The following is a 55,681-nucleotide window of genomic DNA, read 5'->3' as shown; positions in this document are numbered from 1 at the left end:
CCGGAGAATTGCAGTTTATTGCGGTACAGCACAAAAATCAGCAAGAGAACGGCAATGCCGCCGAGCCACGTATACGGTTCAGTTCCCGAATCACTCGAATAAAGGCTTGCTAAAATCATTCCGCCGCCTGCCCCTAACATGATTAAAATAGCAACGATGCGGAAAAACTCCAAAAATGTTCTCATCTCTTCATTCCTTTCGTCTATGAAGTCGATAAAGCATAAATGCTTAGAAACTCGTGAAGATGACCAGCACGGCCGCAAAACAAAGCAAACTCAGAAACGCACCTGCAAACTTTCGGTTTGCTTGAAAATATTGAATGCCCAGCAATAAAAACAGCAATGCCAAAAAAGCGAAATGGTTTTGCAGAATATCTAGAGATGAATTATCTGTCTATTCCGTTCAGTCTATCACAAAAAAGGAAGAAATTAACACCTTCATTCACAATGTAAGCAAACAAAAAAGCAGCACCCAGAGTCTGATCTAAGACTCTAGGTGCTGCCTTTCTATAAGAGGCGGTTTCGATCAGCCGCCGATATATGCTGCTGGGTTGACTGCGTTTGAACGGGATCCGTTCCATGGGCCAATGTGGATTTCAAAGTGCAAGTGAGGTCCGGTTGAACGTCCTGTGTTGCCCATACCGCCGATGTTCTGGCCTTGTGAAACTGCTTGTCCGACAGAAACACCGATCGTATTCAGGTGGGCATACACTGTCGAATATGTTTGGCCATTCATCGAGTGGGTCAAGATGATGACGTTGCCGTAGCCGCCCATTGAACCGGCATGTGTTACGTAACCGCTCGCTGAAGCGAGGATCGGTGTGCCTGGGCTGTTGGCGATGTCCATTCCCAAGTGGGACTCGGCTCCTGCACCGATATCACGCCCACCAAAGCCGGACGTATAACGGCCTGCCGCCGGGCGGATAAAGCCTGAGCTTGATTGTGGTGCTGCCGCTTGTGTGACAGATACGGAAGAAGCGCTGGACGCTGCTGCTTTTTGTGCTGCTGCCTTACGTGCTGCCGCTTCTTTGCGCTTGCGCTCTTTTTCTGCTTTACGTGCGACTTCTGCAAGTCGTGCTTGTTCTTTGCCGATTTTCTTTTCCAATGAAGAACTGATGTTCATTGCTTTTGCATGTTCTTTTTCAAGAGTGGACTTTTCTTTTGCGAGGCGTTTTTGTTCTGCTTTCAAATCATCCTGCAAATCGCTTTGCTCTTCTTTCTGAGCATCCAAGGAATTCTTCAAGTCCACGAGTTCGTCTTTTTGGTCTTCTTGTGTTGCAAGTTTTTCTTCCACTTTTGCTTTTTGTTCAGCCAAAAGCTCTTTGTCAGCTGCTTGTTCGCGCATGATATCGCGGTCAGCTTCAATCAATGTATTCACGGCTGTAGCACGGTCGATCAAATCGACAAAGCTGTTGGCGCCTAGCAATACATCAATATAATCAACGGAACCGCCGCTTAGTTGAATGGCGCGTGCCCGCTCTTTCAAAAGCTCTTCGCGCTCAGCGATTTTGCGCTCGAGCTCTTTAATTGATTCTTTCAGTTTATCGATCTCGACTTTCGTTTGGTCGATCTGGGCTTGAGCCGCATCGATTTTTCCTTGAGTTTCTTCGATTTCACCGTTCAATTCCTGAATTTTGTTCATGATTTTCTCGAGTTCCGTCTGGTTCTCGACGATTGCATTATTTTTTGACTGTATTTCGGAATTCAAGTTGTTCTTATTTTGCTCGACCTGTTGTTTTTCCTTTTCGAGGTCGGACAATTTATCAGCACTTGCTGTCGGCAAGAAGATGGATAACGCCAGAACAGCAGATAATGCCGCCACAAGCCATTTGGACCATGTATTCAATGTGATTTGCTCCTTTCGAAATTCCCTAACTATTATTATTGTAGATTTATATGAAAATTATTTTTTACAGTTATAAAGACATTGCTGAAGGCATGAAAAAAGCCGGTAAAAATCCAGCAAATTTATTGTACCACCTCATAAACCTATTGTTTATTACAGTTTCTTATCAAATTTTCTTCTTCTTTGTCATAAGCGAAACATTAGGTGTTTAAATGTAATGTTTTATAAGGAGAAAGTAATGTTTTTGCGGAATAATTAATGTTTTCATTTTATTCAGTTAGGTCTGTGGTCTGGATTGAGTGATTATTTCGCATTACGAAGGAAACGTTTTCAGAAAAACGGCAGGAAGGACAAGTACATAAAAGGAAATAGGGGTGTGGAAACCACTAAAAGGAGTGATGGATTGATGGAAGCATTAAAAAAATGTGCACTAACATTATCACTGGCGGGAGCACTGGTCTTTAGCGCCGTACCGATGAACTCTACTGTCGTTGAAGCGGTCGGTAACGGGCCAGGCTTTGGCGGGAACGAAACGATCAACACGTCCATTTTGACAACCTACTCGGAAATGGCCGACTATCTGCAAAAGCAGGAAGCGAAGCAGCAGAACATGGAACTCGAGGTGATCGGGGAAAGTGTCAAGGGGCGCGACCTTTACTTAGTGAAATATATGACCAATCCGGAAAACCCGACGATTCTTTTCTTGACGCAGCAGCACGGCAACGAGCAGCTGACGACAGAAGGGGCGCTTGAATTTATCAAACATCTCGGCACCGGAAAAATGAAAGGCGTAACCGATAACGTCAACATCCTGATTGTGCCGATGCTCAACCCGGACGGAGCGATGGGAGATGTCGACTTTTCACTGGATGATTACGTAGCGTCCGGCGACCGCAATTTGACACGCCTTAACGCAGTCGGAGTGGATTTGAACCGCGACCACGTGACAAAGATCCAGCCGGAAACAAAAGCATTGCACACAAATGTCATGAGCAAATACGACATCGACTACATGATCGACTTGCACCATCAAGGCGCGAATAGCGAGCGCGATGGCGAATTGGTTTCCGGATCGATTCTTTACCCGACGAGTCCAAATGTCGATGAGGATGTACTCGAAGGATCCAAAAAGCTTGGATCGATCGTCTTTGACGCAATCGATTCCAAAGGCTGGGGCCACCTCGGCAAATATAATGGCGGTAATGCGGAAACGATCAGCCGAAACGGCATCGCAGTAGAATACGGCATCTCGACGCTTTTGTTCGAAATGCGCGGCATGTCCGACCACTACTACGAGTCTTATGTCCTTGGGCAGAAGAGTAACGGCTATTTGATCAAGCAAACCGTTACAACTTTGGAATCGACTGTGCGCGCGATTGCGGACGGCTCGATCGACACGGCGGATACTTCGTTCTGGGACACACTGGCATTCCAGCAAACCCGAACATCTGAATAAAGACGAAGAAAAGCCTTTCCCGCTTTAGTCGGGAAAGGCTTTTCTTATAGCAGATCTTTTCTATTCGTCTGCGTCGATGTCTTCTTGGTTTCGGCGGACGACGAGCACGTCGCATTTAGCCGTGCGCACAATGCGCTCGGATACGCTCCCCATGATCAAACGTTCCGCTGCATTCAAACCGGTTGCGCCACAAACGATGACGTCGATTTTCAGTTCATTCGCCAATTTTTTCGGGATGACTGTTTTCGGCGAACCGTATTCAATCATCGGATGGATTTTTTCCACACCGTGGGAAGCTGCCTCTTCTTTATAGCGAGCAAGCAGTTCTTCACCGTGTTTAAGTGCGCGTTCTGCGATGGAGCGGTCATATGCTTCGATCGATCCGAAAGAGCGGTTATCGATAACATGTATGAGGTAGAGGTCAGCGTTGTTGCGGGCAGCTGCAGCTGCAGCTTTTCTAAACGCCCACTCGGCTTCTTTCGAACCATCCACTGCCACCATAATTCGGGAATATTTCAATGTCATTGTCCATTCCTCCTTCTATACTACTTACCATTTCTATACGATGGGCTGGACTTCCTTCTTTTTTTTCAGAAAATTTCGTATGAACTGCGGCAGTATTGTGAAAACCCAACCAAATTCACCAAATTTTATGGTACGCTTGATGACAAATACAACAAGCATAGAGGAAGGAGGACCCCGAATGGAATCAGAAATCGACAAGCTGTCGCCGGAGCTTGAAAAGCTATTGACGATCAGCCACCACGTAAAGGAATACCAAAAAGGCGATTACCTTTTCCGTGAAGGGGAGGCGGTGAAAGGCCTCTATATCCTTCGTTCCGGTAGAGTGCAAATCGGCAAAGTGACCCCCGACGGCCGCGAATTGGCATTGAAAATTTGCGGCTCGGGGCAGATGGTCGGGGAAATCACGGTGTTCGCAGAAGGCGCGACGTATTTACTCGATGCCCGCGCACTCATGAAAACTGTCTGTTTGAAGATTCCCGTTGAGGAGTTGGAGCAATCGCTGGAGAAAAATCCGGCGCTTGCGATGGCATTCATGAAATGGATGGGCATCGATCAACAGAAGACGCAAACCCGTTTCCGTGACTTGATGCTGCATGGCAAAAAAGGAGCTTTGTATTCGACTTTGATCCGCTTTGGCAACAGCTACGGCGTAGAGGCGGAAGGCGGCTTATTGATTGATGTCGCGCCGACGAATCAGGAGCTGGCGAATTTCTGCGGAATGAGCCGGGAAATGGTCAACCGGATGCTTGGCGATTTGCGCAAACAAGGTACCATCGGCATGCAGGACGGCAAGATTATTCTATATAATATCCCGAAACTGAGATTCGACATCAATTGCGAAGAATGCCCGATTTATCTATGCAAAATCGACTGATTTTAGAAGACTGCCGTAACGGCAGTCTTTTTATTTTGGGCAGAATATAGATTGGTGGGTAAATACTATCTAGACCAATTGTGGTATACGAGGTTGCGCTGCAGGGGCACGCTTGCCGGGGGCCGGCGTCGAGCCAATGTGCCGCAAAGGGCGCGCCACATTTGTCTCGCCAGTCCCCCTCGGTCCCCCAGGCGTCGGCCCCTTCCGCTCCATCTCTAACTGTAGTAGTGAACATTTTCTCCATCCCCGCGAATCAGCAACTAAACATGTATAGTTCTCTAATAATGAAACTCGAAAGGCACGCTGACATATTGATGAGGGTGAAGTTGAGTTGCTGTATTCAATAGCCTTTCTAACCGCAGAAGCTCCACCCTAGCGAGACTGCGAAACGATTTGTGATGCTTCAAACGATTATCGGCACATTTTTGCACGCAGATTCCATCTCGTTTTCCACCGCTCTATACCACTAAGGAAGCGATTTCCCCAACCAGCGGATGCATTCTATAGAAGCAACCAGCTTTCTTGATGCATTCAACTCAATGAAATCCAACAGCCGGCCCGCGCCAAGGGTGAGCCGAAGCAATGAGACAGCGGGTTTCTGGCTCATTGCGGGAGGCCAACCCAGAGCAGGTCGGCGAATGCTAAAGTGACGAACCAACAAACACAGATTCATTTCCGCATAACAATTCCAAGTCATTGCAATTGATGAAAAACACTAAGGAAGCAATTTCCCCAACCAGCGGATGCATTCTATAGAAGCAACCAGCTTTCTTGATGCATTCAACTCAATGAAATCCAACAGCCGGCCCGCGTCAAGGGTGAGCCGAAGCAATGAGACAGCGGGTTTCTGGCTCATTGCGGGAGGCCAACCCAGAGCAGGTCGGCGAATGCTAAAGTGACGAACCAACAAACACAGATTCATTTCCCCAATCCAATTCCAACTCATTTCAAATGATAAAAAACACCAAGGAAGCGATTCCCCAAACTTCATCCCTCACCTGAAAGCCTGCATATAACGTAGGCTTTTTTTTTGGCAGAAATATGTACAGCAGAAAATAAAAGTGGCAAGGTGTGATTTTTGTCACAGCTAAACTGAAACTTAGGTCCTATGCTAAAGGAAACGGAAAAAGAGCAAAGAGGTGGAAAATAATGGATAATAAACAATCGGATCATGATGATGTGAATTTAAAAGGGACGCTCGTCAGTGTGTTCATCGTCGGCATCATCATCGTTGCGATGTGGGTCGCCGTTTATATGATGTATGTAGCGAGATAAGAAAAGGAGAGATTTAGCATGCATTTACATAAATACGAGAAGATTTGGCTCAGTTTCGGCATCGTCTCCCTCATCGTCTTTTTGAGCGTCGTCGGCGTCAGTGCTTTTTCGCAAGATCACACTCCGTCCGGCGGGATGGAAACGATCGATCCGGAGAAAGTGAATGAAACCGCACCATTTGATAACCCAGGCGTGACGCAATTGGATGAAGATACATATCAAGTGGCGATTGTCGCACTGGCTTTCGGCTACACCGCACCGGACTTACGGGTTCCGGCAGGCAAAGAGATTATTTTTAAAGTCACTAGCACGGATGTCGTGCACAGCTTCACGATCGATAATACGAAAGTCAACATGATGGTCGTTCCAGGCCGCATAACTACTAAGTCCTATACATTCGAAGAACCGGGTAAATATTTGATTTTGTGCAATGAATATTGCGGGACCGGCCACCATATGATGTATACAGAAATTGAGGTGTACTAAGATGATCGCCTATTCAGACCGCAAAATCGCTTTATGGCATATCGGCGTGGCCTATACCGCTTTTCTCATCGGCACGCTCATGGGGGTATTGCAAGTATTTGTCCGCAATGATTCCCTTGAACTTCCAGCATGGCTTGATTATTATCAAGTGCTGACGGCGCACGGTGTATTACTCGCACTTATTTATACGACCTTTTTCATTTTTGCATTCTTCATTACTGGCATGAGTAAGAGCCTCGGCAGTTTCGGCCCGAAAGTCCGCCTGTTTTCATGGATCGGCTTGTGGGTAACGCTGCTCGGTACCGTCATAGCGACGGTGCTCATCATTATCGGCGAAGCGTCTGTTCTTTATACATTTTATGCACCGATGCAAGCAAACGGCTTTTATTATGTCGGGCTTGCGCTCGTCATCGTCGGGACATGGATCTCAAGTTTCGCTTTGGTCGGCCATTACCTCGGCTGGCGCCGCCGCAATAAAGGACAGTTGAGTCCGCTGTTTGCGTTTATGACGATCACCACCATCGTCATGTGGATCATCGCCTGCCTCGGTGTCGTTGCGACGGTCCTGTTCCAATATATTCCGTGGGCGTTCGGCTGGACGGATACGATCAACGTCGAACTGAGCCGCTCGCTGTTCTGGTATTTCGGCCATCCGCTCGTGTATTTCTGGCTGTTGCCGGCGTATATCGCCTGGTACACGATCGTGCCGAAACTGCTCGGTGTGAAAGTGTTCAGTGATTCCTTGGCGCGCCTCGCGTTTGTGTTGTTCATCCTGTTCTCGATTCCGGTCGGTTTCCATCACCAATTGACGGAGCCCGGTATTTCGAACTTCTGGAAGTTCCTGCAAGTGGTCTTAACGTTCATGGTCATCGTGCCGTCGCTGATGACGGCGTTCTCGATGTTCGCGACCTTTGAAATTGCCGGACGTAAAAAAGGAGGCACAGGCCTGTTCGGCTGGTTCAAGAAATTGCCGTGGAAAGATGTCCGTTTCACATCGATTTTCATCGCCATGGTGTTCTTCATTCCCGGCGGGGCAGGTGGTATCATCAACGCCAGTTTCCAATTGAATGAAGTCGTCCATAATACATTGTGGATCGTCGGCCATTTCCATATTACGGTCGGCACTCCGGTGGCGATGACGTTCATGGGTCTGACGTTTTGGCTCATCCCGTATTTGACGGGCCGCCGCTTTACGAAGCGCATGCAGATTCTCGGCTTTATCCAAATCATCACTTGGTCGATCGGCATGCTGCTCATGTCGACTGCCCAACACGTGTTGGGACTGCTCGGAGCGCCGCGCCGCACGGCTTACAGTGGCTATAACGACCACCCGGCTGCTATGGAATGGTTTGAAGGAATCGTCTCGAACCATTTGACGATGGCAATCGGTGGGACCATTTTATTCCTATCGGCGATGATCTTGATGTATATCGTCATCATGACGATGTTCGTCTCACCAAAAGCTGAAACGCCTGAGCAGATGGTTGAATTCCCGCTGGCGGAAAGCGATATGTCCAACACACCGAAATGGCTTGAGAACTGGTGGATCTGGATCGGCATTGCCGCCGTATTGATTATCGTCGCTTACGCCATTCCGATATCACAAATGATTCAACACGCACCGCCTGGATCTAAAGGATTTATCACTTGGTAGGAGTTGAGGACAATGTTCACGATGACACTCGCATTAATCGCCATTTTCATCGTTTTTACTGTCATGCTTGTTGAGCTGTCGGTGACGGACGAAGAATAGCAGAGGGAGGTTCCGCTAGCAGATGATAGTAGAGCCTCCTTTTTTGTTCGAATGGTCGTCCCGCTTATTGAACAGGCTGGAAATTGTATTGAGCAAGAGTTTTCTATATATTTAGAGGGAAAGAGGTGTAGGCAATGGGGTGGATGGACTGGATTTTTACCGCGGTGAGCGTATTGTGGCTTGTCGAATTTATCGTCTTTAAAAACCGCGAGACCGGGCAGGGCGATCCGGTCGAGAAGAAAACCTTCTTCGCGATTTTCCTGTCGCTGATCGCAACCATCGTGGGCGCTTTTTGGCTGCAGGAACTGCGCGGAATGGAAAGCGTAGCAGCCGTGTTAAGGCCAGTAGGGCTTGTGCTGCTCGCACTTGGTGTGTTCATGCGGTTTTGGGGAATTATCCATTTGAAGTCGCAATTTACGCGCCACGTGACGGTGCGGCAAGGCGACACCATCGTCAGCAGCGGCCCTTACCGGAAGCTCCGGCATCCCCTGTATACCGGATTGTTTTTAATTGGCATCGGCATGGCTCTTTATTTCACCAGTTTGATTGCCGCAGTTATAGGCGGGTTGTTGCTGGCGTTTACGCTCAATAAGCGCATGCAGCACGAGGAAGCACTGCTCGTTGAAAAATTCGGCACGGAATACGAGGAATGGATGAAGCGGCGCGCGCGGCTGATTCCGTATATCTATTAAGCAAGACGACCATTTCATAGGCAATAATCTAAAACGGTACCGAAAGATTCATTTCAGGGCCGTTTTTTGTTTACCGGAAATTGAGCGTTTCATTTTACGTCGCGCACGATTTAGTTTAATATAGATCGTGTAAGATCTAAATATTGGAGGGATGTAACAATGAAAACTTTATTTGAAACGACAATGATCAATAGCGGCGGACGCGAAGGCAGCGTTTATTCGCCGGATAATATTTTCAATCTTGATGTTGCAAAACCGGTCGCGCTCGGCGGACAGCCGAACACGGCAACCAACCCTGAGCAATTATTTGCGGCAGGCTATAGCTCTTGCTTCAATAGTGCGTTGGATTTGGTTTTGGAAAATGATAAAGTGGAAGTTAAGAACAGCGAAGTTACTGCGACGGTTTCTTTGATCGGCGACAAAGCGGACGGCGGAGCCAAGCTTGCAGTGCGCCTGGAAGTGGACATCGAAGGCTTGGATGAGGAGAAGAAACAGCATTATGTTGAAAAAGCCCATGCTTATTGCCCTTATTCCAAAGCGATCAAAGATTCGGTAGATGTGGAGATTGCGATTCGATAATTAGAAAAACAGGTGATCATATGGACAAACCGACAAAACTGGATCAGCAATTATGCTTTGAAGTGTATAAAGCTTCGAGCAATTTTTCCAAACTGTATGCCAAGACTCTGGAGCCATTCGGGCTGACCTTTACGCAATACTTGGTACTGCTCGTCTTGTGGGAAGAAGATGGGCTGACGATGAAGCAAATCGGCGAACAGCTCGGGCTCGGCACCGGCACGCTCAATCCGATCATCAACCGGATGATCGATAATGGCCGCGTGACGAAAAAGCAATCCACGGAAGACCGACGCGCTTTCCGCATTTCCTTGACCGACCAGTCGCATGCGGATGAAAAGCCGATCGAGCAGGCAATCCACAACAAAATTACCAGCTGCAATTACCTCGATGTAAATGCATTCGAGCTGATGAAAAACTTAAAAGCCTTGAATGCATTTTTCAGCGACATGGACCTGTGAAAAATTCATGAAAACAGGAGTGATGAAGAATGGGGATCTATGATATTAGCGTCACAGATGCAAGCGGACAGCAGTACAAATTGGAGAAATACAAAGGACAGCCGATGGTCATCGTCAATACCGCGACGAAATGCGGCTTGCGCGGCCAGTTTGACGGCCTCGAGAAGCTGTACGAGGAGTATAAGGACAAAGGGCTCGTCGTGCTCGGCTTCCCGTCCGACCAATTCGGCCAGGAAGTCGGTGAAGCGGCCGATGCCGAGTCTTCCTGCCGCATGACTTACGGAGTCACGTTTCCGATGCACGACATCATCAAAGTGAACGGCAAAGAAGCGCATCCTTTGTTCCAGCATTTGACCGCCAATACGAAAGGTTTCCTGTCGAGTGGCATCAAGTGGAACTTCACGAAGTTTTTGGTGGACCAGAACGGAGAAGTGGTGGCGCGTTTTGCACCGAAAGATACACCCGCTTCGATGAATAAGGAAATTGAAAAAGTGATAGGCGCATAAACACGATTGTTCACGAAAGCGGCGGAATGTGGTAAGCTGAACGTCACGATGTGTGAACGGGAGTGAAAGAAATGAGCAAAGCAAAAGCAAAAGTGAAAAGCGGCATTGGCAAAGGAACCGGCAAAAAAGGCTGGAACCGTTGGGAAAAAGGCAAGAACAAAGCCAAGAGTTTCAAGCCGTATACGAGCAAAGACAATAAAGAAACCACTGGCCAAAAAGAAAAGCAGCCAGAAGCTGAAACTGAATGGGTCGATGGATGATAGAAGCCGCGCATACAATTGCGTGGTTTTTTTATTTCCCGGGAAATATGAGGAGAAGTGGGGGGATAGCTGAGATTGCGCTCCCGGCGGACGCTTGCCTAGGGGCGGGAATCGAGCCTACTCGTCACTGCGGAAACTCGTGTGCTCCCACATCTGCATAGCAGATGCGTCGCAAATGAATGCACTCAGCTAAGCTTCGCTCATTCATTTCCTACGGGGTCTCTCAAACCCGTCGCTTCGCTGCTCCCTTAGGCGTCGCCGCCTACGCTACATCTCTGGTTTAATAATCATGGGGAGGTTTCTTTAAATTCTAACTTGGAAAATATAAGCTGTATCTCTCGCTAATAATTTTCATTTTACGATTAAGAAGAAAATCCGATTTCAGTTTTCACTTCTTTAGATATACTTTCCTTATCAGACGGACGACACTTATAGGAGCAGACAAGCTTTTACACATTCGAATCAGTGAAATATTTAAGCAGCCGCGCGCTTACGGGTGAGCCGAAGCAATGAGACAAGTGGTTTTCTTGGCTTATTGCGAGAGGCCTACCCCAAGCGAGGCTGCAGATCCTACGGCGACGATAAAATCAGCGCTATCAATATACCTCACACCAGTTCCTGCTTATTTTTCCCTTTATTTGTAACATCCACGAATTCCGAACCTCATTCTCAAAGTGTCTTAAACTTGTGTCAAAAAACAACTATAAATCAGAAGTTTTATGCGTGAAATGTGCCAGCGACTAGCCCCTTTTTCGCTTTCTGAAGAAAGCCTCCAGAAAGTCCTTGCGGCGAAATCCGAATTGTTCTATAGTTAAAACTACAAGATTTGGTGATGAATTAAAAATTCAACACCATATATAGTGATACCGCAACAAAGGTGCCCAATACGGGCTTAATAGGGAATCCGGTGAAATACCGGAGCTGTTCCCGCAACTGTAAGCGCAGACGAACCATGATGATCCCACTGTCCAATGGACGGGAAGGGCATGGCGAGAGAGACGCGCGAGCCAGGAGACCTGCCTTTGTTGTCGTTTTGCTCTTCTCCGGGAATTGGGAAGGATGACAAAGGTTTGGTTTGCGTGGCCCGAGTGTGTCCACCTTATTGACTTGCGTTCATGCCCCCAGTCTCTCCGGAGAGTGGGGGCTTTTGGCGTTTTCAAAAAGGAGGAATCGGCATGAATAGAGAACAGCTTCCGGCCGGCGTGTCGCGGACCATCCAGTCCCGGCTCGTCCTGCCGCCGGATACGAACCATATGGGCACCATTTTTGGCGGTACGGTGCTCGCTTACATCGATGAAATCGCGGCGATCGCCGCGATGAAGCATAGCCGGAACGTCGTGGTGACCGCGTCGATCGATACGGTCAACTTTCTGTCTTCTGCGAAGGTCGGGGATGTGTTGATTTTGGAAGGGGTCGTCATTTCGACGGGACGCACGTCGATGGAAGTATACGTCAAAGCGGAATGCCAGAACATTGAGAGCGGTGCCCGCAGCTTGACGACGACGGCGATTTTGACGATGGTGGCCGTCGATGATGCAGGACTGCCGACACCGGTCGCAAGCGTCGTGCCCGAAACAGAAAATGAACGGCGGCTGTTTGAAAGTGCGCAGGAACGGAAAGAGCGCCGCATGAAAGCGAATGAATACGCGAAGGAGTTGTGCTGAGATGACGATGAACATAGCGGAACGGGAACGGAAAATTCAAGATGCTTTAAACCGTGTGTCGATGGACGAGCCGGAATGGACGTTTGAAGCGGCCGGTTTGTATTTGGAGAAATTGTACGAACAGGCAGCGGCAACACGCGGCTATAGCGAAGAAAAGAAATACGATGATTTTTATGGTTTGGTTCACGGCTTGAGCCGTTTAGGCATTTATTCGAAAGATTTGCTGGAAGCCTACTCGGAAGAAGAGATCCGCTTATTGGGCAAAGAAATTGCACCGGAGCGTGACAAGTTGTTCAATTACATCGGGTTGTTCCTGTTGGCGGACCGCTATTTGGCGAAAGACTACGACGGCCGCGTGTGGGAATTGCCGCAGGAACGCTTTCTCATCATCGCCATGACTTTGATGCAAAAAGAGCCGAAAATGCGCCGCTTGGAACTCATTAAAGAAGCGTATTGGGCGATGAGCAATTTGTATATGACGGTGGCGACGCCGACTTTGTCGAATGCCGGAAAAAGCTTCGGGCAAATGTCTTCATGCTTTATTGATACCGTCGCTGATTCGCTCGACGGCATTTACCAGAACAACTGGGATGTAGCGCGTCTCAGCAAAGACGGCGGCGGGCTCGGTGTGTATTACGGCAAGGTGAGGGCACTCGGTTCCGACATCCGCAAGTTCAAAGGCAATTCCTCCGGCGTCATCCCGTGGATCCGCTTGCTCAACGACACCGCCGTCAGCGTCGATCAGCTCGGCCAGCGCCAGGGAGCGGTTGCGGTGTATTTGGATGTATTCCATAAAGACATCATGAACGGCTTCCTGGATTTGAAGACCAATAACGGTGATGAGCGCCGCAAAGCGCACGACATTTTCACCGGCGTGGCGATTCCGGATCTGTTCATGAAAAAATTGCAGGAAACGGATGAAAGCGGACGCAGCATCGGCGAATGGCATATGTTCTGCCCGCATGAAGTCAAGCAGGTGATGGGCTGGAAAGATGATTCCGGCGAGCCGCTTGGTCTGGAAGATTTCTACGACGAGACAGACCGTAAATATTTCACCGAAAAATACGAAGAAGCGGTCGCGCATCCATTATTGGCACGGAAATCCGGACGGGCGATGGACGTGATGGCACGTATTATGGTGTCTCAGCTCGAGACTGGCACACCTTATATGTTTTACCGTGACGAAGTAAACCGCCGCAACCCGAACAAGCACTTGCGTGGCATCGGCAAAACTTCAATTTACTGCAGCAATCTCTGCAGTGAAATCGCACAGAACATGTCACCGACGCAAATCATCAAGGAATACAAAGACGAGGAAGGCAATTTGGTCACCGTGCGCAAGCCGGGCGATTTCGTCGTCTGCAATTTGTCGTCGATCAACTTGCCGCGTGCCGTGCAAGCGAACGTCTTATCCCGTCTTATCCCGATTCAATTGCGCATGCTCGATAACGTCATCGATTTGAATACGATTTCTGTCGGCCAGGCGGAAGTGACCAACCAGAAATATCGCGCCGTTGGATTAGGAACTTTCGGTTGGCACCATCTGTTGGCACTTCGCGGCATCCACTGGGAAACGGAAGAGGCTGTAAATTATGCCGATACGTTATATGAGGAAATTGCGTGGCACACCATCCGCGCCTCTGCGGGACTGGCAGAAGAAAAGGGGGCGTTCAGCGAATTCACGGATTCGGAATGGCATACCGGTGCTTACTTTGAACGCCGCGGTTACACGGGTGAGCGCTGGGACGCGTTGCGCTGGAAAGTGGCAGCATCCGGCGTTCGCAACGGCTGGATGATGGCGGTCGCACCGAACTCGTCGACCGCGAAAATCGGCGGTTCGACAGACGGCATCGACCCGCTGTATGCAGTCGAATACGCAGAAGAGAAAAAGAACTTCCGCTTTAACGTGACCGCACCGGATTTGAATCACCGGACCTATGAATATTACCGACGCGCGCGCCACGTCTTGGACCAGAAATGGAGCATCCGCCAAAATGCGGCGAGACAGCGCCACATCGACCAGGCGATCAGCTTTAATCTTTACGTCCCGCACACAATCCGTGCGAAAGAGCTGCTCGAATTGCACCTCGAGGCATGGAATGGTGGATTGAAGACAAGCTATTACGTGCGCAGCACCTCACAGGAAGAAATCGAAGCATGCGAGGCGTGCGAAAGCTAAGGAAAGGATGAAGACTATGCAAACTTTGACGAAACAACCATTGATGGACCCAGACGCACCGAACCGTTCGACCGCCATTGTCGGCGGTGCGAGCTCCGGCTTGCTCAACTGGAACGATATTGCCCATCCGCATATGTACGAGCTGTACCAGGCCTTGCTAGCGAATTTCTGGAAAGCGCAGGAAATCAATATGCAGGACGATATCAAAGGCTGGGACGCGCTGAGTGAAACCGAGAAAGATGTCTTTTTGCGCATCAACACGCAGCTCGCCTCGCTCGACAGCTTGCAGACACCGACGATGACACAAGTGATGGACTATGTCAGCGACTCCAGTTTCAAGTCGATTTTCGCGGTCATCGCCCAGCAAGAAGCGGTTCATACCGAGTCTTATTCGTACGTTCTCAGCTCGCTCGTGCCGCTTGATGAACAAAACAAACGCTTTGATGAAGCAAAGAATGATCCGTTCGTCAGAAAGCGCAACGCTCGGATTCTGACCGCGTACGAAGCGTTCCGCACCGAGCCGAATCTCAAGCATTTATTGAAGCTCGCGGTCAATTCCATCAACCTAGAAGGCATTTATTTCTACGCGGGCTTTGCGTTTTTCTACCACCTCGCACGCCAGCAGAAAATGCTCAAGACGAGCACGATGATCAGCTATATCCAGCGCGACGAGATGCAGCACGCGTATTTCGTTTCCCAATTTATCCGCATCCTCATTGCGGAGAACCCGGAACTGGCGACTGATGAAATGACCGCTTGGATCTGCGAAGAAGTGGCACATGCCGTTGAGCTCGAAAAAGAATGGGCGCAGCATATCCTCGGCGATATCGAAGGCATCGATCTCGCGGAGTTTGGCGACTATGTCGAGTATTTGGCGAACAAACGGCTGCGCCAAATCGGGCTCGGCAATCTGTACGACGTGCGCGACAACCCGATGCCGTGGATCCGCGTGTTCGGCGATGATATGATGAACAGCACAAAATCGGATTTCTTCGAACAGAAATCGCGCGCTTATACGAAAGTATCGGAGTCGAACGGCTTTGATGAACTATAAGCCGCGCGCCGCGATTGTCTACGCCTCTGCAACAGGCCATACTGAGCGGCTCGCTGAAATAGTCGAGCGTGCATTAAGGGAACAAGGGGTCTTTCCGGAAAGCTTTCGGGCAGACCAGTTCAATTCTGCAGAACTATCACGTTACGATATGGTTTTAGTCGGGACTTATACATGGGCGAATGGCGAGATTCCAAAGCAGCTTCACGGCTTGTTTGAAGCATTCGAAAACCTTGGGAAATCGCCTGTTACAGCTGTCTTTGGAACAGGAGACCGCTGCTTCGCCACCTATTGCGGGGCAGTCGATCAGTTCCGGGATATGCTGTATGCTAAGACGGCTCTAGCGGCGACGTTTAAAGTCGAACAGATGCCGTCCACACAAGATTATGCGAGATGTCGGCAGTTTGCAAAAAGTGTAGCGGCAAAATACCGTGAGCACACGCAGCCGCTCGAAACAAGCAAATCATGAAGCTGTTCGCGTTTTTTTCATGCTGTTAGCGGGTATATTGCTAATATCAAATCAAACGGAGGAGGATGAAGATGGCACAGCATAAGTGGTTGAAAGTTGGCGCAGCAGCAATCCTATCCACCGGCATCTTGGCAGCTTGCGGCGGCGACGAAGATGAACCCCAAATGGAACAGGAAACGGACGTTTTACCGGGCAATGACGATGTAGAAGAGACCGATCCCGAACTGGAAATTGACGAAGAAGACGAAATGGAAGAAGACACTGGATATTAAGCCTGTGGAACATAGAAGCTCGGTCAATAGTTTTCCTTTTTTGACGATGTATTTTATACTGAGAAAGAACGGGAAACGATAGCATTTCCGATTCTTAAACGAACCCAAGAACACCGCAGATGAATAACAACAATTTGGTAAAATGGAACAGACTATAGCGCTGATACCAACGCCGAAAAGAACCCAAACTTGGGCTCTTTTCGGCGTTTTCTTTTAGTTTTTGCTTGCATAGGAAAGGGGAAAGAAGTGAAAATTGAATCGATCATTATGGACCTGGCCGAGCGTGTGGGGAGCTTACTCGAAGCAGAAACCGGACGGCACCGCAACGAACGAAGCGGATATTTTCCTGCTGCCGGAAGAACTGCCTGCATTTACTGCAGCGTTGCAGCAATTCCCGATCGCCTTGCCGACAGAATTCGAAAAGCATCGATTCGAACCCGAATATCGTCTGTCTGCGCCTTGTTGCAGAAGAGCCACCAGAACATTTCGCCGCCCGGCTCGCTGCTGCCTTACTGCAGATTGATTAAATAGAGAAAACCGGGATCTTTAAGCATCCGGGTTTTTCATGCGTATTGAAGTTCTGTCTATCATCGTAATTCAAGCAGTTTGATCAGATGGTCGAGGCAGCAAGCGATATAATCCATGCTTAATCGCCGCCATCCCCTTATAATGGAGTTACGCAACATTCCATTTGAAGAGGAGTTTTTCCCGTGATTGTCATCATCGATCATTATGATTCATTTACATATAATCTCGTGCATTATTTCGAGCGTCTCGGAGCCCGCGTTGAAGTGTTCCAAAACGACGCTGCGGCACTTTCAGACATCGAAGCGCTGGCGCCTGAACTCATCGTGCTGTCACCGGGGCCGGGCAAGCCGTTGCAGGAAGGTGCAGGGCGGGAGACGCTCGAATGGCTCAGCGGCAAAGTTCCGATACTCGGGGTCTGCCTCGGCCACCAGAGCATCGTCGAGTTTTACGGCGGCAAAGTCCAAAAAGGCGCAAAGCCCGTGCACGGAAAAGTGTCACAAGTGTCACATAGCGCGCAAGGAGTGTTTGCAGGGCTCGTCTCACCAACATCAGTCGTGCGCTACCATTCGCTCGTTGCAGACAGTGAAACGTTTCCTGCTCTGCTTGAAGTGACCGCGCGGGCAGAGGACGGCAGCATCATGGGCGTCCGTCACCGGGAGTTGCCGGTCGAAGGAATCCAGTTCCACCCGGAATCGATCTTAACGACAGACGGATTTTCCATGCTGTCAACTGCCTATGAAAATGCCCGTGCCTGGAACGCACACAAGAAAGGAGGCGCACACGATGGCCCCTTATCTGCAGTTTGATTTTGCAAAAGAAGACGGGGCACCGGAGGCGATCGCTTTTAGTGAGCCGCTAGTGGTGCTAGAAGCCGCAACGCCTGCAGAAGTCCAACACGTGCTGACAGAAGTCGATCGCTACACCACACAAGGCTATTACGCAGCAGGCTATGTTTCGTACGAAGCGGCGCCGGCATTCCGCCCCGAAATGACCGTGCACGCCGGAGCCGAAATGCCGCTCGCCTGGTTCGGCATCTACAAACAGAAGGAAATGCCAAAACCCAGAGAAGCTACGGGCTATAAAGTGTCCGATTGGCTACTCGAAGGGTCGGTTTCCCGTTACAAAGAAGGCATCCAGAAAATCCGCCAGGCCATTGAAGAAGGCAATACATATCAAGTGAATTACACAGAGCGCCTCACCGCCGGGTTTACGGGTGATGCGAAGTCGTTTTACCAACAGCTTGCGCGCAACCAACAAGCAGATTACGGCGCTTTTCTCAACATCGGCCGCTACCAGATCTTATCTGCTTCGCCGGAATTGTTTTTCCGCATCGACGGCTCGCGCATCCGCACGAAGCCGATGAAAGGGACCGCACCACGCGGTCGGACGAGCAATGAAGACGCGGCAATTTTGGACGTCCTGCTCGAATCGGAAAAAGAACGCGCCGAGAATTTGATGATCGTCGACTTGCTGCGCAACGACATGAGCCGTCTGGCAAAATCGGGAACCGTTAAAGTGTCGAAGCTCTTTGAAGCGGAGAAATACCCGACCGTCCATCAGCTGACCTCAACCGTCGAAGCTGAACTGCCGGCAGAACTTTCCGTATTCGACTGGTTCGGAGCACTGTTTCCGTGCGGTTCGATTACCGGCGCACCGAAAGTCAGCACGATGCGCTATATAGCCGAACTCGAACAAACGCCGCGCGAAGTGTATTGCGGCGCAATCGGCTTTATCACACCGGAAAAGAACGCGGTATTCAATGTGCCGATCCGCACCGTCGTCATCGATAGCGAAACCGATACAGCCCGTTACGGCGTAGGCGGCGGCATCACGTGGGATTCCACATCCGACGGAGAATACCAGGAGCTGCTGACGAAAGCGCGCGTACTGACCGAAAAGCGGCCTGAGTTTTCCTTGCTGGAATCACTCAAGCTCGAAGCCGGGAACTACCCGCTGTTGTCAGTTCACCTCGAGCGGCTGAAAGACTCAGCTTCATATTTCCGCTTTCCGCTGGACGAAGAACAGGTCACCCATATTTTGAATTCACTCGCTGAGCAGTATCCGCACGGCACGTTCAAAGTCCGCATGACGGTCGCTAGGAGCGGCAAAGTCGAAGCACAAGCAACTCCGGTAAAGCCCATAGAACAGCCCGTCCACTGCGCACTCGCGATAACGCCAGTCGACAGCAAAGACGCCTTTTTGTATCATAAAACGACTAACCGCAGCGTCTACGAACAGCATCAGAAAAGAGCGTCCTCCGTTTTTTCCGTCTTGTTATGGAATGAACGGGAAGAGCTGACCGAATTCACCATCGGCAACCTGGTCGCCGAAAAAGACGGCCGTTTCTACACTCCACCCGTATCGAGCGGATTGCTCGCCGGCACCTACCGCCAGCAACTGCTCGACGAAGGCCGCATCGAAACGAAAGTGCTGAAAAAAGACGAACTCCACGCGTTCGACGCCCTCTGGTTTATCAACGGCGTCCGCGGCTGGCTCAAAGTAGAACTGGACACCTATACCAAGTAAAATTAGTAGCTGTCAGAAAACCTCTAAATATGAAACAGGGCAAGAAAAATCAATGATTTTTCTTGCCCTGTTTTTGTTATGGATAAGCTTTTTAAGGATACGACTATGGAAATATTGTTTCGGAAAGACGCCGACGCCTGCCCCCCCCCCCCCGGCAAGCGTGCCCCTGCAGCGCAATCTCCAAACCTACGCTATTACTCAAAATAGGACCGAAAGCGTCCGCTGATATGGAAAGTATATTTCTTTATACAAGTATTTGCGCACAAAATAAGCCGTCCCTTCCATAACGGAAGGGACGGCTTATCAATTAAGTCACACTTGGATCAGTGTTTTTGATTTCAACACTTCTTCGGATTCGGCAATGGCTTCTTGGCGGAACGTATCGAGCATATCGCACGGACGTCCCACAAAATCAATTTTGCCATCTTTCAACTTAACAATACGGTCGGCGAGGATATGTGCGTCTTTTTCATCGTGAGTCACGAAGATGGATGTGATGTTCGCCTTTTTCAAAATTTCCCGAAGATCTTTGCGGATTTTCCCTTGCAATTCGGCATCTAAATTACTGAACGGTTCATCCAACAAGATCAAATGAGGGTTCGGCGCGATGGCGCGGGCAATTGCCACACGCTGCTGCTGGCCGCCGCTCAATTGGTGTGGATAGCGCTTTTCATAATCCTGGAGTTCGACGAGGTCGAGCATTTCGCGCATGCGTTTTTTCTTGTCGGCTTTTTTCATGCCCGACAAGCCAAACATGATGTTCGCGGCAACCGTCATATGCGGGAACAATGCATAATCTTGGAAGACCATGCCGATTCCGCGTTTTTCCGGCTGCAAAAATGTTTTATCGTCGAACAAAGTTTCGTCCTGGATGACGAGGCGGCCATTTTTCGGTCGTTCCAGCCCGGCAAGCAAGCGCAAAATCGTGCTTTTTCCGCTGCCGCTGCGGCCGAGGATCGAAATGACCTCACCTTTTTTGATTTCTAGCGTGAACCGATCAAGTGCAGGGGCCTTTGTATTCGGATAGGAAAAACTTACATCTTCAATGGCGACAAACATATCAATCCATCTCCTTCTCGAGTATCTTATAGAAAATCACAATGGCCAAGGCGCTAATACCGATAATCAAAAGGGAAGCTTGTGACGCTTCCATGATTTTTTCATCACTGGCGTACTGGAATGCTTTTGTTGACAATGTATCAAAATTAAACGGTCTGAGGATTAATGTCAAGGGAATCTCCTTGAGTACATCGATGAAAACCAGGATGAAACCGCTGATAATAGCGCCTTTCATCATCGGCACATCGACTGTGAAAAAGGTCTTTGTCGGACCGGCACCGAGCATGCGCGACGCATCGCGGAAGTTCGTACCGATCTTATCATAGCCAGTTTCGACCGAGTTATAGCCGATTGCGAAGAACCGGATGATGTAGGCGGACAACAGCAAAACGATGCTGACGCTCAGGACGAGTGTCGTCTCGAGCCCGATTGCCAGGTACAGCGGCGCAAGGTAACCGTCTAGTGCGATGAACGCTGTCACGACCGCTACCGCGATGACCGCTCCAGGAATCGAGTAGCCGAGCACTGTCAGTTTCGGCAGAAGTTTGACGTAACGCCCTTGAATCATGCGTGCGAAGTTCCCGACGATGAGGGCGAAGATGACGATGAGCGTCGCGCTAAGGCCGGCGACGAACACCGAGTTTGTCACATAACTCATGAACTCATCCATCGGAATCGTGCCGAACGTTAAAATCGTCCAGTCGATCAACTGAATGACCGGGATGAAAAAGCCGAGGCTCAAAATGACCAGGCCGTAGCCTGTCGCTGCAGCCCCTTTCCAACCGTTTAGCGAAATGAGCTGAAGCGGGCGGACTTTCGTCGAAAAATAACTGTATTGCCGTCTGCCGCGCAACAGCTTCTCGATGAGCAGGATGATGATGACAAAGCCCATAAGCGAGGCGGCAAGTTTGATTGATGTATCTAAATCGCCGAGGCCGAACCAGGATTGGAAGATGGCGGTCGTAAAGGTTTGGATGCCGTAATATTTCACGACGCCGTAATCATTCAGCACTTCCAAGACGACCAGGCTCGCACCGGCAATGATGGATATCCGGGAAATCGGCATCACGACCTGGAAAAATGTGCGCCACGGGCCTTTTCCGAGCAACCGCGTGCTTTCAATCAAGGACGCTGATTGTTCGGATAAATAGACTTGCGTGATTGTATAGACGTAAGGGTATAAAAACATCGTGTAGATAAAAATTGCACCGGGCAAATTCATGATATTGAAATGCGTCGGGTCGAGTTCCATTCCGAAGCCTTCGCGAAGTGTTGTCTGCACGATGCCCGTATAGTTAAGAATGCCGTGATACGTATAAGCACCGATGAACGGCGGGATGGAAAGAGGGAGGATCAATGCCCACTTCAAAAAGCGGCGGAACGGAAAATCATATTGCGCAATCAGCCAAGCGAGGCTCAGGCCGATCAAGATCGTGGTGAACGCCGTAGCGGCGGTCAGGATCAGGGAGTTTGTGACAAACTGCCGCAATACAAACTCTTTCATATGTTCCCAATTGTCGTTGGACGGCATAAACAAGCCGGAGACAATGGTCAAGATCGGCAGGAACAGCAGCACGATGATGATGACTGCTCCTACGGTCCAGATATTGAGATTGGCAAATCTGCGTTGCAAAATCCAGGCACCTCTTTCCAACTCGCAAGAAATCCCTTGCCACGATCACTAGGCGGCAAGGGGCTTTAACTTTGGTTTATTTCCAGCCGACTTCGTTGAACAATAGAATTGCTTTGGCGTTGTTATCGCCGAGTGCGGACATGGAGATGTCCTGCTCTTTGAAGTCACCCCAAGATTGCAGCAATTCGGATGGTTCCACTGCTTCGTTCACTGGATATTCATAATTGACGGCAGCAAATGTTTCCTGTGCTTCCGGTGCGGAGAGGAACTCCAGCAATTTGATGGCATTTTCTTTATTCTTAGCTGATTTTACCACACCTGCGCCGCTGACGTTAACGTGCGTGCCTGTCGTTTCCTGGTTCGGGAAGAATACGCCGAGGCCCTCAGCAACTTCCACTTCCGCAGGGTCCTCTGAGTTCAGCATTTGGCCGTAGTAATATGTGTTCATGATCGCGACATCGCCGACACCAGCTGCGACTGCTTTCGCTTGGTCACGGTCGCCGCCTTCTGGGTCGCGCGAGAAGTTCTCGACCATGCCAGCTGCCCATTCTTTCGCTGCTTCTTCACCGTTTAGTTCGATGAATGATGCGAGCAGGGATTGGTTGTAGATGTTTTCAGAGCTGCGGATCAATACGCGGCCTTTCCACTCATCTTCTGTTAAAGCTTCGTAAGTAGAAAGTTCTGATGGATCAACGCTTTCTTTGTCATACATGATGACACGCGCGCGTTTTGTCAGGCCATACCACATTTGGTCTTCATCCTGGAAGCTTGCAGGAACTTGCTCATCAAGCAGGTCGCTTGAAACCGGCTGCAAAATGCCGTCTTGTTTCGCGCGGTCAAGGCGCCCGGCATCGGCTGTCAAGAATAGATCGGCTTGCGTGCCGTCGCCTTCGCGCTTGATACGCTCAAGAAGTTCGTCCGCTTCGCCTTTAATCAAATTGACTTTGATGCCTGTTTCTTCTTCGAACTGTTTGTAAAGCTGGTCGTCTACATCATAGTGACGGGCTGTATATAAGTTAACTTCGGTGCTTTCGGCAGTTTCTTCACCGGATGTTGCCGGTTCTTCTTCCGAGCCGTTCGAGCTGCCGCATGCTGCCAGCACGAGAATGGCGCTGAGCACTAATAGGGATAAAAGCAATTTCTTCATGGATGTGTCTCTCCTTTGATATGGGTGATGAATCTAACTCAATTGAAAATGAATCTCATTCAAGTGAAAATGATTCTCATTCACAATTATAGCTACTGACAGGACAAAGTCAACCGCTTTTAGGAAGGATTTATAAAATATATGACAACTGTCATTGCCAATTGTGACACAATTGCAAACAGTCAGCTCAATATGGCGGAAAACGAGCGCATCACGCTGCATCTACTGTCAAATAGTAGGGAATGCTACACTTGAATGTGACAATAGAAGCTATAGACAAGCGAAATGGGGCAATTGAAATGGATATGAAAACCTATTTGACACTCGATGCGACCGCAATGGCGGAACTCATCAACAGCGAGCAAGTGAGCCCGAAGGAACTATTGGAACTGAGCTTCCGGCGTTTGGAGGCAGTGGACCCGGCACTCCATGCCTTTACCGCCACGCGCCGTGAGCGAGCGATGGAAGATGCAGTTAATAGAAGGAACGGCATATTTTCGGGCGTCCCGATGGCACTGAAAAACATATCCCAGGCACTGGCGGGCGAGCGTTTGAGCGCTGGGTCGAAGTTGCTTGAAGATTTCCGCCCGGCGCAAGACTCGCATTTCGTGTCACGCTTGAAAGCGGCGGGGCTCATTTCAGTGGGGCACACGAACACGCCTGAATTCGGCTTGAAGAATATTTCCGAACCGGAACTGTTCGGCCCAACGCGCAATCCGTGGAACGTACAACATTCACCAGGCGGCTCCAGCGGCGGGGCAGCGGCGGCTGTCGCATCGGGCATTGTTCCGGTTGCCGGAGCGAGCGACGGGGGCGGTTCGATCCGCATACCCGCATCTTTCACCGGCTTGTTCGGCTTGAAGCCGACACGCGGCAGAACGCCCGTCGGACCGGGGGCGGGACGGCAGTGGCAAGGCGCTTCGATCGACTTCGCGCTGAGCCGGACGGTGCAAGACAGCGCAGCTCTTCTGGATGTACTGCAAGTGGTGCAGCCGGAAGCGGCGTTTCAGGCGCCGCTATTCCCCGGGAAATATACAGAACAGCTGGAGCAAGATTTTGCTGCACCGCTGACAATCGCATTTTCTGTCGAATCTCCAGTCGGCACAGTCGTATCGGAAGAGGCGAAAAAAGCGGTTCTGAAAACGGTGCGCTGGCTCGAGGGGCAAGGGCACCGGGTCGAGGAAGTGACGCCTGGAATCGATGGTATCCAATTGATGCGCGAATATTATTTGATGAACAGCGGGGAAATGGCGCTGCTGCGGATGAATCTCGAGAAATCGCTCGGACGCCGCCTGACGGAAGACGATATGGAGATCGAGTCGTGGCTGCTCGCGTCCGCCGGAACACAGGTATCTGCGGCCGAGTATTCCGCGAGCCTCGCTGCGTGGGATGCGGCAGCGGCGAAAACGGCCGCGCTTCACGAACGCTTCGACTTCTACATCACTCCGGCAACGGCCCATGCTGCACCGGAAATCGGCGAACTGAGCCATTCCCCGGACTCCCGCAGGCGGCTGCTTGAAGCGTTCGGCAAGGCGAGCGACCCGGCGGATCAGCAGGAATTGATTTACGCAATGTTCCTGCCGAGCCTCAGCTATACGCCGTTCACACAACTCGCCAATCTGACCGGCCAGCCCGCGATGTCTTTGCCGCTCCATGTCACCGCAAGAAACTTGCCGCTCGGCGTGCAGGTGATGGCGCAAAAAGGCGAAGAGCACCGTTTGCTCCAGCTAGCTAAACAATTCGAACAAAGCGATTTGTGGGTCGGCCAAAACGGCAATCCGTTTTTTGAATGAACAAAATAGCATTGATTGACCAAAGCTTTCTGCAACCAGCGGGAAGCTTTTTCTCTTTCCTGGCCATCAATCAGTCACCAGGATTTCAAACTTATTTCACAAATGGCCCGTAGTCTGAAGGTATCGAAAAAGGAGGCAACACAATATGAAGTCATTTTATTTAAGTGTATTGGTAATCACAGGCGTACTTGTGCTCGGCGCATGTGGGAGCACAGAGGAAGCGGAAGTGGTCAGCGAATCGCCCGAAACGCAACAAGCCGCAGAAGAAAACGAAATAGCAGCGGAACAGGCAGCTGTGATTGACCGCTTGGAAGAACCGGATGAAGACACCATTTGTGAATACTGCCAGATGACGGTCTACGATGCGACCCATGAACTCGGCGCGTTTACAGCGCAAGGCATTAAAGCGGACGGATCGAATGCGTTTTTCGATGACATCGGTTGCATGCTCAACCAGGAGCGCGTCGACGCTGAAGAAATGGAGAAATTCGTGCGCGATTATGAAACGCTCGAGTGGATTCCATTCGAACAGGCAGTAATCGTCAAAAGCGGGCTGAAAACCCCAATGAATTACGGCTTTGCATTTTTTAAAGACCAAGCAGCTGCCGAAGCTTTCATAGCTGAACAAGGCGATGCGGAACTATCCGATTTTGCTGCGGTCGATGTGATGTCGCATGAACGCCATGAAATGCGCATGGAAAAAATGGGGGAAGGCAATAGCCACGACAGCCACGATCACAGCGACCCCGAAGAAGGCACAGACAAAATGGAGCATGGTGACGAGGACGGCATGAAAGATGACGGCGAATAAGCGGGAGAAGCATTCAGCTGGACGGAGTGAAGTTTTATGAAACGGCTCCTCCTGCTGATGCTGTTTTTGTCGTGGCCGCTTGGCGCAGTGCAGGCGGAAGAAAGTTTGCAGCAAAAAATCGATGCACTTCCCGAAGGTGCAGTAATAGAGCTTGAAGCTGGCGTTTACAATGAAGCAATCACGATAAAAAAGCCGTTGACGATAAACGGCGCTGATGGAGCTGTGTTCCGGGTAGAAGGGGAGAAGCCGGCGATTTCCATAGAGAACACGGAAAATGTGGCCATCCGAAACGTCCAGATCGAACAGGGCGATACCGCTTTGTTGATTCAAGACAGCAGCAATGTCACAGTCGAACGGCTCCGCATCATCGGCGCCGATCAAGCGGCTTCTGTACACCGATCAAAAAAACTGGTCTTGCGCGAGCTTTCGATTGAAGGCCCGGACGGCCATTATTCCGATAAAGGAAACGGCATTGCATTATATAAAAGTGAAGATATCGAGGTATCAGACAATGAAATCCGAAATGTCCGGGACGGCATTTATATCGAACACGCCAAAGGGCTCCGTGCAAGCGGCAACAGCATACAGGACAGCCGCTACGGCGTCCACCTCATGTACAGTGAGCAGGTACAAATCACCGGCAACCACTTTTCGGGCAATGTCACCGGTGTCATGCTCATGATGAGCAACGATAGCCGGATCCATTCGAACATCATCGAAGAGCATATAATGCCGAACGCTTCCGGGCTCGTTTTGTATGATGCGGACACTATCGAAGTGACGGATAACAGCATCACCAGTAATGCGCTCGGCTTGTCTTTGCAAAAAACGGGCGGCTCAACAGTCGCCGGCAACCGCTTTTTCGGCAACCAGATCGGCATGGAATTCATCAACTCGGCAGAAACCAACAAGACTAAAGGCAATGAATTCACCGGCAATATCATTCAGTTGCGCTCGGATGCCCGAGGCGGACAGATAGCCGGCAATTATTACGACGATGCCGCATTGCTCGACCTCGACGAAGATGGCTACGGCGACACACCTTATACGGCGATGCAAAGCTATGGGCAGTGGATGGTGAGGGAGCCGGTCTATCAATACTTCACCGAAGCGCCGGCTGTCGTGTTATTGAACGAAATGGACCGTGAGATGAACCGCCTCACGAGCCTCGTGTTGATCGATAACAGCCCGCTCATGGAAGCGCCGTCGGATTTACAGACATCGGCATCAGTTTCGCTATGGCGGCTCGTGCTTGGTGCAGCCGTCATGGCATTTGCAGCATTTATTTGGAGAAAGGAGAGCGCAGGATGAAAAAAATAGCACTCATCATCGCCGCAGTGATCGGACTTGCCGGCTGCGGCGAAACGGATCTTACTCCGCGCGCCATCCAAGCCGAAACGGACGTCTGCGCGGTCTGCAATATGAGCATTACTTACGAAGAGTTTGCGGGACAATTGATCGAACAGGACGGCGACCATTTCGTTTTCGACGATTTGGGCTGCCTCATTGAACACATTAACGGAATGGACCAGACAGAGCTAGGTGCGGCTTTCATCAAAGACGCCGTGACGGATGAATGGCTCAATATCGAACGGGCAGCGTATGTTTACGCGAAGGACGAGTGGACCCCGATGGCTTATCACGTGCTGGCGTTTGAAGACGAACAGGCAGCAGAAGAATGGCTTGATTCAGGACGCGAAGGGGAGCTTTTGACGCTTGAAGATCTGTACGGCTTTGACTGGGGGAACCACCATTGAACGGCAGCTTTACGCGGCTTGAATGGCGGCAAATGCTCAGGAGCCGCTGGTTGCAACTCGTCGGCTTATTATTCGTTTTCGTTTTTGCGGCGGTCATGACGATACAGCAGCTCGCCGTTCCGCCATCCGCCGGATTCAGCCGGCAGGCAGCCGCCATGTTCAACGTCCAATTGTTCCTATTGCCCTTATTTTTGCTGACAATCGGCAGTATGAACATCGCGGGGGACGCCGAATCGGGTTGGCTTCAGCTGTTGAAAACCTACCCGATGAAGATGAGCCGCTATATTGCCGGCAAATACTTGGCGCTTGCGACTGCATTTTTGCTCATCGTGCTGTTGGCGCTCGGAGCAGTGCTGTTGCTCAGCGGAATTGCCGGCCCCCTTGCCGGCATGGGAGTATATTTCATGAGCTCCATGCTGCTCATCTTCATTTTTGCGGCACTGGCGTTACTGATCGGGGCCATAGCGAAAAATCGGCTGCATGCGCTCGCGCTGTCGCTGGTGTTTTGGGCCGCGTGGCTTTTGCTCATCCCATATGGACTGATGGCGCTCGGCACGTATCTAGCGGGACATCTCGTAAAAACATTCATCATCATGAATATCCATGTGAATCCGGTCGAATGGGTGCGCTTCTGCTTTTTCCTCGCGACTGGAAACGGTGATGCGCTTGGGCCGGCGTTTTACGGACTGACTTCATTTTATACCTCACCTGGAGGAATGCTGCTTGCGGTGCTGGTCACAGCGGCATGGATTATATTGCCGCTTGCATCCGCGGCGTTCGTATTGAAAAGGAGGAAACGGCAAACATGAGGCTCAAAGTCGACAGATTGACAAAAGTCTATAAAGGCGGGCAAGGCATCCGCGATCTGAAGTTGGAGCTGAAAGCTGGAGAAATCACCGCCTTGACCGGTGCGAACGGTGCCGGGAAAAGCACGCTTTTGCGACTGCTGACAAAAGAAGAAGAGCCGACTTCCGGCATGATCGATTGGTGCGGCGATGAGACGGTCAATGTCATGCCCGATGAACTTCAGTTTCCGCCGGAACTTCGGGCAGGGGAAGTGATCCATCTGCTTGCTGCGCTGAAGAAGCTGCCGGCTTCAGAAGAGGAGCGGGTGCTGCGGCGCGTTGGCTTGTATGATGTGAGGGTCCAAAAAGTGAGCCGCTTCTCAAAAGGCATGCGCCAGCGCCTCAATCTCGCACAATGCCTGCTCGGTCCGGCAACGCTCCTATTGCTCGATGAGCCGACCAATGCGCTCGATGTCGAATGGATTGCCCGGCTGCAGGATATTCTCGAAGAAGAGCGGGCACTTGGCAAAACCATTTTGTTCACGACGCATCTCGAGCGCTTCGCAGAAGAAGCGGCGGACCGGATAGTAAAGTTGTAGTATAGAAGAAACCAAAAAAAGCCCTGGAAAAGAGATCCTTTTCCAGGGCTTTCGTATAGCTTAAGAAGAAACGGTTTGTTGCGATGTGCGCACTGTTTCTTCTTTTTCGTAATTGCGTTCGACGCGACGGATGTCCATGCGGATCAATAGAGATAAGACGAGCGCAATGGAAACGAGGACGACGAAGATATAAAATACCGGAACATAGCTGTTAGTAGCTGAATATACTTGTGAAACGATCGCTGGCCCGATGATGCCGCCAAGAGACCAGGTCGTCAGCAAGTAGCCGTGGATGGCGCCAAGCTGTCTTGTGCCGAACATATCGCCGATGAACGCCGGCAAGTTCGAGAAGCCGCCGCCGTAGCAGCTGACGATGAGCAAGATGAAGATTTGGAAAATGATGACGTTCGTAATGCCCGGAAGCATAAGGAACGCAACGATTTGAATGATAAAGAATAGCATGAACACAGTCGGGCGTCCGATGTAATCGGAAATCGCTGCCCAGCCTAGGCGTCCGCCACCGTTAAAAATACCCATGATGCCGACGAGCGTCGCGGCACCGGCAGCTGTTAAGCCAACCATTTCCTGCGCCATCGGGGAAGCGACCGAAATGATCATGATCCCAGCGCTGACATTGATGAGCATCATCGACCATAGCATCCAGAAGCGGCGTGTTTTGACCGCTTCTCTTGCTGTCATCTGCGACAAGTCTTTTTTCATCACTTTCTTGCCTGAAGCAATATCCGCTTCCATGCCTTGAGGCATCCAGCCTTTAGGCGGCGGCGCGATATAAGAAGCACCAATGGAGATTAAGATGAAATAGCTGATTCCGAGAATATAGAAGGTCGTCGTAACACCGACCGAGTCGATCAGGTTGGCTGCGACCGGGGCGGTGATGAGTGCACCGGCGCCGAAGCCCATAACGGCCATGCCCGTCGCCAAACCGCGGCGGTCAGGGAACCATTTGACGAGTGTGGAGATTGGCGCGATATAGCCGACACCAAGCCCCATCCCGCTCATAAAGCCGTATGTAAGAAGAAACAGTGGGAGAGAATCGATTTGTGTCGCGAATCCGGCGCCTGCTTGTCCGAGACCGAACAGCACTGCTGCCACCATGGCGGATTTACGTGGCCCGTTCTTTTCGACAAAGCCGCCGAAGAATGCTGCGGAAATACCACCGAGCGCCATCATGATAGTGAAGGCATATGTAATTTCTGTCGGTGACCAGCCCATCGCTTCACTGATAGGTCTTGTATAAACACTGTAGGCATAAGCAGCACCGATCGACAATTGGATGGCGATGGCGGATAACGCGATCAGCCATCTGTTCTTGTTAGTATGCATTGTGAAATTCCTCCTTCATTTAGTAAAACTGTTCCCTCGAGAATACACGCTTTTCACTATTTCGACAAACTAATTTTCAGAATAGACAAACCGCTTTGATAAAAAAGTGATATTTCTGTTAAAAGTAGGAGGGGTGCGTTACCCGCAGAACGAGAGAATTCTAGCTTTTTCAATGAAAATTGGAGAATTACACCAAAAAGAAGTAAGCGTTTTCAGAAAAATCCGAATTAAATTGGGGATATTTACTCATTTTTCACTGAGAGAGAAATTCCCTCATCTGAAGGAGAGATTTCTTGTCCAAGTGACAAATGAGCTAGAGGAATCCAGTGTTTACGCGGTTTTCAAGCGAAAATCTGCTAGGATTTATTCTATTCAAAGATATTCTGTTTCAGACATTGTTTTATCTCTTTTGGCTTAATAAATGCTATTTTAGTCATAATTATTATTTTGAAATAGTAAAATCATAAAATTTATTATTACGGGAGTTTCCGGTTTTTTGCATCAACTAAGTTTCAGCTGGACGATGTCGCGTAGATGGGCCATATGCTCTTTGCGCCGCTAAACTTCTCTTTATATAGAAGAAAACTTCATTAGAATTCCGATAGCCGCTTTTTCGTATGCACCGACACTTTCTCATCCATTACATAGGATTGGAGAAAGTCGAGAAACTGCTGGGCCGCCTTTGTATGGAAGCTGGAGCGGTGGGTGATGTAATGGAAGCGGCTTTTGTTCGGGAAATCCGACAGGCAGATGGCGCCGATCGTACCGGCTTTCGTTTCGCTTTTGACGGTGGATTCCGACAGATAGGAAATGCCGAGTCCGAGCGCAACCGATTCTTTGATGGTCTGCGAGCTGCCGAAGCTCATCACTTTTTTCGGTGCGATGCCGAGCTGGGCGAACAGTTTGTCGGTGACGTCGCGCGTTCCGGAACCGGGCTCGCGGATGATCCACGTCTCCGCCTCGAGCAAGTGGCGATCGACTTGCGTATTGCGGATAATCGGATGGTTCGGCGGTGCGATGATGACCATCTCTTCTTCTGTGAACAATTCGATGTCGACTTCCGTACTGCTCGCTTCCCCTTCGACGATAAACCCGATATCGAGTTCCTGCTTATGGGTTTGTTCGATGATTGTTTTGGAATTATGGATGGTGATGTTCGGTGTGACGTTCGGGTGGCGTTTATTGAACGCGTAAATGATGGCCGGCAAAAAGTATTCGCCGAACGTGTAGGCGGCTCCGATCGATAAGGGCATCGCCGTCGACGGTTCGAGTTCCATCAAGGCAAGCTTTAATTGATCGTATTTCAAGAGGATTTCTTTCGCCTGTCCATACGTCACTTGCCCGGCATCGGTCAGCTGGACGTATTTATTGCTGCGGTCGAACAAGCGGACCCCGAGCTTTTTCTCCAGCGCCTTGATGCTTAAGGAAATGGCAGAAGGTGTCATGTGAAGCAGTTCGGCCGCGCGGGTAAAGCTTTTTTGCTCAGCTGTCGTGACGAAAATCGCTAGTTTGTGGTCCATTAATGCACCTCCGATGAGTTTTATTAATCATACCATTAAACATATTTAATTTTACTTATCAATTAGATTTTAGTAAAATTTGAATAATACAAAAATAACATTTTTATTCGATATCATGAAATTTTATACAATCGAATGAAAAAACTTTGGGAGGAACACACATGGATTATTTGAATCATCCGCATCCAGGAAAGCGCCATACCGTATTCGGCAAAAAAGGCATGGTGGCGACATCACAGCCGCTTGCAGCACAGACAGGACTTGAAATTTTGAAAAAAGGCGGCAACGCCATCGATGCGGCGATTGCGACAGCCGCGACATTGACGGTCGTCGAACCGACATCAAACGGAATCGGCGGAGATGCGTTCGCACTCGTTTGGGTCAAAGGCGAATTGCATGGTTTGAATGCATCCGGCCAGTCTCCGCAGGAACTGACGATCGAAGCAGTGAAAGCGAAAGGCTACGATAAAATGCCGACACACGGATTGGTGCCGATTACAGTACCCGGCGTCCCAGCCGCATGGGCGGAGCTATCGAAGCGCTTTGGCAAACTGTCGCTCGCGGAAACATTAGAGCCGGCAATCCGCTACGCGGAAGAAGGTTACCCACTGACGCCGATACTCGGCAAGTTTTGGAAAAAAGCATATGACACCTTCAAAAAAACCTTCACCGATAAAGAGTTTGAAGCCTGGTTCGAAACCTTCGCTCCTGATGGCCGTGCGCCCGAAATCGGCGAAATGTGGAAATCTCCGGGCCACGCCGACACGCTACGCAAAATCGGCGACACCGATGCGAAAGCTTTTTACGAAGGCGAACTGGCAGACAAAATCGATAGCTTCATGACCGAGCACGGTGGTTTCCTCAAAAAAGCGGACCTTGCGGCGTACAAGCCGGAATGGGTCAAGCCGATTTCGACCAGCTATAAAGGGCACGAAGTATGGGAAATCCCGCCGAACGGCCAAGGCATGGTCGCGCAAATGGCGCTTAACATCTTCAAGCAACTGGATGAACCGCTATGGCAGAATGCCCATACGTATCACCAGCAGATCGAAGCGATGAAACTGGCCTTTACGGACGGACAGGCGTACATCACCGAACAACAAGACATGCCGGTAACGGCCGAACATTTATTGTCCGACGATTATGCGGCGAGCCGCGCCAAGGAAATTGGCGACGAGGCACTCGACCCGCAAGCGTACGAACTGCCAAAAGGCGGCACGGTTTATTTGGCGGCAGCTGATGAAGAAGGCAATATGATCTCTTACATCCAAAGCAATTACATGGGCTTCGGCTCCGGTATCGTCATCCCGGGAACAGGCATCGGCCTACAAAACCGCGGCGCTGATTTCTCGCTTGATGAAACTCACCCGAATGCGTTAAAGCCGGGTAAGCGCACGTTCCACACAATCATTCCAGGCTTTTTGACAAAAGGTAATGAAGCGGTGGGGCCATTCGGCGTGATGGGCGGCTATATGCAGCCTCAAGGCCATTTCCAAGTGGTCACGAACACCATCGACTATCTGCTCAACCCGCAGGCGGCGCTCGATATGCCGCGCTGGCAGTGGATGGGCGGCAAGAAAATCACCGTCGAAGCGGAATTCCCGAACTATCTCGCGCAGCAGCTTCAGCGCAAAGGGCATGACGTCGAAGTGATGGCCGATAGCGGCGTGTTCGGCCGCGGCCAAATCATTTGGCGCGACCCGAAAACAGGGGTGCTGTCAGGCGGCACGGAATCCCGGACGGATGGGGCGATAGCTGTTTGGTAAACGAGCAAGCCGTCAAATCGATTGACCTCACGATGGCGTTCTTCCGCGCTGGGATGCTCGGCTTCGGCGGCGGCCCGGCAGTTATTCCCATCATGCAGCGCGATGTCGTAGACCGTTTCGGCTGGATGACGGATGACGATTATGGCGATACGATCGCACTCGCGAATACGATGCCCGGGCCGATTGCGACCAAGCTCGCTGGCTATATCGGCTACCGTGTGGCGGGATTGCGCGGCTGTTTGATTGCACTCGCGGCATCGATTCTTCCGACCGTGGCGATGATGATTCTGCTCCTCGGTTTATTGCAGAATTACAAAGACCTGCCGTGGGTGGCGAATATGTCGAACGCGGTCGTTCCGGTCGTCGCCGTTATGCTCGGCGTCTTGACCTGGAACTTCATCCAGCAATCTGAAGCAGCACTCGGGCGTGGCCGGGCAATTCTATTAATCGTCCTGTCGATCGTTCTGCTTGAAGTGCTCGGCGTCCATCCGGCATTCCTGATTGCCGGTTTGATTCTCATGGTTCTTGTACCATTCATTAAAAGGACGGTGAGCCAAAAATGATTTACTGGCAGATTTTCCTGGCATTTTTCATTCCCGGCATTCTTGGCTACGGCGGCGGGCCAGCATCAATCCCGCTCGTCGAAAGGGAAGTCGTCGGCCGTTATGGCTGGATGAATACACAGGAGTTCAGTGAAGTGTTGGCGATCGGCAACGCTTTGCCGGGGCCGATCGCCACAAAAATGGCTGGCTATATCGGCTATGCCGAAGGCGGCATACTCGGTGCCATCGTCGGCTTGTTCGGCGCTGTTGCTCCGTCATTGATCTTGATGATTGCGCTCATGGCTATTCTCTTCAAATACAAAGATTCACGCGAAGTGAAAAATATTTCAAAAGTCGTCAAGCCCGTCATTGCTGTGTTGATCGGCGTCATGACGCTCGACTTTATCCTGACTTCGGAAGCCGCACTCGGCGGCGTCCAAACGGCGATCCTCATGATTGTCAGCTACCTGATGCTGGAAAAATGGAAGCTTCACCCCGCACTGGTAATCGGACTCGCCTTATTATACGGCGCCCTTACCGGAATCTCATAAAAAAAGGAGAATGCAATATGAAACGAAACAATTTGAAAAAAATGGCTCTCGCTACAGGGGTCTCAGCAGTCGCATTCGGCCTTGCAGCTTGTTCAGGAGAAGACAGCGGCGCAGCCGTCGAGAATTACCCGGAACGCGAAGTGGAAATGATTATTCCTTGGGCTCCGGGCGGCGGCAGTGACATCGAAGGGCGTCTCGTCGCGGAACATGTAGGCACTCATTTTGACGAATCATTTGTTGTCATCAATGCACCTGGCGTCGGCGGAACGGTCGGCTTGGAGGATTTGATGGAAAGAGAAGCGGACGGCTATAGCATCGGCCAAGTTCACGAAGGCCTGCTCGTTGCGCATCATACGGGTATCACATCGATCAACTACGACGATTTTGCACCGATTGCTGCAATGTCCGCATCCGATCAAATTCTTGCGGTGTCGAACGACCTCGACATCGATAACTTGGAAGAGTTCGTGGAATACGGAAAAACAAACGAAGTACGCTTCGGCGGAACGGTCGCCGGCATCCCTCGCGTTTGGGTTGAACAGCTCGGCCGTGCACTTGAGATCGAATACAACCTGGTCGGTTATGAAGGCTTGACGGAAGCGATTCAAGCACTTGCGGGCGGTCATATCGACGCAGCGATTGTCGATTATTCTTCCGCCAATGAATTTGTGGAAGCGGGCCATATGAAGTTTCTAGCAATCGGCACATCGGAGCGCATCGAACGCTTGCCGGATGTTCCGACATTCGTGGAAAGCGGCTATGATGTTACGATGAGTTTGAACCGCGGATACGTGGCACTAGCAGACACCGACCCGGCGATTATCGAAGAATTGGCTGCATCATTTGAAGAAGCCTCTAACGATCCGGCCTATATCGAGGCCGTGCAAAACGTTGGGACCGAAGTCGACTTCATGGGACCGGAAGCTTACCGTGCCCACCTTGATGAGCAAGATGCAATCATCAGTGAAATTGTTCAAGACCTCGAGTAAGAGTGTAATACAGGGATTTCAAAAGCAGGAAGCTTAGGGGTCTGAATGGACCCCTTTTGCGTTCTTTCTTCAATCCGGGAAGAAGGGGAGGAACAACATGGGGGAAATAGTAATAGGTCTCGCATTAATTGCGCTTGGGTTGGTCATTTACTTTCAGTCAACAGATTTTCCAGCGCTCAGTGAAGTCCATCTCGATGCCGGCTCCTTTCCGCAGCTCGTAGCCGTGCTGTTGATTCTGTTGTCGCTCTTGCTGGTCATTAAAAAAGTGTTTGAGCTTATGCGGTCAAAATCGACTGGGGAGCAGCCATCCGCGGGCGAGAGGTTTCGTGAATTCTACTGGGAATACAGACTGGTCATCCTGACCTTGCTCGTTTTCCTTGTGTATATATTCATCATTCAATTTATAGGCTTCGTCGTATCGACCATTGCCTTCATCATTTTTACAGGCTTGTTGGTCGGCTCGCGTGCGAAAAAAGACATTCTCGTCATCAGCATCGTCTCTGTCGCCGTTACGCTTGGAACGTATTTCTTTTTTGAAAATGTCCTAAACGTCCGATTCCCATCTGGAATCTTCTTTTAACCCACACCGAAAGGAGGTCTTTCTAAATGATGGATTTGTTTATCCTAGGAATTGCTGAAGTGTTTCAATGGCGGATTTTGCTGATCATTTTGGTGGGGGTTATCGTCGGCATCCTGGCCGGTTTGATCCCAGGCTTTACGGTCGCGATGGCAATTGTCCTGACGCTCCCGCTGACATTTGGAATGGACCCCGTGTCTGGTGTTGCAGCGATGATCGGTGTTTTTGTCGGAGGCATGTCCGGTGGATTGATCACGGCTGCACTGCTCGGAATTCCGGGTACGCCGTCGTCTATCGCCACTACGTTTGATGCGTACCCGATGGCGCAAAATGGAGAACCGGGCAAGGCGCTGTCGATTGGGATTTGGGCTTCGTTCCTGAGCTCGATCATCAGCTTTGTGCTGCTCGTCTCGATTGCGCCGCAAATTTCCAGGTTCGCGTTGATGATGGGCCCATGGGAAATGTTTTCCCTCATCGTCGTCTCCTTGACGATCATCGCGAGCGTCACGGGCGATTCGATCGTTAAAGGATTGATTGCCGGCTTGTTCGGCATCTTGATTGCAACGGTTGGCGCCGATCCGATTTCAGGCATCTCGCGCTTCTCGTTCGATCTGCAAACTTTGCGAGCGGGCATTCCGTTCCTCGTCGTCCTTATCGGGATGTTTGCGATTTCCCGTTTACTTGTTTCACTCGAGCGCAAAGAAATGGACAAAGATGACGCCAAGCGCGCCGAAGAGAAATTGAAAGATGTCCAGTTTGTACTGCGTCCAATCCAAACGATGCTCATCGTCTTGAAAAAGCCGGGAACGCTGTTCGGCTCTTCTGCAATCGGTGCCATCATCGGTGCGATTCCAGGTGCGGGCGGCAGTATCGCCAACATTGTAGCCTACGACCAGGCAAAAAAATGGTCGAAAAACCCGGAGAAGTTCGGCACCGGTTGTGAAGAAGGCGTTATCGCCTCTGAAGCGGGCAACAACTCGACCGTAGGGGGAGATTTGATCCCGACAGTGGCACTCGGCATCCCCGGTTCCGCTGTTACGGCTGTGTTGCTTTCCGCTTTGATGGTGCATGGCATCACGCCAGGACCGTTGCTGATTGTCAATGAACCGAATGTCGTCGGCGGGATTTTCTTCGCTTTTCTCGTCGCCTCGTTTTGGATGCTTATCACCCAGTTTCTCGGCATGCGCTACTTTATGAAAGTGACACAAGTGCCGGTTCAGGTGCTTGTTCCGGTCATTCTCGTTTTGTGTGTAGTCGGTACATTCGTGTTAAACAACCGTTTTACTGATTTATATATTTTAATCGTCATGGGATTCATCGGCTATTTGTTCACCAAATACGATTTCTCGCTGGCACCTGCCATCATCGGCGTCATTCTTGGGCCGATTGCGGAAGTCAATCTGCGCCGTGCGGTTATGGCTGATCCGGAGTGGACGCTGTTCTTGACGCGTCCGATCTCGTTGACATTCCTTGTGCTCGCAGTATTGTCGATCTTGTTCACCGTTTGGCAAAATTACCGAACCAATTACCGCTTAAAGAAAAACATTAGCTAGCTTTGAAAGCCGGCCGCCGGGAGAACATCCTGGTGGCTGGCTTTTTGAATGGGCCATAATGGAAACAGCCGTTTAGATGCAGTATGATGAAAGGAACAACAACCAGAACCTGTAAAGGAGATGGAGCGCAATGACCATCATCAAAGAATCCACAGGCCGGACGAATGTTTCCGATCAACCGGACGCGTTCATCCGCAACCATCAATATAATTTCATCAAAGAACAGGCGTTGAATCTCGTGACGGCGCATGCGACGGCGAACGATGCGGAAGTGCTGAGTGTGTTGCGCGATTTGAGCCACGAGAAAGTGTTCGCGCTGTTCCCTGCATTGACGGAAGAACAGAAGAAAGTATTGCGGCCGCTGACGGCGATAAAAGACAGTGACGCTGCGGAAGGGTTTCTCGCAGGGCTGCGTCCGCACTTGATCCCGTTTCCGTCCGTCACCACAGACAATTTGAAACGGCTGTTCCCGAAAGCGAAACGGCTTAAGGGACCGAATTTGCAGGCACTTGATTTTCACGAGTTGTCTTATCTCGCCTGGCAGGAAAACACCAACCGCTTTTTGGTCGCGGAAAGAAACGGCCGTTTGCAGGTAGTGAGCGGCCAGTTCGGTGCGAGCCGCAAACAAGGCATCTGCATGATTTGCCATAAACACGGCTCGGTCGGGTTGTTTACGGCGAAAACGAGCGCTAGCGCGGACAGTTACGTCAAGCACGGCCAGTATATTTGCGCCGATGAATCGGTGTGCAATAGCCGCCTGACTACCCTTGAGCGGCTCGAGCGCTTTCTCGATCGGCTGGAACGCTGATGATGTACGGTATCATGGATCGGGTGTCGCTGGGTATTTGCTGCTGAATCAACAGATCAAAGCGGTGGAGGTGAGCAGAAGCACATGATGAAACGAATCGAGCAATTGGAAGCTGAAATAAGTTTCGAAGAGCCTGCCATCAACGATGAACTGCGCCGTTTGATCGTCGAGGGACAAGAAGTCCGGGCGGTCAAAGCGGCGCGCGTCGCATTCGGCTATTCGCTCGTCGAAGCGAAACAATATATCAATGGATTAAAAGAAAATAGTTGAAACCAGCAGGTGCTCCTTTAATGGAATGCCTGCTTTTTTGCACGCTCGGCAGGGTTTTAGTTGAGGGAAATCGAAATAGACGGGAAAGGAAGGGGAGATAGTATGCGCCTCGCAACAATTCGCTGGAACGGTACAGAAGAAGCGGCTCTTGTCATGGCGGATGGCTTTTTGCCGCTGCGCAAGCTCAATGAGTACACCGATGAAAACTGGCCGACTGATTTATTTACATTGATCGAAACGGGGGAGCTCGAACTGTTGAAAAGGTGGCTGTGTGAAGAATTCAAACGCATGCCGAAAGGGGCGCTGGAAGAGTCGCTCATGCCGTTTTCCGAAGCAGATTACGCGCCTTTGTACCGGTATCCGCGGAAAATCTGGGGCATTGGGCTGAATTACGCCGAGCATGCGGCGGACTTGAAAGAAGTGCCCCCGGACACCGAGCCGGCCAGTTTCCTGAAGCCCGACACAACGATCATCGGGCCGGGTGATGTGATCCAGCTGCCGAAGCAATCCGGGCGCGTGACGGCGGAAGCGGAGCTCGGCATCATCATCGGACAGGAATGCAAAAACGTATCACCGGAAGATGCATTTGATGTAGTGGCGGGCTTCACGACCATAATCGATATGACCGCAGAAGACATTCTGGAGAAAAATCCGCGCTATTTGACACGTGCAAAAAGCTTCGATACGTTTTTTAGCTTCGGGCCTGAACTCGTTACGCCGGATGAAGTGGAAGCGGTGCTCGAACTGAATGTTGCGACCGTCAAAAACGGCGAAGTCCACCGGAAAAACAGCGTCTCGAACATGACGTTCCGGCCGCGCGATCTGATTGCGTTCCATTCCGCTGTCATGACGCTGTTGCCGGGTGACATCATCTCTACCGGTACGCCGGGGGCGGCCGTCATCCGTGACGGCGACGTGGTGGAATGCCGGATCGACGGCTTCCAAACTTTGCATAATTCGGTCGAAGACTTAAAAATCCCGGGACGCGAATAAATAAAAGACGGAAAAACACAATTCGTGTTTTTCCGTCTTTTTCTATTTACAGCGCAGCCATGCCGCCGTCAATTCGGTATTGCGCACCGCTGATGAACGTGCTTTCGTCAGAAGCAAGGAACAGCACCAGATTGGAGATGTCCTCGGACTCGCCGTAGCGGCCGAGCGGAATCATCTTCGATAGCTCTGCCTCGCTCGTGCCGAGCCCTTCCTCGAGCGAACGCATCATGCGCGTATTAACCGGGGACGGGTGCACTGAATTGACGCGCACTTGATAGCGAGCGCTTTCGACCGCCGCCGCTTTTGTCAGCCCGACGACCGCGTGCTTCGATGTGATATACGGGATGACGTTCGGCGATCCGCTGAGGCCTGCGACCGAAGACATATTGATGACGCTGCCTGCGCCTTGTTTGTACATCACCGGCAGCACATGCTTCATGCCGAGGAACATGCCGCGCACATTGATCGCGATGACTTTGTCGAAATCTTCCGCAGTCTGTTCGATGAGAGGGGCGACTTTTCCTTCGATGCCCGCGTTATTGAGGAACACATCGATTTTGCCGAACGCTTCGACTGCTTTGTCGACATATTTTTTCACTTGGTCTTCTTTGGATACATCCGCTTGAACGGTTACAACCTCACCGCCGAGCTCCTGCTTCGTCTCTTCAAGCATTTCTTCTGAGATATCAACGAGCACGACTTTTGCGCCTTCTGCCAGGAAGCGCTTCGCCGTAACTTTGCCAATCCCGGCGGCGCCTCCTGTAATGACCGCCACTTTTCCTTCCAATCTTGCCATTCTACCATTCCTCCTCTGAATTAAGGACTTAATTCCTACGCTACTCATTTTACCGGTAGTTATTCAGAATTCAAAACATTCCGTCTTTAAAACCTTTCTTTTGCCTCTTGCTGGTTTCTGCTTTTCCTAGTAAAATAAGAACAAACGTTCTATATAGGGGTGGCGTAATGAAAAAGTCAGTGGAAAGAAAGCGGTATATCGCTTGCATTGACATGCGCAGCTTTTATGCCAGCTGTTCGGCGGTGGAGCTCGGCCTCGATCCGATGGAAGCGTGCATCGCCGTCGTCGGCAACCAGGAGCGCAAAGGCAGCGTCGTGCTTGCCGCGTCGCCGGAGATGAAAAAACGTTTCGGCGTCAAGACCGGCACGCGGTTGTTTGAAATTCCGGATCACCCGGACATCCTGCTGGTCGAGCCGAAAATGCAGTTCTACCTGGAGATTTCGATGGCGATCACTGATCTGTTCGCCCAATATGTCCCGAAAGAAGACATCCACGTCTACAGCGTCGATGAGAGCTTTATCGATTTGACCGGCATTCTGCATGTCTACGGCACGCCGGAAAAAGCGGCGATCGACATGCAGGATTCGATCATGAGTCAGTTCGGCTTGCCGTCTGCGGTCGGCATCGGGCCGAATATGCTGATGGCCAAGCTGGCACTGGACCTTGAAGGCAAGAAGAAGGGGCTTGCGCACTGGACGATGAAGGATGTGCCGCGGAAATTATGGCCGGTTTCCCCGCTCAGCAAAATGTGGGGCATCGGCAGCAAAATGGAGCGCAACCTCAACAATATGGGAATTTTCACAGTCGGCGACTTGGCGCGGGCGGACGTCAAAAACTTGGAAGACCGCTTCGGCATTATGGGCCATCAATTGTATCAGCACGCCCGCGGCATCGATTACTCGGAACTCGGTTCACTGATCATCGAAGGGCAGAAAAGCTTCGGAAAAGGCCAAATTCTCTACCGCGACTACGAAACGCGTGAAGACATCCTGACGATTGTGCTCGAAATGTGCGAAGATGTCGCGATGCGCGCAAGGGAAGCACAGATGGCGGGGCGCACGATCCACCTCGGCATGAGCTATAGCAAAAATGCATACGGCGGCGGCTTTTCGCGCTCCCGGTCGATCGATGAAGCGACGAATGACACCTTGAAGATTTACGAAGTGTGCAAAGAGCTGTTCCAAGAATTTTACCTCGGTAAACCGGTCCGGCAGATTTCGCTGTCGATCACCAACTTAGAAGACGAAACTTCGATGCAACTGAGCCTGTTCGAAGCGGACAAATGGCAAAGGCGGCGTCTCGGTGCGGCGATGGACGCCATCAAGCGCAAGCATGGCCCGACCGCCATCTACCGCGGCGTGTCCGGAACAGACGCCGGCACCGCGCTCGATAGGACCAAGCTGATCGGCGGGCATAAGAAATAATCCGGATGTCTGATGTCTAGGGCATGCAAAAAAGCCCTGCCGAAATGGCAGGGCTTTTACTGTGCCGCGATAATGCGGGAAGCGGCTTCACGCGCACCGGAAATATTGCGCGCGATGGGGCCGACTTCAAGTTCCGCAAGCGGCCCCATCACATAAAGTCCCGGTCCCCATTGCAAAGTGTGTGTGAGGACTGGGTAACCGCATTCCGCACACGGCAAGTGCAGTTCTTTGATGATCGGCGCCAGCCACTCTCGCCCTGGGAGCTGTGGCTGAAAGCCGGTAGCCAAAATCACCGTGCCGGCTTTTTGAAGCAGCTGGCCATGTTCATTGTAGAGCGCCGTGCCGCCATTCTGCCGGACCGCTTGGTGGACATGGCCGTCGATGACAAGTTCCGGGAAATGCCGGAGCTGTCTGCGTATTTTCGCATGCAAATCCGAAGGAATCGACCCTTTTCTGCGCGCCCGCACAATCATTTCCCGCCTGCTCTTGTAAGACCGTGTCTTGCGGAAAGTCCGCTGGTATTTCGGGCCGAGCCACCCCGGGTCGCTGTCGAAATCATGGACACGGAACGGATGGCGTTTCATGAGGGTTACCTGCCCAGGAAAGCGCTCCTGCAGCTTCAAAGTCAAATGGACGGCCGTAATGCCGCCGCCGATTACGGTAAATGGTGCTTGTAATGCATCAAACTCGGGGAGCTCCCGGTCGAACACATGAAAGACCGAATCCTGCGAGTCCGCTTGCAATTGCACTGCCCATTGAGGCCAGTGTAGCTGCTCGCCAGCACCGATTGCGAGGACGATGTTTGTGCCGGACACTGCCGTTCCGCTCTCCAATTGGACATGCCAGCCATCTTCTAGGCGTTTGATCGCCTCCACGCGGCCTTGGATCCAACTGCGGTGGATTTCCTGTTCGCGGATCAAGTGGTCGCAATGCTCATGGAAGAGGGGGAGGGATGGACGCTTTAATCTGCCAAGGAAAGAGGCATCTTCATTGAACGGGCTTTGTTTTGCGTGATTGTTTAAAGAAAAGGGATCCACATCGATATGATGGACGAAGGGAGAGCGCAAAAAGGGCATGGAAATGTTTTCGGTGCAGCGTTTCCAGTCGGCCAAAGGCTCTGCATGGGGGTCGATAATCGCAATTTCTTCGGGAGTTGCCCCTTTTTGTTTGCGTAAAAAATTCGCGAGCGTCATCCCTTGGATCCCGCCGCCGATAATAATCCATGTATGCATGCGTACATCTCTCCTCTCTGATTCGTTTGCTGACAAGCCGAGTGCATTAATGACACTCTATATAAGTTGAACTAAAGAAGTATCAGTGAATTACCACTACTACTTGAACACTAACAATTTCGGAGTGGTTTTGCGGAATATCTACAGTGGAAATTTATTAGTTCAACTCATATAGCTAATTATTAAAATTTAAATAGTAATATTTACGCTTTAGGTAAAAATAGCATACACGCTGGTATAAAAAATAACAAGTACCATCCAAATGAGCCTGCTATGTTAAGTCTATAAGGAACGTGTGAATGGATTAATTGATGCGCTACTAAAGATGCTATGAAAAAAACTTGCACAATCGGCAAAATTCCTTTAATATATAAAACGTAATCATTACGATTTAAAAGTGATTAATAATAAGGGAGTTTTACATAATGGATAAGCGAGTACCCATTACAGTGCTGAGCGGCTATTTGGGCGCAGGCAAGACAACGCTATTGAATCATATTTTAACGAATCGTGAAGGCTTGAAAGTGGCGGTCATCGTCAACGACATGAGCGAAGTGAACATCGACAGCGCGCTCGTCCAAAACGGTGGATTTTCCCGCACGGAAGAAAAACTGGTCGAAATGCAAAACGGCTGCATTTGCTGCACGCTGCGCGAAGACTTGATCGTCGAAGTGGAGAAGTTGGTGAGACTAGGCGATATCGATTACATCGTCATCGAATCGTCCGGCATCAGTGAGCCGGTCCCGGTCGCACAGACCTTCAGCTATATGGACGACACGCTCGGTGTGGATTTGTCCGCCATGTGCCGACTCGACACGATGGTGACGGTCGTCGATGGCCACGGCTTCTGGCGTGATTTCGCTTCCGGCGAAACTTTGCTTGATAGAAAAGAAGGGGCAACAGACTCCGACGAACGGGAAATTTCCGATTTGCTCATCGATCAGATCGAGTTCGCGGACGTCATTCTATTGAACAAAACCGATCAGTTACACGGCGAAAAAGCCGATGAGCTGCAAGGCGTGCTGCGGGCATTGAATCCATCTGCGAATATTCTCCGCACGGTACGTTCACAAGTGGCGCTCGGAGACGTACTTAATACCGGCCGCTTTGACTTTGAACAAGCGAGCCAAGGCGCCGGCTGGATCAAGGAACTGAACGAAGAGCACGTACCGGAAACGGAAGAATACGGCATCGCATCGTTCGTCTACCGCAGCCAAACGCCGTTTCACCCGGAGCGTTTGTTTGGCTGGATCATGGACTGGCCGGTGGAAGTCGTGCGTGCTAAAGGATTTTTGCGCATCGCCACACGCGATTCGGTCGCAACTTTGCTGTCACAGGCGGGGCCATCCGCGAGTTTGGAGACGGCCGGCGCATGGGAAGCGGACGGTGTGAAAATGACTGAACTGGTGTTGATTGGAATTGCGATGGACCAACAGGAAATGACGCAGTCATTGGATAGGTGCCTGCTGACGCGAGAAGAACTGGCGCAGGACTGGAGCCAACTCCCTGATCCGCTGCCAGCTACACCAATCATTCAATAATTAGGAGGAAATAAATATGAGAGTAAACATCACACTAGCCTGCACAGAAACAGGCGAACGCAATTACACGACGACGAAAAACAAGCGCAATAATCCGGAGCGCATCGAATTGAAAAAATACTGCCCGCGCCTGAAAAAAGTGACACTTCACAGAGAAACGAAGTAATCATCCGGAAGTTATAGCATAATAGAGAGGAGCCACACCGATGGCCAAAAAATCAAAAGTCGCACGCGACAAAAAACAACGCGAAATGGTAGCGCGCTACGCGGAAATCCGCAAAGAACTGAAAGCACAAGGCGACCACGAAGCGCTGGCGAAACTGCCGAAAGACTCTTCACCGACACGCTTGAAAAACCGTTGTGAATTAACAGGGCGCCCGCGCGGCTTCATGCGCAAATTCGCCATGTCCCGCATCGCATTCCGTGAGCTCGCGCACAAAGGGCAGATCCCTGGCGTCAAAAAATCAAGCTGGTAAAACCAATGGAGGAGTAGCACTATGAATGATGGCATGATCGCCTACTTGCTGAAAAGTGAAGTGGCGCGACTGACAGACGAGCAGCGGCAATTGTACCGCTTTATTACGGGTTTGGAAGACGCTTTAGCCGAACAGGCCGACACGGCGGAGGAATTCCGCAGCCTGCTCACCATCCACTCACCTTTCGAGCAAGCTGCCTATCGTTTCAATCGCTCGTTCGCTGAGGTTTCCAAAATGATGCAAAAAATCGAATCGGAGCTCGGCGACAAGATCGAAGCCCGTTGCGAGCGCGCGAAATGGCTCGACTATACAGACTGCTTCGTCGGAGAATCCGGCCGGGCAGACAAACAGGTTTTCCTGTTTGTCACTGAATAGAGTCCATAAGAAAACACAAAAAGCCGGCAGGAATTTCCTGCCGGCTTTTTGCATTGAAGCGGATCATGACTACAATTACTAGCTTTATTTTGCTTTCCCAGGCAATGTCTCCTTCATCCTGAGCGCTGCCATCACGCCAGCAAAGAGCGGCAACAGCGCGACGAGGCCGATCGCCCATTCGACATTGATGACGTCGGTCAAAATTCCGGCGAACAAGGCACCGAATGCATAGCCGCTGTCGCGGAATGAGCGATACACGCCCATAGAAGAAGCGCGCCAGGACGGAGCGGCGACGTCACTGATCGCTGCCTGCAGCGTCGGATAAACCATCGCCGTCCCAAGGCCGAGCAAGATTGAAGCCAAAATCCACATGCTGTACTGGTCGGCGAGGAGCAGGAGCCAAAGCGAGGCAGCCTGCAGCCACATGCCGCCGGCGATCAGCCATTTGCGGCCCCAGCGGTCGCTCAATGCTCCGGTGAACAATTGGAAAAAGCCCCACGCCGCTGGATACAAGGCGACGAGCAAGCCGATTTCCGGAACGCCCAGTCCGACGCCCGCGAAAAACAGCGGAAACAAGCCCCACGCCATGCCGTCTTTCAAATTGGTGGATAGGCCGGCGAAAGTCGCCGTCGACAGCGTCGGGTTTTTAAACGCCGTCCGGACAAAGACTTCCTTCGCGGACAATGCCGCCTCCTGTGTGCCGGTTTTTGCTTGGCGCTTCAGGTGCTCGCCGGTATCGCGCACGAGAAACGACAGTCCGAGCCCGAGTGCGACGACCGCCAGTCCGATGTAAAATGGCTCTGGCCGGTTCGAGAAGGTTGCTGCGACGTAGCCGGACAAAGCTGCCATTACGGCAACGCCTGTATAGCCGGCGAACTCGTTGAGCCCGACCGCGAGTCCGCGTTCTGTCGGCTTCGCGAGGTCGATCTTCATATTGACGGTCATCGACCAGGCGAGCCCTTGGTTGATGCCGAGGAAAATATTCGCGACGACAATCATCCACCAGGCATCGGCGAAAATGACGAGTAGCGGCACGAATAGCCCCGCGCTCCAGCCGACAAGGAGCACTTTCTTGCGGCCGAGCCGGTCAGCGATAGCCCCTGCAAAATAATTGACGAGCGCTTTCGAGAATCCGAAGCTGACGATGAATGACAGCGCCGCGCTTGCTGATGCGAGCCCGAACTCTTCTTCGCCGATGATCGGCAGAACGGTCCGTTCGAGTCCAACCATCGAACCGACGAAAAAGTTCGTCAAAACAAGCAGCATAAACTGAACGATGTTCTCTTTAATGCCGAATTTTACCGGCTTCATCGCGCGTCTTCCTGTTCATCCGACGCCCGTTCCCGGGAAATGGCGAAATCCGCAGGACCTTCATCCAGGCGGTACGCATCAAACCCGCGCGAACGAAGCAGACGCACCGCATCGCTCGCATATAAGCAGTACGATCCTCGGCAATACGTGATGAGTTTTTTTGTCGCCGGCAATTCCGCAAGTCGCTCTTCGAGTTTGTCGAGCGGAATCGACAAGGCAGACGATAAATGACGGCTGTCGTACTCATCCTGCGCCCGCACATCAATCAATACGGCTCGTCCCGCTTCGACTTCTGCCATCGCCTGGCTTGTCGACATGACCGGAACCGACCCGCCGTCGGTTGTCTCCATCACTCGGACATCCGCGACATCCGGAAACCGGCGTTCGGCGAGCCGTTTCGTAATATGCAATAGCTCGGCCACTTCCTGATCCGCCAGTTCATAATAATGGTGGTTTTTCACTTTGGACGAAACGACAAGCCGCGCCTCGCGCAGTGCCTGCAAATGCTGGGATGTATTTGCGACCGACATGTGGGTCTCTGATGCTAGCCGTTCGACCGTCTTCGGGCCTTGAGACAAGTAATCGAGCAGCTCGAAACGCCGTGGGCTCGCTAAAGCTTTGCTGATTTTTGTGAAATGCCCGTAGGCGAAATTTTTGAAGTCACGTGCTTCCATCCGAGTCACTTCCTATCTATTCAATAATTATCTTGAATAGATAAAGTTTAATAGAGAGAATCAATGTTTGTAAAGAATGAAAGCTTGAAGTGACGGTGTGGATAGAAATGATTTTCAGCTGGATCTGAAACTTTCGGGGAAGATGAACGCAAAAAAAAACAACACGAGTCGAGAGTGATGGCGCGCTGCACGCATTGCTATTACCGCTGGGAGATGAAAGAGAAAAGCTGGCTCTATGAGTTGGAAGATGGCTGTCCTTGTCCTGACGCAGAGCAGATAGGAAAGAAGACAGCCGCAGCGAAGTAGACGAACTTATAGCTTCTAACAATGAGCACAACTGTTTTTTTAAACTGATTTTATAAGGAGGGATATAATGGGCATTATCGCGACGCTTTTCATCGTTGCTGTTGTCAGCCGGATGATTTACCGGATTGCCAAAAAGAAATCGATGCCCTATATTCCGCATACGCCATACGATGACATCACGTCAGGGCGAAACGGCGATGACTGGTCTACACAATCTTTTCAGGAAGACACCAAGCACCACATCCAGTATGAAGAGCGAACGGATATGGATTGGCCGCCAAAAACGGACTAGCATTTAGGTTGCTTGCTCCTTCACTAGCGATTTACACACGCTTAAATTCACCAATATAATATACAGAAAAAATGACCACTACTAACCGAGCACCATGTTTACTGGCAAGTGCAAAGGGAAAAAACTACTAAAGTAAAATTAGGAGGAGATCCTTTGCAAAACCACCAAATGTATGTGAATGGCGAATATATATAGCATCCACTGGGGATGAATGGATCGACATCATCAATCCGGCAACAGAAAAAGTAATCTCCAAAATTCCAAAAGGGACGGCGGAAGACGCTGATAAAGCGGTAGAGGCTGCTTTCCGGGCACAACAGGTGTGGGAACTGATGCCGAACATCGAGCGCGGGAAAATCGTCCGCAAACTGGGCGATAAAATTGCCGAAAAACGGGACATATTCATCGATTTGCTGCAGGAAGAGCAAGGAAAAGATTACGAATCGGCAAGCGGCGAAGTGGATTCGGCCATCGATTATTTCCATTACATGTCCGAGTGGGCGAGAAGAATTGAAGGTGAAATCGTGCCGAGCGACCAGGCGAACGAAAACATTTTCGTCTATAAAAAGCCGATCGGTGTCGTAGCGGGGATCATCCCATGGAATTTCCCGGTGTTTATCTTAGCGAGGAAAGTCGCCACGGCTTTGGTGACGGGCTGTACGATTGTTATCAAGCCTAGCCAGCAGACGCCGAATACAGCCATGGAGTTCACAAAGATCATCGACGCGATGGACGAAATTCCTGCCGGCGTCTACAACTTGGTGACAGGCACTGGTTCGGAAATCGGCAATGCACTTGCTGCGCACAAAAAGGTCCAGATGATTACAATGACCGGAAGTCTGCCGGCTGGAACGAAAGTGATGGAAGCTGCAGCGAAAAATATCACCAAAGTCAATCTGGAACTAGGCGGCAAAGCGCCGGCCATCGTAACCCGAAATGCCGATTTGGATCTTGCAGCTGAAGCCATCACCACTTCAAGACTGTCGAATAGCGGCCAGGCGTGTACGAACGCGGAACGCCTCTGCGTACACGAAAGTGTCGCGGAGCAACTGACTGAAAAACTAATCAAAGCGTTCGAAGCGAAAAAGCTCGGCAATCCACGGCAAGATAAAAAAACGGACATGGGTCCGCTAATTAGCCAAGATCGTCTTGAAACTGTCGAAGGCATGGTCAAAGAAGCAGTAGCACAAGGTGCTGTCATCGCTACAGGTGGAGAACGTCCAAACATGGAAGCGGGTTTTTTCTACAAGCCGACGATTTTGACGAATGTGTCGCATGACTCGGATATTATGCGAGAGGAAATTTTTGGGCCTGTCCTCCCGATGACCACATTCAGCACCTTAGAGGAAGCCGTTGAAAAAGCAAATGACACAGTATACGGATTGTCTTCCTCTGTTTATACCGATGATCTCAACGAAGCGATGCGGATCGTCAATGAAATGAAATTCGGCGAAACCTATGTCAATCGGGAAAACGCCGAAGCCGTTCAAGGCTATCATGCCGGCATGCGCCAATCAGGTCTCGGTGGGGCAGACGGCAAGCATGGCATGGAAGAGTTCCTTACCACTCAAGTGGTATACATGCGTTATAAAAATGATGTGAAGTAAATATTGGAATAGAACAGGGTGCGGAAACGGTAATCGTTTCTGCACTTTTTTCAGTCAGTTATCTTCACGGCATGAACCGATGGAACGAGGAGCTCAATTTACAGAAGAAAAAAACACCCACTTGCTTGCGGATTAGCGCAAACGAGTGGGTGTTTTTCTTATATCATTTATTTCTCAAAACGCACAAAGCGTTTCTTGCCGATTTGCAGGACATCGCCGTTGCTGACGACGGTGTCGAGTTCTTCTTTGGTCAGTTTATTACCGTTGAATAACACGCCGTTCTGTTCAATCAATCGGACAAAGTCACTTTTGCTGCGGACGAATCCGGATGCCACAAATTGCGGAATGATCTGCTCGATGCGTTCCTTGTCGATTTCCACAAGAAGAGTAGGGATGTTTTCAGGAATTTCGCGCTTCTGGAAAGCGGTCTCGAAGTAGGCTTTTGCTTCTTTCAACGCGGCGTCTCCATGGTAAAGCGCCGTAATGATTTCCGCCAGCTCCATCTTGATGTTGCGTGGGTTTTCACCATCCTCGAGCCGGTCGAGGATGGATTCAATCGCTAAAGGATGTTCATCTGTCGCCAGTTCAAAGTATTTGAGGAGCAAAGGATCCGGGATTTCCATCACTTTTTTGAACATGATTTCAGGCGCTTCGCTGACGCCGATGTAATTGCCGAGGCTTTTGCTCATCTTCTCGACACCGTCAAGTCCCTCTATAAGCGGCATGAAAATGGCCGCTTGCTTTTCCTGTCCCATATGCTTTTGAAGCGTGCGTCCCATCAGGATATTAAAAGTCTGGTCCGTGCCGCCGATTTCAATGTCTGCCTGGATTTCGACGGAATCGTAAGCTTGCATGAGCGGGTAGAAAAACTCATGAATGCCGATCGGCGATTGGTTCTGGTAGCGCTGTTGGAAATCATCGCGCTCCAACATACGCGCAACGGACGTGCTCGCGGCCAGTTTGAGGACTTCTTCAAATGTCAGCTTCGACAGCCATTCGCTATTAAAGCGCACCGTCGTTTTCGTTTTGTCGAGCACTTTGAAAATCTGTTCGCAGTAAGTCTCTGCGTTTTTCTTAACAGCCTCGTCACTGAGCGCGGTCCGTCCCTTTGCCTTGCCGGAAGGGTCCCCGATGCGGCCGGTGAAATCACCGATTATAATGACTGCCTGGTGGCCCAGGTCTTGCAGTTGTTTGATTTTGCGCAAAACTACCGCGTGGCCAAGGTGGATGTCGGGGGCGGACGGGTCGAGCCCGAGCTTGATGGTGAGCGGGCGCTGTTCATTGTACGATCGTTCGAGCTTTTGGAGCAGTTCGCCCTCCTCGATCAACTCGGCGGCTCCTTTTTCGATGATTTTCAATTGTTCTGCTGGTGTGAGTCGCATGCTAACATCTCCTTGTCTTTAGAGTAGTCCATATCGCAAGATCTATAAGAACACAAAAAAGCGCCCTTTAGGAAAAAACCTAAAGGACGCCAAAATGCGTGTTACCACCTTTGTTCGAGAACTGTTCACACAGCGCTCCTTGGAAAGTACGGCCGAAGCGATACTTCTGCATGGATTACGGATGCAACTCCGGTGTAGCCTACTAAAGGTTCGGTACACAGCTCAAAGAGGTATTCCCCGTGACACCGCATGCGCCTCTCATCAACCGGCTGCTTTCTGTTTGCTTTAGTCAAAGGTACTCGTTCTTATCATCGCTTTTGTTCTTATACTCCGAAATGCTCGGGCAGATCTTCGTTATGCAGATATTGTTTTTCATTATAACCCGTATGAAAAGGATGTCAATCAAAACTTAAAAATCAGATTTGATAATGGTATCTAAACTTTTCATCAGTACGGCTTTATCTCTGGCTGACAAGTTCTGAAGAGCGGCATTATTCATTTCGGCTGTCGCTGCCTCTACTTTGTCCTGTAATTCCATGGATTTTTGCGTAGCTACCACTAACACATTGCGCCTGTTTTCGGGATCTACCGAACGTTCAATGAATCCGGCTTTTTGCATTTTATCTAAAATCCCCGAAATTGTCGGAGCTTCCAAATACATGAACTCCCCAATTTGTTTAGGGGATAATTGGCCTTCACTCCATAGACAATTCAACACACCGTATTGAGCTGGCGTTAATTCGTACTCCTCCAAAAGCTTGCTGAAATATTTGAACACCTTATTCTGGCTGACACTTAATAAAAAATTCATACATTCTTTTAACTCCATGATATCTCCTCCAAGTTGACATTGATTATAATACCATGTTAGGTTTTGTGTGAAAATAGTTTTGTTACAGAACTATTTCGGGGAGAAATAATGAAGGAGGCATAATTGACATGGAACTATTTAAAGCGATTGTCATTAAAGAACAAGAGGATGAAGTCACGTACGGTGTGGAAAAAGTGGGCAAGGACCAACTGTCAGACGGGGACGTCTTAATTAAAGTGGGCTATTCCTCGATCAATTACAAAGACATGCTGGCTGTTCAGAAAAAAGGCGGGGTGATTCGAGATTATCCGATGATTCCTGGAATTGATTTGAGCGGAACCATCTTACATACAACAGACTCCCGCTTTCAAGAAGGGCAAGAAGTTGTCGTGACAGGTTTTGCGATGGGAATGAGCCACACAGGCGGATTTGCGGAATATGCCCGAGTGCCTGCGGATTGGGTTGTTCCTTTGCCTGCTAACTTGAGCCTCAAGGACGCCATGGTGTTCGGAACAGCCGGATTCACTGCTGCGCTATCCATCATGGCATTAGAGGACAATGGAATGGACCCGAAAAACGACCCGGAAATATTAGTGACAGGTTCAACGGGCGGAGTGGGCAGCGTCGCGCTGCAGATTTTAGCGAAAAGCGGCTACAAAAACATCACGGCTTTAGTGCGGAAAGAACATCAATCGGAAGTGGCGAAATCCTTGGGAGCAAGCACCGTTATTTTCCTGGATGACTTAGGCGAACTGAAGAAACCGTTAAACAAGCAAAAGTTTGACTATGTAGTCGATACCGTCGGAGGGGACGTAGCCTCTGTCTTGATCCCCCAGATTTCTTACGGCGGCAGCATGAGCATGTGCGGAAATGCGGCCGGTGTTCAACTGACAGCAACTGTATTGCCGTTTATCTTGCGAGGGGTCAACCTTCTCGGCATCGACTCTGTAAATGTGCCGATTAATAAACGCGAAGCCATTTGGGCGAAGATGGCGAATGAATGGAACATTTCCCAAACAACATTGGTGGATGAAATCTCACTCGAAGAAGTACCGGAAACGATTGAGTCCATTAAAAATGGTGAACATTTAGGGAGAACGATTGTTAAGTGTTAAGGTGTGATTTGTAGATACTAGACTGAACAGTAAATAGCAGGAGTATTTGCTGTATTGTAAAGTTCGTGTAAGTCGGTTGAATAAAGCGAACGTTCGTAAAGTGTTTTTACACATTTACGAACGTTCTTTTTGCTGTTTTTCAGCTCTTTTTAAAGCGTTCGTAAAAGTGTACTTTTACGAACGCTTTTCTTTTGGTTGGGTTTTTCTATAAAATTAAGAAACTCGGTATTATTGTCTGAATAATAAGAGGAAAAAAAGGACAATACTGAGAATTTAACCAGGAGGATGATGAACATGAAAAAAATTATTGTATTGTTTACTATGGCAATCATTTTAAGTGGCTGTACAAATGGAGACAGATATAACTTTTCAGGAAACAGTGATAACTGGGAAGTGGTTTATACGGTTGAAGTTACAGACGAGATTGAGCAACAAACTTCTGGAATCATAAAATATATAGGAGAAAACAAAGATCCCGAGGCAATCGATTATAAAATCGAATATAAAAATGAAAACAGCAATAGTACAGCAGGGAATAGCGGAGAAGCATCACCCATAAAAAGAGGAACTGCGGAATTCGAAAGTACAGTTTGCGGAAATTGTGCAATCATCCAGAAGGATGAAGAAATTGAAGCAGAGATAACGTGGAATGGGCAAACAGAAACCTTCTTATTAAAAACTAATAACTGACATCGCTTATATAAGTGTTTTTATCTTTGAAGAGTTAAAATAGTGTAGCCAAAAAGCTGATGAAAGCGAGACAATCATTATTAGTTTACATATCACCAGTTATCAGAAGAGAAGAAGCTCATGCTTAAGCTTCTTCTTTTTTTGTCTGGATAAGTGTACTTTTACGAACGCTTCCTGAAATATTTTTTCTTTCCATGTTAAGTTGTTAAATATTCAGAATCGATAACCCATAGTATATTGATAGATATAGGAGGCAAAAAGCAAAATGGCGAAATCTTATAAATCAGGACAAATTGCAGATACCAACCTTAAATTGCAAGAAATAAATTACGCAAAAAAATCCTACTAAAAAAGATATAGTTGATGTAAAACAAGGAGATAGAATTCCCCCTACAACCAAACCGAATTATTCTTATAATAAGAAATGAATTAAAACCATTTATAGTATTTGAAATTTACAAATTCTAAGGGCAGACATTGTTATTTTCATAAAAGATATTTCGCTTTTTGAATTTTTTTCTCCTTTCACATGGATAAACGTCTAATACCTTCTCAGATGGGTGTATCTTACAGACTATTGAAAAGAAACTTTCATCCGAGGTTTGACCTTGTCGCATATCGAAGGGCAATGGAGGATGCCTGTATGCAATCGCCACAACATCGCCATCTCGACAGGAACCGCCTGTAAAATCAGTTCGGAGGAAGCAATCTCCACCACGGGCGCCATCGGGATAGAAAGCGATGGCGCTAGTAAATTCATCCGTATTTCTTTTACTGAAAACGCCACAGAAAATGTAGTGGAAGCGTCGTTGAAAGAGTTCTCAATGAAAAAATGACTATGGTCGGTACTTGAAGAATCTCCAGAGGTGTGACAAGATAGATGAAGAAAGAAAACTAATAATTTCATAAATAAACATGTGGGGGAACCGGTGTTGCCGGTTGAGAGAGTATCCGTGAGATATTGACCCTTGGAACCTGAACTGGTTAAGACCAGCGGAGGGAACATATTCAAATCGGTATGATTTGTGAAGATATGCGCCCAAGGTTTCGATAGCCTTGGGCGCTTTTTGTATCCGTAATTTGATATGTCCCTTGTTTCAGCTCCTAAAAGCGTCATTTTATGAGTTAATCAAAGGAGGAAGACAATATGAAAAAATGGGCGGCTTTAACGGCTTCTGTGTTATTGATGGCAGCTTGCACGAGCGAAACAGGCAACGGTTCTGACGATGACGGAGCTCAAGAACAAGAGGAATTGAAAGCTGTGACGATGGTGTTGGATTGGACACCGAACACCAATCACACAGGTTTGTATGTGGCGCAGGCAGAGGGATATTTTGAAGAACAAGGCTTAGATGTTGAAATTGTTATGCCTGGGGAAGCCGGGGCAAATCAGCTGGTCGCATCAAATCAAGCGGAATTTGGTATCGGTGCCCAGGAAAGTCTGACCGAAGCGAGAGTACAAGGAATTCCGATTGTGTCCATCGCTGCGATTATTCAGCATAATACATCCGGTTTCGCTTCACCGGAAGAAAAAGGCATCACGTCTCCAAAAGATTATGAAGGGAAAACCTACGGCGGTTGGGGAGCACCTGTCGAAAAAGCGGTTCTTACTTCCATTATGGAACAGGAAAATGCCGATGTGGAACAAGTAGAGATTTTGAATATCGGCAATACCGATTTCTTCACAGCCGTGGAACGTGATGTCGATTTTGCTTGGATATACTATGGTTGGACCGGTATAGAAGCCGAATTGC

Annotated in this window: 57 protein-coding genes, 1 pseudogene, 2 riboswitches and 1 other annotated feature (2 of these 61 only partly in view); of the genes and pseudogenes, 44 read left to right on the top strand and 14 right to left on the bottom strand. The window is 50.0% G+C overall.

What is annotated here, in order from left to right:
• Together J7E21_RS11000 and J7E21_RS10995 are read right to left on the bottom strand one after the other, a co-directional pair.
• On the bottom strand, window positions 1-185 hold the 5' portion of the coding sequence (locus tag J7E21_RS11000; protein ID WP_215107561.1) for a hypothetical protein. It extends 130 nt beyond the left edge of the window; only the first 185 of its 315 coding nucleotides appear in the window; it begins with the start codon at window positions 183-185; the stop codon falls past the left edge of the window.
• 340 nt (window positions 186-525) lie between these two features.
• Entirely contained in the window at window positions 526-1,845 is a 1,320-nt protein-coding gene (locus J7E21_RS10995) for a murein hydrolase activator EnvC family protein (protein ID WP_215107556.1), read from the bottom strand.
• A 406-nt stretch (window positions 1,846-2,251) separates the two neighbouring features.
• Here J7E21_RS10995 and J7E21_RS10990 point away from each other — a divergent pair, with 406 nt between their 5' ends.
• Complete coding sequence (locus J7E21_RS10990) at window positions 2,252-3,301, top strand: M14 family zinc carboxypeptidase (RefSeq protein ID WP_215107554.1); 1,050 nt, start codon at window positions 2,252-2,254, stop codon at window positions 3,299-3,301.
• Between the two features lie 60 nt (window positions 3,302-3,361).
• Here the strand turns inward: J7E21_RS10990 and J7E21_RS10985 are convergent, their stop codons facing one another.
• Window positions 3,362-3,826: a universal stress protein gene (locus tag J7E21_RS10985; RefSeq protein ID WP_215107552.1), complete on the bottom strand. Its 465-nt coding sequence runs from the start codon at window positions 3,824-3,826 to the stop codon at window positions 3,362-3,364.
• Between the two features lie 178 nt (window positions 3,827-4,004).
• On the opposite strand from J7E21_RS10985, the gene J7E21_RS10980 reads away from it, so the two are divergent.
• The 17 genes from J7E21_RS10980 to pabB all read left to right on the top strand — a co-directional run bounded on the left by J7E21_RS10980 (window position 4,005) and on the right by pabB (window position 19,398).
• The gene (locus tag J7E21_RS10980) at window positions 4,005-4,700 is read left to right on the top strand and encodes a Crp/Fnr family transcriptional regulator (RefSeq protein ID WP_215107550.1); all 696 of its coding nucleotides are present in this window, start codon (window positions 4,005-4,007) and stop codon (window positions 4,698-4,700) included.
• A gap of 1,149 nt (window positions 4,701-5,849) precedes the next feature.
• Window positions 5,850-5,975, top strand: a complete 126-nt coding sequence (locus tag J7E21_RS10975) for a cytochrome C oxidase subunit II (RefSeq protein WP_215107548.1) — start codon at window positions 5,850-5,852, stop codon at window positions 5,973-5,975.
• An 18-nt stretch (window positions 5,976-5,993) separates the two neighbouring features.
• Window positions 5,994-6,461 carry a cytochrome c oxidase subunit II gene (locus J7E21_RS10970; protein WP_215107546.1) on the top strand — a complete coding sequence of 156 codons (468 nt, stop codon included), beginning with the start codon at window positions 5,994-5,996 and terminating at the stop codon, window positions 6,459-6,461.
• 1 nt (window position 6,462) lies between these two features.
• Entirely contained in the window at window positions 6,463-8,115 is a 1,653-nt protein-coding gene (locus J7E21_RS10965) for a b(o/a)3-type cytochrome-c oxidase subunit 1 (protein ID WP_215107544.1), read from the top strand.
• A 233-nt stretch (window positions 8,116-8,348) separates the two neighbouring features.
• Window positions 8,349-8,906, top strand: coding sequence for a methyltransferase family protein (locus J7E21_RS10960; protein ID WP_215107542.1), 558 nt, complete (start codon window positions 8,349-8,351; stop codon window positions 8,904-8,906).
• Window positions 8,907-9,065: 159 nt separating this feature from the next.
• Window positions 9,066-9,485, top strand: a complete 420-nt coding sequence (locus tag J7E21_RS10955; RefSeq protein ID WP_215107540.1) for an organic hydroperoxide resistance protein — start codon at window positions 9,066-9,068, stop codon at window positions 9,483-9,485.
• Window positions 9,486-9,505: 20 nt separating this feature from the next.
• Complete coding sequence (locus J7E21_RS10950) at window positions 9,506-9,943, top strand: MarR family winged helix-turn-helix transcriptional regulator (RefSeq protein WP_215107538.1); 438 nt, start codon at window positions 9,506-9,508, stop codon at window positions 9,941-9,943.
• A 29-nt stretch (window positions 9,944-9,972) separates the two neighbouring features.
• A complete protein-coding gene (locus J7E21_RS10945; RefSeq protein ID WP_215107536.1) occupies window positions 9,973-10,449 on the top strand; it encodes a glutathione peroxidase in 477 nt (158 codons plus the stop codon).
• 71 nt (window positions 10,450-10,520) lie between these two features.
• On the top strand, window positions 10,521-10,709 hold the full coding sequence (locus tag J7E21_RS10940; protein ID WP_215107534.1) for a DUF3934 family protein: 189 nt from the start codon (window positions 10,521-10,523) through the stop codon (window positions 10,707-10,709).
• Window positions 10,710-11,567: 858 nt separating this feature from the next.
• Window positions 11,568-11,747, top strand: a riboswitch (cobalamin riboswitch).
• A 137-nt stretch (window positions 11,748-11,884) separates the two neighbouring features.
• Window positions 11,885-12,373 (top strand): acyl-CoA thioesterase, encoded by a 489-nt coding sequence (locus tag J7E21_RS10935; RefSeq protein WP_215107532.1) that lies wholly within the window; start codon window positions 11,885-11,887, stop codon window positions 12,371-12,373.
• A 1-nt stretch (window position 12,374) separates the two neighbouring features.
• Window positions 12,375-14,552 (top strand): ribonucleoside-diphosphate reductase subunit alpha, encoded by a 2,178-nt coding sequence (locus tag J7E21_RS10930; RefSeq protein ID WP_251047960.1) that lies wholly within the window; start codon window positions 12,375-12,377, stop codon window positions 14,550-14,552.
• Window positions 14,553-14,559: 7 nt separating this feature from the next.
• On the top strand, window positions 14,560-15,606 hold the full coding sequence (locus tag J7E21_RS10925; protein WP_215107528.1) for a ribonucleotide-diphosphate reductase subunit beta: 1,047 nt from the start codon (window positions 14,560-14,562) through the stop codon (window positions 15,604-15,606).
• Entirely contained in the window at window positions 15,596-16,072 is a 477-nt protein-coding gene (locus tag J7E21_RS10920) for a flavodoxin domain-containing protein (protein WP_215107739.1), read from the top strand. The genes J7E21_RS10925 and J7E21_RS10920 overlap by 11 nt, the downstream gene beginning before the upstream one ends.
• A 71-nt stretch (window positions 16,073-16,143) precedes the next feature.
• Entirely contained in the window at window positions 16,144-16,344 is a 201-nt protein-coding gene (locus J7E21_RS10915; protein ID WP_215107526.1) for a hypothetical protein, read from the top strand.
• A 253-nt stretch (window positions 16,345-16,597) separates the two neighbouring features.
• Window positions 16,598-16,867: a hypothetical protein gene (locus J7E21_RS10910; protein WP_215107524.1), complete on the top strand. Its 270-nt coding sequence runs from the start codon at window positions 16,598-16,600 to the stop codon at window positions 16,865-16,867.
• A 187-nt stretch (window positions 16,868-17,054) separates the two neighbouring features.
• Window positions 17,055-17,678, top strand: coding sequence for an anthranilate synthase component II (locus J7E21_RS10905; RefSeq protein WP_215107522.1), 624 nt, complete (start codon window positions 17,055-17,057; stop codon window positions 17,676-17,678).
• A complete protein-coding gene (gene pabB / locus J7E21_RS10900) occupies window positions 17,656-19,398 on the top strand; it encodes an aminodeoxychorismate synthase component I (RefSeq protein WP_215107520.1) in 1,743 nt (580 codons plus the stop codon). The genes J7E21_RS10905 and pabB overlap by 23 nt, the downstream gene beginning before the upstream one ends.
• Window positions 19,399-19,710: 312 nt before the next feature.
• Here pabB and J7E21_RS10895 read toward each other — a convergent pair whose 3' ends face one another.
• The 3 genes from J7E21_RS10895 to J7E21_RS10885 form a co-directional block, all read right to left on the bottom strand.
• Window positions 19,711-20,457 carry an ABC transporter ATP-binding protein gene (locus J7E21_RS10895; RefSeq protein ID WP_215107518.1) on the bottom strand — a complete coding sequence of 249 codons (747 nt, stop codon included), beginning with the start codon at window positions 20,455-20,457 and terminating at the stop codon, window positions 19,711-19,713.
• Window position 20,458: 1 nt separating this feature from the next.
• Entirely contained in the window at window positions 20,459-22,090 is a 1,632-nt protein-coding gene (locus tag J7E21_RS10890; RefSeq protein ID WP_215107516.1) for an ABC transporter permease, read from the bottom strand.
• A 76-nt stretch (window positions 22,091-22,166) separates the two neighbouring features.
• Complete coding sequence (locus tag J7E21_RS10885) at window positions 22,167-23,237, bottom strand: Fe(3+) ABC transporter substrate-binding protein (RefSeq protein WP_215107514.1); 1,071 nt, start codon at window positions 23,235-23,237, stop codon at window positions 22,167-22,169.
• A gap of 299 nt (window positions 23,238-23,536) precedes the next feature.
• On the opposite strand from J7E21_RS10885, the gene J7E21_RS10880 reads away from it, so the two are divergent.
• The 6 genes from J7E21_RS10880 to J7E21_RS10855 all read left to right on the top strand — a co-directional run bounded on the left by J7E21_RS10880 (window position 23,537) and on the right by J7E21_RS10855 (window position 28,982).
• Window positions 23,537-25,030, top strand: a complete 1,494-nt coding sequence (locus tag J7E21_RS10880; RefSeq protein WP_215107512.1) for an amidase family protein — start codon at window positions 23,537-23,539, stop codon at window positions 25,028-25,030.
• Window positions 25,031-25,175: 145 nt separating this feature from the next.
• Window positions 25,176-25,841: a nitrous oxide reductase accessory protein NosL gene (locus tag J7E21_RS10875; protein WP_215107510.1), complete on the top strand. Its 666-nt coding sequence runs from the start codon at window positions 25,176-25,178 to the stop codon at window positions 25,839-25,841.
• Between the two features lie 36 nt (window positions 25,842-25,877).
• Window positions 25,878-27,152: a right-handed parallel beta-helix repeat-containing protein gene (locus J7E21_RS10870; protein ID WP_215107509.1), complete on the top strand. Its 1,275-nt coding sequence runs from the start codon at window positions 25,878-25,880 to the stop codon at window positions 27,150-27,152.
• The gene (locus tag J7E21_RS10865; protein WP_215107507.1) at window positions 27,149-27,598 is read left to right on the top strand and encodes a nitrous oxide reductase accessory protein NosL; all 450 of its coding nucleotides are present in this window, start codon (window positions 27,149-27,151) and stop codon (window positions 27,596-27,598) included. The genes J7E21_RS10870 and J7E21_RS10865 overlap by 4 nt, the downstream gene beginning before the upstream one ends.
• On the top strand, window positions 27,595-28,407 hold the full coding sequence (locus tag J7E21_RS10860; protein ID WP_251047959.1) for an ABC transporter permease: 813 nt from the start codon (window positions 27,595-27,597) through the stop codon (window positions 28,405-28,407). Before J7E21_RS10865 ends, J7E21_RS10860 begins: the two co-directional genes overlap by 4 nt.
• Window positions 28,404-28,982: an ATP-binding cassette domain-containing protein gene (locus J7E21_RS10855; RefSeq protein WP_215107505.1), complete on the top strand. Its 579-nt coding sequence runs from the start codon at window positions 28,404-28,406 to the stop codon at window positions 28,980-28,982. Before J7E21_RS10860 ends, J7E21_RS10855 begins: the two co-directional genes overlap by 4 nt.
• Before the next feature lie 60 nt (window positions 28,983-29,042).
• Here the strand turns inward: J7E21_RS10855 and J7E21_RS10850 are convergent, their stop codons facing one another.
• Complete coding sequence (locus J7E21_RS10850) at window positions 29,043-30,326, bottom strand: L-lactate MFS transporter (protein WP_215107503.1); 1,284 nt, start codon at window positions 30,324-30,326, stop codon at window positions 29,043-29,045.
• Window positions 30,327-30,916: 590 nt separating this feature from the next.
• Window positions 30,917-31,846: a LysR family transcriptional regulator gene (locus J7E21_RS10845; RefSeq protein ID WP_215107500.1), complete on the bottom strand. Its 930-nt coding sequence runs from the start codon at window positions 31,844-31,846 to the stop codon at window positions 30,917-30,919.
• Between the two features lie 161 nt (window positions 31,847-32,007).
• Here J7E21_RS10845 and J7E21_RS10840 point away from each other — a divergent pair, with 161 nt between their 5' ends.
• The 9 genes from J7E21_RS10840 (at window position 32,008) to J7E21_RS10800 (ending at window position 39,895) form a co-directional block, all read left to right on the top strand.
• Window positions 32,008-33,612 (top strand): gamma-glutamyltransferase family protein, encoded by a 1,605-nt coding sequence (locus tag J7E21_RS10840; RefSeq protein ID WP_215107498.1) that lies wholly within the window; start codon window positions 32,008-32,010, stop codon window positions 33,610-33,612.
• Window positions 33,613-33,644: 32 nt separating this feature from the next.
• Window positions 33,645-34,175, top strand: coding sequence for a chromate transporter (locus tag J7E21_RS10835; RefSeq protein ID WP_215107735.1), 531 nt, complete (start codon window positions 33,645-33,647; stop codon window positions 34,173-34,175).
• Complete coding sequence (locus tag J7E21_RS10830; RefSeq protein WP_215107496.1) at window positions 34,172-34,705, top strand: chromate transporter; 534 nt, start codon at window positions 34,172-34,174, stop codon at window positions 34,703-34,705. The genes J7E21_RS10835 and J7E21_RS10830 overlap by 4 nt, the downstream gene beginning before the upstream one ends.
• Before the next feature lie 17 nt (window positions 34,706-34,722).
• Window positions 34,723-35,694 (top strand): Bug family tripartite tricarboxylate transporter substrate binding protein, encoded by a 972-nt coding sequence (locus J7E21_RS10825; RefSeq protein ID WP_215107494.1) that lies wholly within the window; start codon window positions 34,723-34,725, stop codon window positions 35,692-35,694.
• A gap of 97 nt (window positions 35,695-35,791) precedes the next feature.
• Window positions 35,792-36,274, top strand: coding sequence for a tripartite tricarboxylate transporter TctB family protein (locus J7E21_RS10820; RefSeq protein WP_215107492.1), 483 nt, complete (start codon window positions 35,792-35,794; stop codon window positions 36,272-36,274).
• A 26-nt stretch (window positions 36,275-36,300) separates the two neighbouring features.
• A complete protein-coding gene (locus J7E21_RS10815) occupies window positions 36,301-37,824 on the top strand; it encodes a tripartite tricarboxylate transporter permease (protein WP_251047958.1) in 1,524 nt (507 codons plus the stop codon).
• 130 nt (window positions 37,825-37,954) lie between these two features.
• Window positions 37,955-38,632, top strand: coding sequence for a FusB/FusC family EF-G-binding protein (locus J7E21_RS10810; RefSeq protein WP_215107490.1), 678 nt, complete (start codon window positions 37,955-37,957; stop codon window positions 38,630-38,632).
• Between the two features lie 84 nt (window positions 38,633-38,716).
• Window positions 38,717-38,902, top strand: coding sequence for a hypothetical protein (locus tag J7E21_RS10805; protein ID WP_215107488.1), 186 nt, complete (start codon window positions 38,717-38,719; stop codon window positions 38,900-38,902).
• A 102-nt stretch (window positions 38,903-39,004) separates the two neighbouring features.
• Window positions 39,005-39,895, top strand: a complete 891-nt coding sequence (locus J7E21_RS10800) for a fumarylacetoacetate hydrolase family protein (protein WP_215107486.1) — start codon at window positions 39,005-39,007, stop codon at window positions 39,893-39,895.
• A 46-nt stretch (window positions 39,896-39,941) separates the two neighbouring features.
• On the opposite strand, the gene J7E21_RS10795 is transcribed toward J7E21_RS10800, so the two are convergent.
• On the bottom strand, window positions 39,942-40,691 hold the full coding sequence (locus J7E21_RS10795) for an SDR family NAD(P)-dependent oxidoreductase (RefSeq protein WP_215107483.1): 750 nt from the start codon (window positions 40,689-40,691) through the stop codon (window positions 39,942-39,944).
• A 167-nt stretch (window positions 40,692-40,858) separates the two neighbouring features.
• On the opposite strand from J7E21_RS10795, the gene J7E21_RS10790 reads away from it, so the two are divergent.
• Window positions 40,859-42,115: a Y-family DNA polymerase gene (locus J7E21_RS10790; RefSeq protein ID WP_215107481.1), complete on the top strand. Its 1,257-nt coding sequence runs from the start codon at window positions 40,859-40,861 to the stop codon at window positions 42,113-42,115.
• A 56-nt stretch (window positions 42,116-42,171) separates the two neighbouring features.
• Here the strand turns inward: J7E21_RS10790 and J7E21_RS10785 are convergent, their stop codons facing one another.
• Window positions 42,172-43,347, bottom strand: a complete 1,176-nt coding sequence (locus J7E21_RS10785) for an FAD/NAD(P)-binding protein (protein ID WP_215107479.1) — start codon at window positions 43,345-43,347, stop codon at window positions 42,172-42,174.
• Window positions 43,348-43,772: 425 nt separating this feature from the next.
• Between J7E21_RS10785 and J7E21_RS10780 the strand changes: the two genes are divergently transcribed.
• Genes J7E21_RS10780 through J7E21_RS10765 form a run of 4 tightly spaced genes read left to right on the top strand, consistent with a single transcriptional unit; the run spans window position 43,773 to window position 45,739 of the window.
• Window positions 43,773-44,888, top strand: a complete 1,116-nt coding sequence (locus tag J7E21_RS10780; protein WP_215107477.1) for a GTP-binding protein — start codon at window positions 43,773-43,775, stop codon at window positions 44,886-44,888.
• Window positions 44,889-44,904: 16 nt separating this feature from the next.
• On the top strand, window positions 44,905-45,054 hold the full coding sequence (rpmG, locus tag J7E21_RS10775) for a 50S ribosomal protein L33 (protein ID WP_146557315.1): 150 nt from the start codon (window positions 44,905-44,907) through the stop codon (window positions 45,052-45,054).
• Window positions 45,055-45,094: 40 nt separating this feature from the next.
• On the top strand, window positions 45,095-45,364 hold the full coding sequence (gene rpsN, locus J7E21_RS10770) for a 30S ribosomal protein S14 (RefSeq protein WP_215107475.1): 270 nt from the start codon (window positions 45,095-45,097) through the stop codon (window positions 45,362-45,364).
• A gap of 21 nt (window positions 45,365-45,385) precedes the next feature.
• Entirely contained in the window at window positions 45,386-45,739 is a 354-nt protein-coding gene (locus J7E21_RS10765; protein WP_215107473.1) for a hypothetical protein, read from the top strand.
• Window positions 45,740-45,823: 84 nt separating this feature from the next.
• Here the strand turns inward: J7E21_RS10765 and J7E21_RS10760 are convergent, their stop codons facing one another.
• Together J7E21_RS10760 and J7E21_RS10755 are read right to left on the bottom strand one after the other, a co-directional pair.
• Window positions 45,824-47,050, bottom strand: a complete 1,227-nt coding sequence (locus J7E21_RS10760) for an MFS transporter (RefSeq protein ID WP_215107471.1) — start codon at window positions 47,048-47,050, stop codon at window positions 45,824-45,826.
• A complete protein-coding gene (locus J7E21_RS10755) occupies window positions 47,047-47,724 on the bottom strand; it encodes an ArsR/SmtB family transcription factor (protein ID WP_215107469.1) in 678 nt (225 codons plus the stop codon). Before J7E21_RS10755 ends, J7E21_RS10760 begins: the two co-directional genes overlap by 4 nt.
• Window positions 47,725-48,097: 373 nt before the next feature.
• On the opposite strand from J7E21_RS10755, the gene J7E21_RS10750 reads away from it, so the two are divergent.
• Both J7E21_RS10750 and aldA read left to right on the top strand, forming a co-directional pair.
• Window positions 48,098-48,322: a hypothetical protein gene (locus J7E21_RS10750; protein WP_215107467.1), complete on the top strand. Its 225-nt coding sequence runs from the start codon at window positions 48,098-48,100 to the stop codon at window positions 48,320-48,322.
• 153 nt (window positions 48,323-48,475) lie between these two features.
• Window positions 48,476-49,929, top strand: a pseudogene (gene aldA / locus J7E21_RS10745) (aldehyde dehydrogenase).
• Window positions 49,930-50,096: 167 nt separating this feature from the next.
• On the opposite strand, the gene tyrS reads toward aldA, so the two are convergent.
• Window positions 50,097-51,311, bottom strand: a complete 1,215-nt coding sequence (gene tyrS / locus J7E21_RS10740) for a tyrosine--tRNA ligase (protein WP_215107465.1) — start codon at window positions 51,309-51,311, stop codon at window positions 50,097-50,099.
• A 79-nt stretch (window positions 51,312-51,390) separates the two neighbouring features.
• Window positions 51,391-51,632, bottom strand: a binding site (T-box leader).
• 88 nt (window positions 51,633-51,720) lie between these two features.
• The gene (locus tag J7E21_RS10735) at window positions 51,721-52,140 is read right to left on the bottom strand and encodes a MarR family winged helix-turn-helix transcriptional regulator (protein ID WP_215107463.1); all 420 of its coding nucleotides are present in this window, start codon (window positions 52,138-52,140) and stop codon (window positions 51,721-51,723) included.
• Window positions 52,141-52,250: 110 nt separating this feature from the next.
• Between J7E21_RS10735 and J7E21_RS10730 the strand changes: the two genes are divergently transcribed.
• The 4 genes from J7E21_RS10730 to J7E21_RS10715 form a co-directional block, all read left to right on the top strand.
• Window positions 52,251-53,237 (top strand): YhdH/YhfP family quinone oxidoreductase, encoded by a 987-nt coding sequence (locus J7E21_RS10730; RefSeq protein WP_215107461.1) that lies wholly within the window; start codon window positions 52,251-52,253, stop codon window positions 53,235-53,237.
• A 294-nt stretch (window positions 53,238-53,531) separates the two neighbouring features.
• A complete protein-coding gene (locus J7E21_RS10725; protein ID WP_215107459.1) occupies window positions 53,532-53,927 on the top strand; it encodes a membrane lipoprotein lipid attachment site-containing protein in 396 nt (131 codons plus the stop codon).
• A gap of 635 nt (window positions 53,928-54,562) precedes the next feature.
• Window positions 54,563-54,763 carry a hypothetical protein gene (locus J7E21_RS10720; RefSeq protein WP_215107458.1) on the top strand — a complete coding sequence of 67 codons (201 nt, stop codon included), beginning with the start codon at window positions 54,563-54,565 and terminating at the stop codon, window positions 54,761-54,763.
• A 73-nt stretch (window positions 54,764-54,836) separates the two neighbouring features.
• Window positions 54,837-54,946, top strand: a riboswitch (TPP riboswitch).
• A gap of 128 nt (window positions 54,947-55,074) precedes the next feature.
• A protein-coding gene (locus tag J7E21_RS10715; RefSeq protein WP_215107456.1) for an ABC transporter substrate-binding protein crosses the window boundary here: on the top strand, window positions 55,075-55,681 show its 5' portion. The gene runs 407 nt beyond the window's last position; the window shows 607 of its 1,014 coding nt (coding positions 1-607); it begins with the start codon at window positions 55,075-55,077; its stop codon lies off the right edge, out of view.

The sequence above is a fragment of the Planococcus sp. ISL-109 genome (assembly GCF_018613655.1).
Taxonomy (GTDB): Bacteria; Bacillota; Bacilli; order Bacillales_A; family Planococcaceae; genus Planococcus.
This window is presented reverse-complemented; position numbering and strand designations above follow the sequence as displayed.

What these genes read in the sequence shown, in the direction of transcription:
- J7E21_RS10990 (WP_215107554.1), top strand. Translation starts at nt 2,252, where the DNA reads ATGGAAGCATTAAAAAAATGTGCACTAACATTATCACTGGCGGGAGCA.
- J7E21_RS10985 (WP_215107552.1), bottom strand. Translation starts at nt 3,826, where the DNA reads ATGACATTGAAATATTCCCGAATTATGGTGGCAGTGGATGGTTCGAAA.
- J7E21_RS10980 (WP_215107550.1), top strand. Translation starts at nt 4,005, where the DNA reads ATGGAATCAGAAATCGACAAGCTGTCGCCGGAGCTTGAAAAGCTATTG.
- J7E21_RS10975 (WP_215107548.1), top strand. Translation starts at nt 5,850, where the DNA reads ATGGATAATAAACAATCGGATCATGATGATGTGAATTTAAAAGGGACG.
- J7E21_RS10970 (WP_215107546.1), top strand. Translation starts at nt 5,994, where the DNA reads ATGCATTTACATAAATACGAGAAGATTTGGCTCAGTTTCGGCATCGTC.
- J7E21_RS10965 (WP_215107544.1), top strand. Translation starts at nt 6,463, where the DNA reads ATGATCGCCTATTCAGACCGCAAAATCGCTTTATGGCATATCGGCGTG.
- J7E21_RS10960 (WP_215107542.1), top strand. Translation starts at nt 8,349, where the DNA reads ATGGGGTGGATGGACTGGATTTTTACCGCGGTGAGCGTATTGTGGCTT.
- J7E21_RS10955 (WP_215107540.1), top strand. Translation starts at nt 9,066, where the DNA reads ATGAAAACTTTATTTGAAACGACAATGATCAATAGCGGCGGACGCGAA.
- J7E21_RS10950 (WP_215107538.1), top strand. Translation starts at nt 9,506, where the DNA reads ATGGACAAACCGACAAAACTGGATCAGCAATTATGCTTTGAAGTGTAT.
- J7E21_RS10945 (WP_215107536.1), top strand. Translation starts at nt 9,973, where the DNA reads ATGGGGATCTATGATATTAGCGTCACAGATGCAAGCGGACAGCAGTAC.
- J7E21_RS10940 (WP_215107534.1), top strand. Translation starts at nt 10,521, where the DNA reads ATGAGCAAAGCAAAAGCAAAAGTGAAAAGCGGCATTGGCAAAGGAACC.
- J7E21_RS10935 (WP_215107532.1), top strand. Translation starts at nt 11,885, where the DNA reads ATGAATAGAGAACAGCTTCCGGCCGGCGTGTCGCGGACCATCCAGTCC.
- J7E21_RS10930 (WP_251047960.1), top strand. Translation starts at nt 12,375, where the DNA reads ATGACGATGAACATAGCGGAACGGGAACGGAAAATTCAAGATGCTTTA.
- J7E21_RS10925 (WP_215107528.1), top strand. Translation starts at nt 14,560, where the DNA reads ATGAAGACTATGCAAACTTTGACGAAACAACCATTGATGGACCCAGAC.
- J7E21_RS10920 (WP_215107739.1), top strand. Translation starts at nt 15,596, where the DNA reads ATGAACTATAAGCCGCGCGCCGCGATTGTCTACGCCTCTGCAACAGGC.
- J7E21_RS10915 (WP_215107526.1), top strand. Translation starts at nt 16,144, where the DNA reads ATGGCACAGCATAAGTGGTTGAAAGTTGGCGCAGCAGCAATCCTATCC.
- pabB (WP_215107520.1), top strand. Translation starts at nt 17,656, where the DNA reads ATGGCCCCTTATCTGCAGTTTGATTTTGCAAAAGAAGACGGGGCACCG.
- J7E21_RS10895 (WP_215107518.1), bottom strand. Translation starts at nt 20,457, where the DNA reads ATGTTTGTCGCCATTGAAGATGTAAGTTTTTCCTATCCGAATACAAAG.
- J7E21_RS10885 (WP_215107514.1), bottom strand. Translation starts at nt 23,237, where the DNA reads ATGAAGAAATTGCTTTTATCCCTATTAGTGCTCAGCGCCATTCTCGTG.
- J7E21_RS10880 (WP_215107512.1), top strand. Translation starts at nt 23,537, where the DNA reads ATGGATATGAAAACCTATTTGACACTCGATGCGACCGCAATGGCGGAA.
- J7E21_RS10875 (WP_215107510.1), top strand. Translation starts at nt 25,176, where the DNA reads ATGAAGTCATTTTATTTAAGTGTATTGGTAATCACAGGCGTACTTGTG.
- J7E21_RS10870 (WP_215107509.1), top strand. Translation starts at nt 25,878, where the DNA reads ATGAAACGGCTCCTCCTGCTGATGCTGTTTTTGTCGTGGCCGCTTGGC.
- J7E21_RS10865 (WP_215107507.1), top strand. Translation starts at nt 27,149, where the DNA reads ATGAAAAAAATAGCACTCATCATCGCCGCAGTGATCGGACTTGCCGGC.
- J7E21_RS10855 (WP_215107505.1), top strand. Translation starts at nt 28,404, where the DNA reads ATGAGGCTCAAAGTCGACAGATTGACAAAAGTCTATAAAGGCGGGCAA.
- J7E21_RS10850 (WP_215107503.1), bottom strand. Translation starts at nt 30,326, where the DNA reads ATGCATACTAACAAGAACAGATGGCTGATCGCGTTATCCGCCATCGCC.
- J7E21_RS10845 (WP_215107500.1), bottom strand. Translation starts at nt 31,846, where the DNA reads ATGGACCACAAACTAGCGATTTTCGTCACGACAGCTGAGCAAAAAAGC.
- J7E21_RS10840 (WP_215107498.1), top strand. Translation starts at nt 32,008, where the DNA reads ATGGATTATTTGAATCATCCGCATCCAGGAAAGCGCCATACCGTATTC.
- J7E21_RS10835 (WP_215107735.1), top strand. Translation starts at nt 33,645, where the DNA reads ATGGCGTTCTTCCGCGCTGGGATGCTCGGCTTCGGCGGCGGCCCGGCA.
- J7E21_RS10830 (WP_215107496.1), top strand. Translation starts at nt 34,172, where the DNA reads ATGATTTACTGGCAGATTTTCCTGGCATTTTTCATTCCCGGCATTCTT.
- J7E21_RS10825 (WP_215107494.1), top strand. Translation starts at nt 34,723, where the DNA reads ATGAAACGAAACAATTTGAAAAAAATGGCTCTCGCTACAGGGGTCTCA.
- J7E21_RS10820 (WP_215107492.1), top strand. Translation starts at nt 35,792, where the DNA reads ATGGGGGAAATAGTAATAGGTCTCGCATTAATTGCGCTTGGGTTGGTC.
- J7E21_RS10815 (WP_251047958.1), top strand. Translation starts at nt 36,301, where the DNA reads ATGATGGATTTGTTTATCCTAGGAATTGCTGAAGTGTTTCAATGGCGG.
- J7E21_RS10810 (WP_215107490.1), top strand. Translation starts at nt 37,955, where the DNA reads ATGACCATCATCAAAGAATCCACAGGCCGGACGAATGTTTCCGATCAA.
- J7E21_RS10805 (WP_215107488.1), top strand. Translation starts at nt 38,717, where the DNA reads ATGATGAAACGAATCGAGCAATTGGAAGCTGAAATAAGTTTCGAAGAG.
- J7E21_RS10800 (WP_215107486.1), top strand. Translation starts at nt 39,005, where the DNA reads ATGCGCCTCGCAACAATTCGCTGGAACGGTACAGAAGAAGCGGCTCTT.
- J7E21_RS10795 (WP_215107483.1), bottom strand. Translation starts at nt 40,691, where the DNA reads ATGGCAAGATTGGAAGGAAAAGTGGCGGTCATTACAGGAGGCGCCGCC.
- J7E21_RS10790 (WP_215107481.1), top strand. Translation starts at nt 40,859, where the DNA reads ATGAAAAAGTCAGTGGAAAGAAAGCGGTATATCGCTTGCATTGACATG.
- J7E21_RS10785 (WP_215107479.1), bottom strand. Translation starts at nt 43,347, where the DNA reads ATGCATACATGGATTATTATCGGCGGCGGGATCCAAGGGATGACGCTC.
- J7E21_RS10780 (WP_215107477.1), top strand. Translation starts at nt 43,773, where the DNA reads ATGGATAAGCGAGTACCCATTACAGTGCTGAGCGGCTATTTGGGCGCA.
- rpmG (WP_146557315.1), top strand. Translation starts at nt 44,905, where the DNA reads ATGAGAGTAAACATCACACTAGCCTGCACAGAAACAGGCGAACGCAAT.
- rpsN (WP_215107475.1), top strand. Translation starts at nt 45,095, where the DNA reads ATGGCCAAAAAATCAAAAGTCGCACGCGACAAAAAACAACGCGAAATG.
- J7E21_RS10765 (WP_215107473.1), top strand. Translation starts at nt 45,386, where the DNA reads ATGAATGATGGCATGATCGCCTACTTGCTGAAAAGTGAAGTGGCGCGA.
- J7E21_RS10760 (WP_215107471.1), bottom strand. Translation starts at nt 47,050, where the DNA reads ATGAAGCCGGTAAAATTCGGCATTAAAGAGAACATCGTTCAGTTTATG.
- J7E21_RS10755 (WP_215107469.1), bottom strand. Translation starts at nt 47,724, where the DNA reads ATGGAAGCACGTGACTTCAAAAATTTCGCCTACGGGCATTTCACAAAA.
- J7E21_RS10750 (WP_215107467.1), top strand. Translation starts at nt 48,098, where the DNA reads ATGGGCATTATCGCGACGCTTTTCATCGTTGCTGTTGTCAGCCGGATG.
- tyrS (WP_215107465.1), bottom strand. Translation starts at nt 51,311, where the DNA reads ATGCGACTCACACCAGCAGAACAATTGAAAATCATCGAAAAAGGAGCC.
- J7E21_RS10735 (WP_215107463.1), bottom strand. Translation starts at nt 52,140, where the DNA reads ATGGAGTTAAAAGAATGTATGAATTTTTTATTAAGTGTCAGCCAGAAT.
- J7E21_RS10730 (WP_215107461.1), top strand. Translation starts at nt 52,251, where the DNA reads ATGGAACTATTTAAAGCGATTGTCATTAAAGAACAAGAGGATGAAGTC.
- J7E21_RS10725 (WP_215107459.1), top strand. Translation starts at nt 53,532, where the DNA reads ATGAAAAAAATTATTGTATTGTTTACTATGGCAATCATTTTAAGTGGC.
- J7E21_RS10720 (WP_215107458.1), top strand. Translation starts at nt 54,563, where the DNA reads ATGCCTGTATGCAATCGCCACAACATCGCCATCTCGACAGGAACCGCC.